General features: G+C 45.2%; 58 protein-coding genes, 1 pseudogene and 1 riboswitch (2 of these 60 only partly in view). Of the genes and pseudogenes, 13 read left to right on the top strand and 46 right to left on the bottom strand.

Features of this window, described 5'->3' with window-relative positions; all coding sequences use genetic code 11:
- The 9 genes from rsbU to acpS all read right to left on the bottom strand — a co-directional run.
- Nucleotides 1–914: the 5' portion of a phosphoserine phosphatase RsbU gene (rsbU, locus tag MKX71_RS02625; protein WP_003234295.1), read on the bottom strand. Its footprint begins 94 nt before the window's first position; 914 of the gene's 1,008 nt are visible here — the first part of the coding sequence; its start codon is at nt 912–914; its stop codon lies off the left edge, out of view.
- An 11-nt stretch (nt 915–925) separates the two neighbouring features.
- Nucleotides 926–1,327 (bottom strand): serine/threonine-protein kinase RsbT, encoded by a 402-nt coding sequence (gene rsbT, locus MKX71_RS02620; RefSeq protein ID WP_003246640.1) that lies wholly within the window; start codon nt 1,325–1,327, stop codon nt 926–928.
- Between the two features lie 3 nt (nt 1,328–1,330).
- Entirely contained in the window at nt 1,331–1,696 is a 366-nt protein-coding gene (gene rsbS, locus MKX71_RS02615) for an RsbT antagonist protein RsbS (RefSeq protein ID WP_003225190.1), read from the bottom strand.
- Between the two features lie 4 nt (nt 1,697–1,700).
- Entirely contained in the window at nt 1,701–2,525 is an 825-nt protein-coding gene (rsbRA, locus tag MKX71_RS02610; RefSeq protein ID WP_009966610.1) for an RsbT co-antagonist protein RsbRA, read from the bottom strand.
- A gap of 114 nt (nt 2,526–2,639) precedes the next feature.
- A complete protein-coding gene (gene ndoA, locus MKX71_RS02605; RefSeq protein WP_003156187.1) occupies nt 2,640–2,990 on the bottom strand; it encodes a type II toxin-antitoxin system endoribonuclease NdoA in 351 nt (116 codons plus the stop codon).
- A gap of 4 nt (nt 2,991–2,994) precedes the next feature.
- The gene (gene endB, locus MKX71_RS02600; protein ID WP_003225183.1) at nt 2,995–3,276 is read right to left on the bottom strand and encodes a type II toxin-antitoxin system antitoxin EndoAI; all 282 of its coding nucleotides are present in this window, start codon (nt 3,274–3,276) and stop codon (nt 2,995–2,997) included.
- Between the two features lie 115 nt (nt 3,277–3,391).
- Complete coding sequence (gene alr, locus MKX71_RS02595) at nt 3,392–4,561, bottom strand: alanine racemase (RefSeq protein ID WP_032722929.1); 1,170 nt, start codon at nt 4,559–4,561, stop codon at nt 3,392–3,394.
- 114 nt (nt 4,562–4,675) lie between these two features.
- Nucleotides 4,676–5,692 (bottom strand): outer membrane lipoprotein carrier protein LolA, encoded by a 1,017-nt coding sequence (locus MKX71_RS02590; protein ID WP_003234282.1) that lies wholly within the window; start codon nt 5,690–5,692, stop codon nt 4,676–4,678.
- Between the two features lie 165 nt (nt 5,693–5,857).
- Nucleotides 5,858–6,223, bottom strand: a complete 366-nt coding sequence (gene acpS / locus MKX71_RS02585) for a holo-ACP synthase (protein ID WP_015252768.1) — start codon at nt 6,221–6,223, stop codon at nt 5,858–5,860.
- A 94-nt stretch (nt 6,224–6,317) separates the two neighbouring features.
- Here acpS and MKX71_RS02580 point away from each other — a divergent pair, with 94 nt between their 5' ends.
- Complete coding sequence (locus MKX71_RS02580; RefSeq protein WP_032722928.1) at nt 6,318–6,917, top strand: rhomboid family intramembrane serine protease; 600 nt, start codon at nt 6,318–6,320, stop codon at nt 6,915–6,917.
- Between the two features lie 196 nt (nt 6,918–7,113).
- Here the strand turns inward: MKX71_RS02580 and MKX71_RS02575 are convergent, their stop codons facing one another.
- From MKX71_RS02575 to MKX71_RS02555, 5 genes are all read right to left on the bottom strand, one after another.
- Nucleotides 7,114–8,595 (bottom strand): PH domain-containing protein, encoded by a 1,482-nt coding sequence (locus tag MKX71_RS02575; RefSeq protein WP_151262009.1) that lies wholly within the window; start codon nt 8,593–8,595, stop codon nt 7,114–7,116.
- On the bottom strand, nt 8,585–9,064 hold the full coding sequence (locus tag MKX71_RS02570) for a PH domain-containing protein (RefSeq protein ID WP_087614318.1): 480 nt from the start codon (nt 9,062–9,064) through the stop codon (nt 8,585–8,587). Before MKX71_RS02570 ends, MKX71_RS02575 begins: the two co-directional genes overlap by 11 nt.
- A 172-nt stretch (nt 9,065–9,236) precedes the next feature.
- Nucleotides 9,237–10,721, bottom strand: coding sequence for an ATP-dependent RNA helicase CshA (gene cshA / locus MKX71_RS02565; protein ID WP_003246685.1), 1,485 nt, complete (start codon nt 10,719–10,721; stop codon nt 9,237–9,239).
- Between the two features lie 399 nt (nt 10,722–11,120).
- Nucleotides 11,121–12,494, bottom strand: coding sequence for a UDP-N-acetylmuramoyl-tripeptide--D-alanyl-D-alanine ligase (gene murF, locus MKX71_RS02560; RefSeq protein ID WP_087614849.1), 1,374 nt, complete (start codon nt 12,492–12,494; stop codon nt 11,121–11,123).
- Between the two features lie 71 nt (nt 12,495–12,565).
- A complete protein-coding gene (locus tag MKX71_RS02555; RefSeq protein ID WP_014475870.1) occupies nt 12,566–13,651 on the bottom strand; it encodes a D-alanine--D-alanine ligase in 1,086 nt (361 codons plus the stop codon).
- 153 nt (nt 13,652–13,804) lie between these two features.
- Here MKX71_RS02555 and MKX71_RS02550 point away from each other — a divergent pair, with 153 nt between their 5' ends.
- The gene (locus MKX71_RS02550; protein ID WP_003234326.1) at nt 13,805–14,125 is read left to right on the top strand and encodes a thioredoxin family protein; all 321 of its coding nucleotides are present in this window, start codon (nt 13,805–13,807) and stop codon (nt 14,123–14,125) included.
- 14 nt (nt 14,126–14,139) lie between these two features.
- On the opposite strand, the gene MKX71_RS02545 is transcribed toward MKX71_RS02550, so the two are convergent.
- Nucleotides 14,140–15,012: a cation diffusion facilitator family transporter gene (locus MKX71_RS02545; protein ID WP_151262007.1), complete on the bottom strand. Its 873-nt coding sequence runs from the start codon at nt 15,010–15,012 to the stop codon at nt 14,140–14,142.
- Between the two features lie 246 nt (nt 15,013–15,258).
- Here MKX71_RS02545 and MKX71_RS02540 point away from each other — a divergent pair, with 246 nt between their 5' ends.
- Nucleotides 15,259–15,423 (top strand): Fur-regulated basic protein FbpA, encoded by a 165-nt coding sequence (locus MKX71_RS02540; protein WP_014478893.1) that lies wholly within the window; start codon nt 15,259–15,261, stop codon nt 15,421–15,423.
- Nucleotides 15,377–15,556, top strand: a complete 180-nt coding sequence (gene fbpB, locus MKX71_RS02535) for a Fur-regulated basic protein FbpB (RefSeq protein WP_080262603.1) — start codon at nt 15,377–15,379, stop codon at nt 15,554–15,556. The genes MKX71_RS02540 and fbpB overlap by 47 nt, the downstream gene beginning before the upstream one ends.
- Nucleotides 15,557–15,579: 23 nt before the next feature.
- On the opposite strand, the gene MKX71_RS02530 is transcribed toward fbpB, so the two are convergent.
- From MKX71_RS02530 to dctS, 8 genes are all read right to left on the bottom strand, one after another.
- Nucleotides 15,580–16,725, bottom strand: a complete 1,146-nt coding sequence (locus tag MKX71_RS02530) for an acyl-CoA dehydrogenase family protein (protein WP_015715274.1) — start codon at nt 16,723–16,725, stop codon at nt 15,580–15,582.
- A 129-nt stretch (nt 16,726–16,854) separates the two neighbouring features.
- A complete protein-coding gene (locus tag MKX71_RS02525) occupies nt 16,855–17,190 on the bottom strand; it encodes a hypothetical protein (RefSeq protein ID WP_003225151.1) in 336 nt (111 codons plus the stop codon).
- A gap of 94 nt (nt 17,191–17,284) precedes the next feature.
- Nucleotides 17,285–18,052: an ABC transporter permease gene (locus MKX71_RS02520; protein WP_015715273.1), complete on the bottom strand. Its 768-nt coding sequence runs from the start codon at nt 18,050–18,052 to the stop codon at nt 17,285–17,287.
- Nucleotides 18,045–18,971, bottom strand: coding sequence for an ABC transporter ATP-binding protein (locus tag MKX71_RS02515; RefSeq protein ID WP_003246573.1), 927 nt, complete (start codon nt 18,969–18,971; stop codon nt 18,045–18,047). Before MKX71_RS02515 ends, MKX71_RS02520 begins: the two co-directional genes overlap by 8 nt.
- A gap of 276 nt (nt 18,972–19,247) precedes the next feature.
- A complete protein-coding gene (locus MKX71_RS02510) occupies nt 19,248–20,300 on the bottom strand; it encodes an AI-2E family transporter (protein WP_015252777.1) in 1,053 nt (350 codons plus the stop codon).
- Between the two features lie 147 nt (nt 20,301–20,447).
- Complete coding sequence (gene dctP, locus MKX71_RS02505) at nt 20,448–21,713, bottom strand: C4-dicarboxylate transporter DctP (RefSeq protein ID WP_014475862.1); 1,266 nt, start codon at nt 21,711–21,713, stop codon at nt 20,448–20,450.
- Between the two features lie 120 nt (nt 21,714–21,833).
- Nucleotides 21,834–22,514 (bottom strand): two-component system response regulator DctR, encoded by a 681-nt coding sequence (gene dctR / locus MKX71_RS02500; protein ID WP_003234347.1) that lies wholly within the window; start codon nt 22,512–22,514, stop codon nt 21,834–21,836.
- On the bottom strand, nt 22,504–24,111 hold the full coding sequence (gene dctS, locus MKX71_RS02495; RefSeq protein ID WP_033883548.1) for a two-component system sensor histidine kinase DctS: 1,608 nt from the start codon (nt 24,109–24,111) through the stop codon (nt 22,504–22,506). Before dctS ends, dctR begins: the two co-directional genes overlap by 11 nt.
- Before the next feature lie 69 nt (nt 24,112–24,180).
- Here dctS and dctB point away from each other — a divergent pair, with 69 nt between their 5' ends.
- Both dctB and MKX71_RS02485 read left to right on the top strand, forming a co-directional pair.
- Complete coding sequence (gene dctB / locus MKX71_RS02490; RefSeq protein WP_003234350.1) at nt 24,181–25,233, top strand: C4-dicarboxylate TRAP transporter substrate-binding protein DctB; 1,053 nt, start codon at nt 24,181–24,183, stop codon at nt 25,231–25,233.
- Between the two features lie 84 nt (nt 25,234–25,317).
- On the top strand, nt 25,318–26,139 hold the full coding sequence (locus tag MKX71_RS02485) for a manganese catalase family protein (protein WP_015715268.1): 822 nt from the start codon (nt 25,318–25,320) through the stop codon (nt 26,137–26,139).
- Nucleotides 26,140–26,175: 36 nt separating this feature from the next.
- On the opposite strand, the gene MKX71_RS02480 is transcribed toward MKX71_RS02485, so the two are convergent.
- From MKX71_RS02480 to MKX71_RS02465, 4 genes are all read right to left on the bottom strand, one after another.
- The gene (locus MKX71_RS02480) at nt 26,176–26,535 is read right to left on the bottom strand and encodes a YdbC family protein (protein ID WP_032722920.1); all 360 of its coding nucleotides are present in this window, start codon (nt 26,533–26,535) and stop codon (nt 26,176–26,178) included.
- Complete coding sequence (locus MKX71_RS02475) at nt 26,529–26,870, bottom strand: cupin domain-containing protein (protein ID WP_003246564.1); 342 nt, start codon at nt 26,868–26,870, stop codon at nt 26,529–26,531. Before MKX71_RS02475 ends, MKX71_RS02480 begins: the two co-directional genes overlap by 7 nt.
- A 131-nt stretch (nt 26,871–27,001) precedes the next feature.
- Nucleotides 27,002–27,373, bottom strand: coding sequence for a glucose starvation-inducible protein GsiB (gene gsiB, locus MKX71_RS02470; protein ID WP_003246542.1), 372 nt, complete (start codon nt 27,371–27,373; stop codon nt 27,002–27,004).
- Between the two features lie 128 nt (nt 27,374–27,501).
- Nucleotides 27,502–28,320 carry an EcsC family protein gene (locus MKX71_RS02465; protein WP_043858099.1) on the bottom strand — a complete coding sequence of 273 codons (819 nt, stop codon included), beginning with the start codon at nt 28,318–28,320 and terminating at the stop codon, nt 27,502–27,504.
- Between the two features lie 117 nt (nt 28,321–28,437).
- On the opposite strand from MKX71_RS02465, the gene MKX71_RS02460 reads away from it, so the two are divergent.
- The 5 genes and pseudogenes from MKX71_RS02460 to MKX71_RS02440 all read left to right on the top strand — a co-directional run bounded on the left by MKX71_RS02460 (nt 28,438) and on the right by MKX71_RS02440 (nt 31,330).
- Nucleotides 28,438–28,890, top strand: coding sequence for a DUF2188 domain-containing protein (locus tag MKX71_RS02460; protein ID WP_339231704.1), 453 nt, complete (start codon nt 28,438–28,440; stop codon nt 28,888–28,890).
- 77 nt (nt 28,891–28,967) lie between these two features.
- Complete coding sequence (locus MKX71_RS02455) at nt 28,968–29,225, top strand: GlsB/YeaQ/YmgE family stress response membrane protein (protein WP_003246519.1); 258 nt, start codon at nt 28,968–28,970, stop codon at nt 29,223–29,225.
- Nucleotides 29,226–29,459: 234 nt separating this feature from the next.
- Nucleotides 29,460–30,737 (top strand): Nramp family divalent metal transporter, encoded by a 1,278-nt coding sequence (locus tag MKX71_RS02450; protein ID WP_003234364.1) that lies wholly within the window; start codon nt 29,460–29,462, stop codon nt 30,735–30,737.
- A 102-nt stretch (nt 30,738–30,839) separates the two neighbouring features.
- Nucleotides 30,840–31,106: a hypothetical protein gene (locus tag MKX71_RS02445; RefSeq protein WP_017697017.1), complete on the top strand. Its 267-nt coding sequence runs from the start codon at nt 30,840–30,842 to the stop codon at nt 31,104–31,106.
- Between the two features lie 28 nt (nt 31,107–31,134).
- A pseudogene (locus MKX71_RS02440) lies at nt 31,135–31,330 on the top strand (hypothetical protein).
- On the opposite strand, the gene MKX71_RS02435 reads toward MKX71_RS02440, so the two are convergent.
- The 10 genes from MKX71_RS02435 to lrpC all read right to left on the bottom strand — a co-directional run bounded on the left by MKX71_RS02435 (nt 31,322) and on the right by lrpC (nt 45,816).
- Entirely contained in the window at nt 31,322–33,046 is a 1,725-nt protein-coding gene (locus MKX71_RS02435) for a pyruvate oxidase (RefSeq protein ID WP_167407869.1), read from the bottom strand. The pseudogene MKX71_RS02440 and the gene MKX71_RS02435 overlap by 9 nt on opposite strands.
- Before the next feature lie 24 nt (nt 33,047–33,070).
- Entirely contained in the window at nt 33,071–33,562 is a 492-nt protein-coding gene (mutT, locus tag MKX71_RS02430) for an 8-oxo-dGTP diphosphatase MutT (RefSeq protein WP_167407868.1), read from the bottom strand.
- A gap of 58 nt (nt 33,563–33,620) precedes the next feature.
- Nucleotides 33,621–35,444, bottom strand: a complete 1,824-nt coding sequence (gene kimA, locus MKX71_RS02425) for a potassium transporter KimA (protein ID WP_003246693.1) — start codon at nt 35,442–35,444, stop codon at nt 33,621–33,623.
- Nucleotides 35,445–35,640: 196 nt separating this feature from the next.
- A riboswitch (cyclic di-AMP (ydaO/yuaA leader) is annotated at nt 35,641–35,784 on the bottom strand.
- Between the two features lie 135 nt (nt 35,785–35,919).
- Nucleotides 35,920–38,031 carry a cellulose biosynthesis cyclic di-GMP-binding regulatory protein BcsB gene (locus MKX71_RS02420; RefSeq protein ID WP_339231703.1) on the bottom strand — a complete coding sequence of 704 codons (2,112 nt, stop codon included), beginning with the start codon at nt 38,029–38,031 and terminating at the stop codon, nt 35,920–35,922.
- A gap of 5 nt (nt 38,032–38,036) precedes the next feature.
- Nucleotides 38,037–39,299 carry a glycosyltransferase family 2 protein gene (locus MKX71_RS02415; protein ID WP_014475851.1) on the bottom strand — a complete coding sequence of 421 codons (1,263 nt, stop codon included), beginning with the start codon at nt 39,297–39,299 and terminating at the stop codon, nt 38,037–38,039.
- Entirely contained in the window at nt 39,292–41,001 is a 1,710-nt protein-coding gene (locus MKX71_RS02410; protein ID WP_212060430.1) for a DUF2334 domain-containing protein, read from the bottom strand. Before MKX71_RS02410 ends, MKX71_RS02415 begins: the two co-directional genes overlap by 8 nt.
- A 10-nt stretch (nt 41,002–41,011) precedes the next feature.
- Entirely contained in the window at nt 41,012–41,863 is an 852-nt protein-coding gene (epsK, locus tag MKX71_RS02405) for a cyclic-di-GMP receptor EpsK (protein ID WP_033883717.1), read from the bottom strand.
- The gene (locus MKX71_RS02400) at nt 41,844–42,932 is read right to left on the bottom strand and encodes a lipoprotein YdaJ (RefSeq protein WP_339231702.1); all 1,089 of its coding nucleotides are present in this window, start codon (nt 42,930–42,932) and stop codon (nt 41,844–41,846) included. The genes epsK and MKX71_RS02400 overlap by 20 nt, the downstream gene beginning before the upstream one ends.
- Before the next feature lie 201 nt (nt 42,933–43,133).
- Complete coding sequence (locus tag MKX71_RS02395; RefSeq protein ID WP_339231700.1) at nt 43,134–45,317, bottom strand: DNA topoisomerase III; 2,184 nt, start codon at nt 45,315–45,317, stop codon at nt 43,134–43,136.
- Nucleotides 45,318–45,381: 64 nt separating this feature from the next.
- Complete coding sequence (lrpC, locus tag MKX71_RS02390) at nt 45,382–45,816, bottom strand: transcriptional regulator LrpC (protein ID WP_003246585.1); 435 nt, start codon at nt 45,814–45,816, stop codon at nt 45,382–45,384.
- Between the two features lie 184 nt (nt 45,817–46,000).
- On the opposite strand from lrpC, the gene MKX71_RS02385 reads away from it, so the two are divergent.
- Nucleotides 46,001–46,291, top strand: coding sequence for a DUF3817 domain-containing protein (locus MKX71_RS02385; RefSeq protein ID WP_014478869.1), 291 nt, complete (start codon nt 46,001–46,003; stop codon nt 46,289–46,291).
- A 44-nt stretch (nt 46,292–46,335) separates the two neighbouring features.
- On the opposite strand, the gene amj is transcribed toward MKX71_RS02385, so the two are convergent.
- From amj to MKX71_RS02360, 5 genes are all read right to left on the bottom strand, one after another.
- On the bottom strand, nt 46,336–47,145 hold the full coding sequence (gene amj / locus MKX71_RS02380) for a lipid II flippase Amj (RefSeq protein WP_061891247.1): 810 nt from the start codon (nt 47,143–47,145) through the stop codon (nt 46,336–46,338).
- Between the two features lie 505 nt (nt 47,146–47,650).
- The gene (locus MKX71_RS02375; protein WP_003234396.1) at nt 47,651–48,073 is read right to left on the bottom strand and encodes a pyridoxamine 5'-phosphate oxidase family protein; all 423 of its coding nucleotides are present in this window, start codon (nt 48,071–48,073) and stop codon (nt 47,651–47,653) included.
- Between the two features lie 77 nt (nt 48,074–48,150).
- Entirely contained in the window at nt 48,151–48,702 is a 552-nt protein-coding gene (locus tag MKX71_RS02370) for a GNAT family protein (RefSeq protein WP_061891248.1), read from the bottom strand.
- A gap of 85 nt (nt 48,703–48,787) precedes the next feature.
- Entirely contained in the window at nt 48,788–49,291 is a 504-nt protein-coding gene (gene lyxE, locus MKX71_RS02365; protein WP_003234400.1) for a D-lyxose ketol-isomerase, read from the bottom strand.
- A gap of 15 nt (nt 49,292–49,306) precedes the next feature.
- Nucleotides 49,307–50,167 (bottom strand): SDR family oxidoreductase, encoded by an 861-nt coding sequence (locus MKX71_RS02360; protein WP_003246648.1) that lies wholly within the window; start codon nt 50,165–50,167, stop codon nt 49,307–49,309.
- A gap of 154 nt (nt 50,168–50,321) precedes the next feature.
- On the opposite strand from MKX71_RS02360, the gene MKX71_RS02355 reads away from it, so the two are divergent.
- A complete protein-coding gene (locus MKX71_RS02355) occupies nt 50,322–50,918 on the top strand; it encodes a class I SAM-dependent methyltransferase (RefSeq protein WP_029317310.1) in 597 nt (198 codons plus the stop codon).
- Between the two features lie 17 nt (nt 50,919–50,935).
- Here MKX71_RS02355 and MKX71_RS02350 read toward each other — a convergent pair whose 3' ends face one another.
- The 4 genes from MKX71_RS02350 to pbpC form a co-directional block, all read right to left on the bottom strand.
- Nucleotides 50,936–52,447 (bottom strand): class I adenylate-forming enzyme family protein, encoded by a 1,512-nt coding sequence (locus tag MKX71_RS02350; protein WP_167407863.1) that lies wholly within the window; start codon nt 52,445–52,447, stop codon nt 50,936–50,938.
- Between the two features lie 211 nt (nt 52,448–52,658).
- Nucleotides 52,659–54,743 (bottom strand): mannitol operon transcriptional activator MtlR, encoded by a 2,085-nt coding sequence (gene mtlR / locus MKX71_RS02345; protein ID WP_326248109.1) that lies wholly within the window; start codon nt 54,741–54,743, stop codon nt 52,659–52,661.
- Between the two features lie 185 nt (nt 54,744–54,928).
- Entirely contained in the window at nt 54,929–55,831 is a 903-nt protein-coding gene (locus MKX71_RS02340) for an aldo/keto reductase family oxidoreductase (RefSeq protein WP_101172135.1), read from the bottom strand.
- A gap of 100 nt (nt 55,832–55,931) precedes the next feature.
- Nucleotides 55,932–57,671, bottom strand: the 3' portion of a protein-coding gene (pbpC, locus tag MKX71_RS02335; protein ID WP_339231697.1) for a penicillin-binding protein 3. The gene runs 267 nt beyond the window's last position; the window shows 1,740 of its 2,007 coding nt (coding positions 268–2,007); its start codon lies off the right edge, out of view — the gene reads right to left on this strand; it ends in the stop codon at nt 55,932–55,934.

The following is a 57,671-nucleotide window of genomic DNA, read 5'->3' as shown; positions in this document are numbered from 1 at the left end:
TCCTGCGCGGAGGAACACATATGTTCCTCAATGAGCTTCTGCAGATCAGGACGCTCCAAGAAACCGTTTTCCGTTCTGCATTCTGTGACGCCGTCAGAAAATAAAACAATCATATCGCCCTTTTCCAGATGCTGATCGAATTGTTTATAGTCATAGTCCTGCGAGATGCCGAGAACGAGTCCTTTGGCCTCTAAATCGTAAAACGTGTTGTCTTTTTGAGAATAATAGAATCCCGGTTCATGTCCCGCTGAAGCATATGTAAATTGATGCTTGTCCATATTGTAATTCGCATAAAACATCGTAATAAACATACTGGCATCAACGTTTTGTTCAACAACACGATTCAAATTTTTCAGCACTTGAGAAGGGTGTATGCCCGTTTCCGGCAAAGAGTCCATCGCGTATTTAATCATGGACATGCATAAAGCCGCTGGAATGCCTTTTCCGATCACGTCGGCGATTGCGATATTGATGGATTCCTTGTCTTTGACAAAGTGGTAGTAATCACCGCTCATCTGTTTAGCGGGAACACTGATGGCGCCGATATCCAGCGCTTCTTCCTGAGGAACTTTAGTTCCGAGCAGCGTCTGCTGGACATTTGCCGCGATTTCAATTTCTGATTTGATTTCCTGCTGTATCCCTCTAAGGGTTTGATGCTCCTGATAAGCCATTCCATAGCCAATCATGACTTCTATTAAAAAATCCAGCGAATGAAACACATCTTCCGGGAGACTTGGATACAGCTCCTTCAGCACTTTTCTGTGAATGCTGATGATTTCTTCCGGAGGAATTTGGTGCTCGATTGTTTTTCGGCTGAATTTTTGGGCTTGATATAAAGATGTTTCTGTTAATTCGGCTATATATCGACTAAGCAGCTGATGATACCGCTGCTCAATAACCTCCCTAAAATCCACGTTCTTACCTCCTACCGAAGCCATTTGATGGCTTGTATCTCTGTTCCTTCCCCCGCTACGGAATTTAAGCTGAATTCATCCATCAGCCTTTTGACCCCGGGAAGTCCCGCACCAAGTCCTCCAGACGTTGAAAACCCGTCTTCCATGACTTTTCGGATATCAGGAATTCCCGGCCCTTGGTCTTCCGCTATAATTTTCAGGCCTTTTTTTCCTCTGTCTGCGACCTGTTCAATTCCAATCTGCCCTTTGCCGGCATATAAATAAATATTCCTGGCTAATTCTGAAATAGCCGTTGTAATTCTAGCCTGGTCTACCGTGCCGAAACCCAGTTCTTTCGCAACGTTTCGTCCCAACTGTCTGGCGGCCACAATATCCCATTCTGTCATGATTCTTACACAGGATTGGTCGTTCATTCGCTATTCCCCCAATTCCCGCTTCAATGTCTCAAGCCCCTGCTCTAAGTCGAGCGCAGTTTCGATTTCCTCAAGTGCGATTCCAAGTTCAATCAGCGTCACTGCCACAGCGGGCTGAATGCCGGTCAAGACAACTTTTGCCCCCATTAACTTAGACATTGTAATGACGTCGCCCAGCACTTTCGCGATAAATGAATCAATCATATCCACAGATGTCAGGTCAATGACGACTCCGTTAGCACCTGTTTCGTATATTTTATTTAATAAGTCTTCTTGAAAAGTTAATGCTGTCTGGTCATCAAGTTCCCATTGAATGGACACTAATAAGCAATTATACAGTTTCAAGATCGGGATTTTCGGATGTCTCAAAATGTTATTCCCCCAATGAAACGATTTTTCGATCCGTCATTTCCAATGCTGTTTGAATTCCTTTTTGCAGGGTATTCTTAGTTATAACTTGGGATAAATCAATCCCCAAATTGACAATGGTTTGAGCAATTTCCGGGCGGATTCCGGCCAGCAGGCATTTTGCTCCGACAAGCCTTACTGCTTCTGATGCCTGAATAATATGATGGGCAACCATCGTATCGACGACAGGGACACCTGTAATGTCAATCAGCACGACTTGGGAACGGTGTTTGACGACGCCATTAAGAAGGTTTTCCATAATTCGTTTCGCGCGTTCGGTATCAATTGTTCCGACAAGAGGCATCACAGTGATATTTTCAAACACCGGGATAAGCGGCGCAGACAGCTCTTGCAGCGCGATTTTTTGCAGGGATACTGTTTTTTCCCATGAGATTGAGTATTGATTAAAAATTTCTGTGTTAATCGGGCTGAAAAAGCGATCAATCTGCCAGATTAATTCCGTGCTCTCTTGATCTGGCAATCTCTTATCATTCATTTTCGTGTAGAGACGCTTCCAGAATTCAGCAAGTGCAGTAGCCAAAAACTTCATAGACAGTCCGATTTGGACCGCTCGAAGCGCCAGTTCGCTGATTTGGCTTTCAGCAGCGTTTTCGTCCTTAACAGACAGCAGCAGAATGTCGATATATTCTTTAGATATATTTTCATACACTTGGTCAGTCAGCTGATAGGATTCTTGCTCGCTTAATTCTTTTAGTGTGTCAGTCCACAGTTGGAGCAGTTCATTTTGATTTTCGGCAATGAACTGGTATACAGTCTGATTCGACATCAAATTCGCTTACCTCCCAATAAAAAACAACATATTTTTTCGTTATTTCACTATTATATCGTTTATGTTTTTTGAAAACAAAAAAAGTTGCTCTATTTGAGCAACCTGCAAATATGTCTAAAAATCAATGAGTGCCAAACTGATTTGTAAGGCTTCATCAACCTTATCCATCATTTCATCATCCAGATGAGTAATCTTATCCGTTAACCTTTGCTTGTCAATCGTCCGAATTTGCTCCAGCAAAATAACGGAATCTCTTTCAAAACCGTAGCGTTTTGCATCGATTTCGACGTGGGTTGGTAATTTCGCTTTCTGTATTTGTGCTGTTATGGCTGCAACAATAGCAGTTGGGCTGAAGCGATTTCCGATGTCATTTTGGATCACTAAAACCGGGCGCACCCCGCCTTGCTCTGAGCCAACAACAGGAGATAAATCAGCAAAATAAACATCGCCGCGTTTCACAATCAAATGATTATCCTCCGCTGACTAAGCGCTCAACTGTCGTTTCAGCCTCGCACTCCGCAAAGTGAGCCTCAGAAGAAATATTCAGGTTGATTTTCGCCATTTCCATATAGCCGCGTCTCATCAAATCACGGTTGTGACGAGTTGTTCGTTCGCTGACATACGCTCTCACTGCTTGTGATATCAGTTCGTTTCTGCTTCGTTTCTCCCGCATCGCTACACCATCCAATTCAGCTACTAGGTTTTCGGGCAAGCTGATTTTCATTTCGGTTCTTGCGCTGGATTCAGACAAAAAACATACACCTCCACCAAACTTACGGATACGACTCTTTTATCCATCCAGTGATAATGATACCATTATTCACTCTTCAAGCAAAGCTGTTTTATGAATTCTCCATTTAGGTAAGTTAATTGCTTGTATTTACCTGCAATAAAGGATTTCTTACTTCCATTATACTCCCATTTTCCAAAAACATACGGGGAACACGGGAACTTATTGTACAGGCCACCTCATAGTTAATGGTTTCAAGCCTTCCTGCAATCTCATCCATGGAAATACATTCATCCCCCTGCCGGCCTATTAATGTGACTTTTGTGCCCGGCGGATATTCCTGATCCAGCTCCACCATAAATTGGTCCATGCAAATTCGGCCGGCAATTTTCAGGCGTTTTCCCTTCACAAGGATGTCGGTCCCTTTCAATTTTCGGAGCCAGCCGTCCGCATAGCCTACAGGCACCGTCCCGATCCATGTATCTTTTTCTGCTGTGTACTCGGCTCCGTAGCTGACGCTCTCGCCTTTTCTGATCAGTTTGACATGTGACAGCGTCGAATGCAGGGTAAATGCCGGACGCAGCTGAAACGGTATCTCGTCCGAAATGTCAGCAGACGGGCGAAGGCCATACATGCCGATGCCGAATCTGACTGCATTAAAAAAGCCTTTTTTCAGCCGGAGACCGGCGGCGCTGTTCGCGCAGTGGACCATCAGATTCTTTAACGGCAGCGGAGCAATCAGCTCTTTAAAGCGCTCAAACTGCATTAAGAAATAGCCTCTTTCTTTTTCATCCGCTGTCGCAAAATGGGTAAATACCCCTTTGCACTTTAAACGAGGGTTGCGGTCAAGAATGGCCATCACGTTCTGAACTTCTTCCTCTGTTTTTACACCAAGCCTGTTCATCCCCGTATCGACCTTCAGATGAAAATGAAGAGAACCTTTTTTCGTGTGGCGGGCTGCCTCCTGAAGCCATTCAACAGAATAACCTGTTAAGGTCACGTCATACTCAGCAGCGATTGCCACATACTCTGGGGGAACCGCGCCAAGCACCAATATAGGCGCCTTCAATCCCTTTTTGCGCAGTGAAATCGCTTCATCCAAAATGGCCACGGCCAGGCATGAAGCACCTGCGTCAAGAGCAGCCTTTGCTGTTTCTGCATCACCATGCCCGTAGGCGTTTGCTTTCACAACTGCCATCAGGTGGACATGTTCACCGATATGTTTTTTCATATTGCTGACATTTTCCTTTATTGCGGACAAGTCAATTTCCGCCCACGTATCTCTGTAAAAAGGTTTTGTGCTCATTACGACACTTCCTAGCTTTTATTCAATATCATTTACATATCATACTAAAATTAAAGGCTAAAGGGAAACGATGTCTAACGAAAAAAAGGCCAAATCATGTTTGGCCTTTGGCGGTTATTTCGATGATTGTCCCTGCATGCTTTTCGCTACTGTCACCATTTCCTCTTTAGAAAGATCTTTAGAAGAGAGAAGGTAATCTACGCCGTCATATGTCCATGATAATGATGCATCCGACAGGGCGCCGATGGTGTAGCCGAGATTTACCGGTTCGCCGTTCAGCGTAACGGAGGAGGAAGCCTTCGCAATCTGGGCTTTTTCCTGAATTAACGTAAATGATTTTTCTCCTCCGTACGTCATGATGATGCGCTTCCCGTCTTCAGTAGATATATCTTTTTCTTCAAGCAGCTTGACGCCAAGCGGCAGTTCCAGCGGCGTTTTGACCGCGAATGTATCGGAAGGCTTTGCGCTTGTGGCAACATCCATTTGAGAAAGGGTCATATTTTTCTTTTCGTCAAATGATTCTTTATCAAATTGTTTATTAAATTCAAAGCTGCTGAATTCTACTTTGACCATCACTTTCCGGTCAGTATCCATCACTTTGACAGATGACGGGCTCATATCTTTTTTGTTAAATGTGATTTCTTGCGTGGGCAGCATTTTGTTATGCTGATAATTTGTTTTTGTTTCGAATACGTATTTCTTTTCTTTCGCTGTGAAAACTGCATCCGAATCGTTTTGAACATCCTTTACGAGCGATTCAAACAGATAAACCTGGCTGCTGTTGTTCGGCCAATCGCTTTGAAATCTGAAGCTCTTATTTAAAGACGGCGTGAGAACGAATACTCCGTTTTCATTTCGTAAAATGACTTGGTTTTGGTCCTTTTTCGGATTTTCTAAATAAACCCTGTACAGAGACGGCTTTTTGTGCCAGATTTCCACATTGTATACTTGAGGCTCACTCCCTGTCTCGATGGTCATTTTCGCTTTTGCTTTGTACGAGGTGTATTCTTTCGCCTTTTCATCTAACCCGGCCACAATATCTTGCTGTGTTTTTTGCCCGCAGGCAGAAAGAATAAGAACAGCAAGCAGTCCCGTTAAAAGCAAAACAAAGCTTTTTCTCACCTTTTTCAACCCCTTTTTCTCAATTGATGTAAAAGGAAGAAATCGCTTGTTTGACTTTAACGGTACGCTCGGTACACGTTTAGGCAGAACAGATGCGTACCATAAAAGCCTCAAACAACTTGTCTCCCTTAATGCACTATCAAATATATGAGTGGGGTTTCCCTAATATGCAGACTAGCTTGACAACCTTTCAATCACAACCTGCGCGGCAGCGTATTCTTTTGTATGAGTGATCGATACGTGAACGGCGGCTTGGCTCAGTTTCGTGCAAATGATATAGGGCTTGCCATTTTGGTCTTTCCTAATTTCAATGTCCTGAAAGCTGAGCTGCCTCCCAATGCCGGTGCCAAATGCTTTAGAGAAAGCTTCTTTTGCCGCGAATCTGCCCGCGAGAAATTCGATTTTTCTTTTCTCTGAAAGCTCATAGTATTGGTCAAGCTCGCTTCGCGTCAAAATCCGCTCGGCAAACCTTTTCTGGCGCCCAGCCATAGAGGCGATGCGTTTAAGCTCGGTAATGTCCAGCCCAATGCCGTAAATCATGTATGATAACCTCCTTTGCCTACGTACTATTTAAATGGTTTGTCTCATAAACGTGTTACTATAGATATACCAAAATGAAGAAAAGGGGCTCGGAATGTTTATACGGACTGAAAATTTTCAAACGTTTATCAGGCTTTACCCCGTTGTCACCTTTATATTGGCTTTGCAAGCTGTTCTCTGGCTGTTTTTTTCACTTCCTGCCCATTCAGTCGTGTTATGGAGGGATACCGTCACAGGCTATAATCTAGGTGTCGCAAACGGTGAATGGTGGCGGCTGATCACACCGATTTTGCTGCACGCCGGTTTCACACATCTGCTGTTTAATTCCATGTCCATCTTTTTATTTGCCCCGGCTTTGGAACGCATGCTGGGAAAAGCGCGTTTTCTTCTTGTATACGCCGGCTCCGGCATCATCGGCAATATCGGCACTTATGTTACAGAGCCGCTTGATTACGTGCATGTCGGTGCTTCAGGCGCCATTTTCGGGCTATTCGGCGTGTACCTGTTTATGGTTCTTTTTCGCAATGAACTAATAGGGCAGGAGCATTCCAAAATGATCATCACACTGCTCGCATTTGCCGTTCTCATGTCGTTTATCAACTCCAATATTAACATGATGGCCCATCTGTTTGGACTATGCGGCGGGCTTCTTCTTTCGTTTTTATTCGTGCAAAAAAAAGAGCGGCGGTATTAACCGTCGCTTCAGATTGTTGACAAAATCCTAAAATGGTTTTCATTTTAGGATTTTGTCATCTTTTCAGCGTGATTGAAAACCCTTGAAGTCTAGGAAGGACGAGCATAGGAGCGGAGCGAATGTTCTAATTCGTGAGCACCGAAGCGCAGTCCTGACAACGAATGCGAGGGTTTGTCGACACGCTGGAGCGGCGGTATTAACCGTCCGCTTTTTCATATGAGTACCACTTTAAAATGAAGGCTGCATCCTCTTCACCTACATCCCTCACCGTTAATTCTTCCATATGGCTCGATGATTTCACCGAAGTAGAAATGGTATACAAGCGGCCTTTCTTTTGGAAATAGGATTGGCTGAACTTGCAGACCTGCATTCGTTTTTTCAGTACAATGGCGGTTGTTCTGCCTATAAATCTAGACGTCAGCTGAAGACGGTCCCCGTTGATCGTCCATGCAGCCTCTTTATACGCGAGATAGCCGAAGAACAATTCTATCGGCAGCAGGATCACTGACAGATAGCCCCATGGCTGAAAGAAGATACATAACGGGATGATCAAAAAGAGTGAAAAAATGACAGAACGGAACAAATAACGTTTCAACGCGCGCCGCGGCAGGCGGCGGCAGTTTTCTTCCAGCGTATATTCCGGTGTAAATGTTCGGAGCATGTGCGGAAGCTTTTTTTTATGAATCATTGGAAAGAGAATGGTCAAAGCGCCTTCTTCTTTTTCCCGGTCGCCGCCTCCTGCGCTGACGATGGACACCGTTACAAAGCCGAAAAGCTGGCGAATGATATTTTCTTTGATTTTAATGGCTTGTATTTTTCGCAATGGAATCGTGACTTGATGTTTTTCAATAATTCCCCTTGAAATTACCAGTTCCTGCTCTTTTTTTATGATTTGAAAGTTCGCGTATCTAAACATCATGCCCGTGATGCTGAAAATCCAGGCGATAAATAAACCGATAAAAATCAGTACCGCGTAAATACCGATGCTGGCGTGCTGAAGGAAGGAAAACTTATCGAATAACCAATCCATTGGCAGCACTTCATCAAGCTGGGAAATAAGTGCAAATACAGCGGAGATAATGACTCCGATTCCGCCGGAGGTAGAAGCGGCCATGAGCAATTCTTTCGCGTTCATGCGATAGTGCTCTTGCACCTCAACGGCCGGAACCAACTCCTCTTCAGCTTCAAGCCGTTCTTCATCAAGTTCATTTTCTCGTCTTTGCGCTTTTTTCTTAAAGACAGCTTCTTTGATGCGTTCCGCTTCTTCAACAGAAATAGCAGAAAGAACGGCTTCTGCCTCCTTGCCTCCGCCTGCTGTTTCAATTTGCAGCTTCACAAGCTTAAAGATTTGCTGGACAAGGCCTGCGCTCGTATTCATCGTTTGAATCCGATCAATCGATATGTATCGCTTTTTCGTAACAAATAAGCCTTCTTCGATTCTAAATTCATCATCTTCAATTCGATAGGTAAACCTTCTCCATTTGATAATGCTTGCCGCTACAAGCCAGATGAATAGCACACCGAGCGCAATGGCTCCGTAAAAACGGACAGTATGGTTTGAATTGACAATATACACAAAAAAGAATGGCAGAATGATATTTTTTATCGTTTGAATAATGGTATGGCATAAATTCAAAATGACTGCTGCGGGGTGCAGGCGTTTCGGTTCAGACATCATCATCAGTCACCCTCGCCAGACGGGAAATGGAGTCTCTCAGCCGATCCGCTTCCTCCATCTCTAAAGCGGGGATCGAATGAACGGTCGCGGCCGTGGAAATTTTCACCGTTGCCAGGTTGTATTTTTTTAATAATGGCCCTTGTGACGTATCGACGTGCTGAACTCTGACCATCGGAACAATCACACGTGTTACCACAAAAATACCTGACTGAATATCTATTTCATGTTCATGGACTTCATATCGCCACACCTTATGACGGACCTTCGGAATGATAAAGACCGTCACAATCGATCCCAGCAGCCAAACCGCGCCGAGCACGCCGCTGATCCAGTACGGCCAATCAAAATAATAGCTTAACACTGCAACTGCAATGACAATAAGTAAGCAAACAGCGGATATGATGATCTCTTGAAGTCGCCAAACCTTTAATCCGTCTGGACTGATTTGGTTTTTTGGCTGCTCTCTCAAAAATACCTACCTCCCTTTTTTTCGTCGTTATTTATACGTCTCTTTTACAGAAAGGTTTCATTCTTAAGCATACAGAGAAAAATGGCTTCCGTCAGCTGAAAATTTGCTGAATAACAAATCGCGAACATAAAAAAGCCCAAAACATCATGTTTTGGGCTCTGAATCGATCAAATTAGTAAGATTTTTTCTGGCGTCTGTCACCTGAAGAACGGCGATCGTTTGAACGCTTTTTATCGTAGGAAGAACGGTTGTTGCTTTTCCCTTTTCCGCCGCGGTAGCCGCCGCCTTGACCGTCTCTGCGTTTAGAAGAGCGCTGGTTCTTGTAGCGTTTGCTGACCATCGGCGCTTCGTCTGTTAAGCGAACCGGTGTGTCGTCTGGCTCTTTTGTAGCCATTTTGATAGCCGCCGCAACCACTGTTACTGCATCATGATCTTCAAGCAGCTCAGCTGCCGCTGTCATGTAGAAGTTCAGGTTGTTTTCACTGATTGTTGTGCGAAGACGTTCAACAGTAACCTGCTGCTGGCCTTCTAACGCTTCATCAAGTGTAGGCTCCTTCATGCGGTCCATTTTGCGTTTTGTTGTTTGTTCAATTGCGCGAAGCATGCTTTTCTCACGCGGTGTAATGAACGTCATCGCCATACCTGTTTTTCCTGCACGGCCCGTTCTTCCGATACGGTGAACGTAGCTTTCAGGATCTTGAGGCACGTCGAAGTTGTATACGTGTGTAACACCTGAGATATCAAGTCCGCGAGCGGCAACATCAGTTGCGACTAGAACTTCGATTGCGCCTTCTTTAAATTTACGAAGCGCAACCATACGTTTCGCCTGCGTTAAGTCACCGTGAATACCTTCAGCTGCATATCCGCGAAGGTTCAGAGCTTCAGCCAGTTCATCGACACGGCGTTTTGTACGTCCGAATACGATCGCAAGCTCAGGAGACTGAATGTCAAGAAGACGAGTCAGTGTATCGAATTTTTTGCGTTCTTGCACTTCCAAATAGAACTGCTGAATGTTAGAAACCGTCATTTCTTTCGCTTTTACTTTTACGTGTTCCGGCTCAGTCATGAAGCGCTCTGCAATGCGTTTGATCGGCGCAGGCATTGTGGCAGAGAACAGAAGTGTCTGATGCTCGCTTGGCACGTTTGAAAGGATAGATTCAATATCGTCAATGAATCCCATGTTCAGCATTTCATCCGCTTCATCCATTACAACGGTATTTACGTTGTTTAAACGAATGGTGCGGCGGTTGATGTGGTCAAGAAGACGGCCAGGTGTTCCGACAATAATATTCGGATTCTTCTTTAACGCCCGGATTTGCCGTCCAATATCCTGTCCGCCGTAAATAGGAAGAACCTTCGCACGTTTATCTTGTCCGATTTTATACAATTCTTCAGATACTTGAATGGCTAATTCACGGGTTGGCGCGATTACGATTGCTTGAATATTAGGAGACTCGGGGTTAATTTTTTCAACAAGGGGTATACCAAACGCAGCTGTTTTACCTGTACCTGTTTGCGCTTGTCCAATGACGTCTTTATTTGAAAGTCCGAGCGGTATCGTTTGTGCCTGAATCGGTGTTGCTTCTTCAAATCCCATACGATTAATTGCTTTCATGAGATCAGAACTTAAATTAAAATCTTGAAACGTTATAGTCAAATTATTCAAACTCCTTCTAATTGCTGTTTCAGTAATGTCGTGATTTACCACTTATAAAACTGCCCTTTAGACAAGAAGGACAGGATCCATCCGTATACAAAGCCCGAATTACTTTAAGTTTTATCTTACCATTACACTATTTGTTTTTCAATAAGATGAGAAGCAGATCGGCATCTCGAATATGCCGGCTGCTGCTCCATCCGCTCCCAAGAATCCAGCGGAGAACTTCGGGTCACGATGAAAAGTCCGGACGAATATGTTCGTATCGCGAAATAACCTATATATATTGTATCATAGCCGCAGCCGGCCAGATATACATAATTTTCGGCCGGCATACATTAGTGTTTGCATATCATGTTATTTTATGATGCAATATACGTTTTTTCGCAAAATATTTTCTTATGAAAGCGGGCTCTCTATTAAATCTTTAACGATTTCTTCAAGCTTCATACCTCTGGACGCTTTGAATAAAATCAAATCGCCTTTTGATGCGTTTTCCTTCACAGCTTGGAGGAGATCTTTTTTCTCAGTGTAATGGCTGACGCGGTCTTTCTCAAAGTGTTTCAGGGCGCCTTCTGCGATAAAAGCTCCCAGTTTTCCGTACGTAAAGACGCGGTCAATTTTATCAGGGCTGATCACAGCGCCGCACTCTTTATGGAACGTTTCTTCAAGATCGCCGAGCTCAAGCATATCACCGAGCACGAGCATTTTTTTGCCGTAGCCTTCGAGGCTTTCTGTCAATTGAATTGCAGCTTTCATGGAAGTCGGGCTCGCATTATAAGCGTCATTGATTATCGAAAGGCCGCTGTCTGTTTTGATGAGTTCAAGTCTCATCCCGGTTACCTTTAGGCCGCTCAGTCCTTTTGCCGCATCCTCAGGCGCGATGCCAAAATAAGCCCCTGCAGCAATCGCTGCCATGGCGTTCATCACATTGTGCTTGCCGAGTATCGGAATAAAAAACGTGTTTTCTATCCCTTTGATTGTAAAATGGGTTCCTTCCTCACTCTGGCTGACATCCTGAAGCTGATAATCATTATGCGTTCCCGTACCGTACGTTTTCGTCTGGCAGCTGTATGCATTTTGAAGAAGCGGTTCGTCCCCGATATAAATCAGCACTCCGGCTTCTTTAAGCCCGTTAATGATTTCAAGCTTCGCCTCCGCGATGCCCTCTCTAGAGCCGAGGTCTTGCATATGCGATTCGCCGATATTCGTAATCACTGCCGCATCCGGGTTTGCCAGGCGGCTCAAGAGGTCAATTTCTCCTTTGGCGCTCATTCCCATCTCCAATACGGCGATCTCCGTATTTTCAGGCATCGCTAAAACTGTCAGCGGCAAACCGATATGATTATTGAAGTTTCCTCCAGTTTTGTGGACACGGTACTGGGTCCCCAGTACGGCGTGAATCATATCTTTTGTTGTCGTTTTGCCATTGCTTCCAGTTACTCCGATGACACGCGTGCCAAGCTCCTGCAAATAGGCTTTTGCAAGCTGCTGAAGTGCGGTAAGGGTATCGTCCACTAAAATGACGGCGTGATTCTCGGGCGGATTTGGTTCTGACCGATCCCAAAGAACAGCCGCTACACCAGCTTCAAAAGCCTGCTCCACAAAAGTATGGCCGTCAAAACGTTCCCCTTTCAGCGGAATGAAGAGCTGATGTTGTTCCAGTTTTCTTGTATCGGTTGCCACTCCATGAATGACTGTTTGTTCATATTGCGGATTTGTTAGTGTGCCTTTAACCATTTCGGCAATGTTTTTTACTGTTCGCTTAATCAAGTAAGGTCCCTCTCTTTCTTTTGTATATACGGGAAAAAACACTGCCCTTTTACCGGCAGTGTCCTTCTTCATTAGAATGTATGCTTAATCAATTGTTTTTCAGCGTGGCGTTCTTTTGCAAGCTCCACAAGCTGTTCAATCAGGTCAGCATATTCCACTCCGGCTTCTTTCCAGAGCAGCGGGAACATGCTGAAAGGTGTAAAGCCAGGCATTGTGTTGACTTCATTGATCAGAACTTCGCCGTCAGCTGTCAGGAAAAAGTCCGCTCTGACGAGTCCTGAACCATCGATCGCTTTAAACGCTTTGATCGCCATATCACTGATTGTTGCGTATTCCTCATCAGTCACAATCGCCGGAATCATCAGATCAGTATCTCCATCCTCATATTTCGCTTTGTAATCGTAGAAATCCGTCTTCGGTGCGATTTCCCCCACAACAGAGCATTTAGGATCGTCATTTCCAAGAACGCCGATTTCGATCTCGCGGCCGTTAATGCCTTCTTCGACGACGACTTTGCGGTCATATTGGAAAGCAAGCTCAAACGCTTTTTGCAGTTCTTCACGGTTTCGGCATTTGCTGATTCCGACACTTGAGCCGAGGTTCGCCGGTTTTACGAAGCAAGGGTAGCCTAATTCCTGTTCAACCTGCTCGCAGCTTTCTTTCGGAGAACGAGTCCAGTCTTTTTTAAGGAAAGCTGCGTATTTAGCCTGAGCAAGGCCAGCCTGCGCAAATAAATGTTTCATGACAACTTTATCCATGCCAGCTGAGGAAGCAAGCACTCCGTTGCCGACATAAGGAATGTTCAACAGCTCAAGCATTCCCTGGATCGTACCGTCTTCTCCATTCGGTCCGTGGAGGAGCGGGAATACGACGTCGATGGCTTCATTTTGCTGTGACGCTTCCTGCGGAAACATCTCCTGGTTCAAGGCAGCTGGAGAAAAAGCACTGCCTCCTTGCTCAAATTGAAGCATTTTCACATTTGAAACAGGCTCAGTTAAACGGGCGCCTCTTACCCATTCGCCTTTTTCTGTTATATAAATCGGATGTATATCAAACTTCTCAGTATTTAGCGCTTTGATTACAGCCAGAGCCGTCTGCAGGGAAACATTATGTTCTGCCGACTTTCCTCCGTACACTAATCCTAGACTTGTTTTCAATGGATACTCCCCCCACTACAATTCATCTTTACTATCTTATCATTTTCACCGGAAAATGATCTAATTATTTTTGGGCATGCTGATGTTGAATGCATTTGTATGTAATTCCTTTTTATTTTATATTAAAATGGCATTGAAAAGGAGATGTGACATATGAAAAAAATCACAACAAACGAACAATTTAATGAACTGATTCAATCCGATAAAGAAATCATTGTAAAGTTTTATGCTGATTGGTGCCCAGACTGCACACGCATGAATATGTTCATCGGCGATATTTTGGAAGAATACAATCAAAACGATTGGTATGAGCTGAATAAGGACGAGCTTCCTGACCTGGCTGAAAAATACCAAGTAATGGGCATTCCCAGCCTGCTTATTTTCAAGAACGGTGAAAAAACAGCTCACCTTCACAGCGCCAATGCCAAAACGCCTGAAGAAGTGACTGAATTTTTATCTGAACATATAAGCTAATTCGTTAAACAGCCTTATTTTATGTCGTCAGGCTCTACATGAACATGAACATGAGTGACATCGTGTTCATGTTTTATTTTGTCTTCTACTTCATCCGCCACTCCATGGCCTTCTTCTACTGTAAGCTTCGGATCAACCGTAATGACCATCTCGATATGAACTGTACTGCCTAAATACCTCGCTTTCACATCCTTTAGGCGATGCACATTTTCGATCCTGCCGACGGTCTGTTTGTAAGGCTCAAGATCTTTTAAATGGAAGCCGTCTGTTAAGGAATGTGAAGCGTCTTTAAAGATATCCCACGCTGTTTTGCAAATGATGATGCCGATGATAAAAGCCGTTACCGGATCAATCCACGGCAGCTTCAGCTGGGACGAAAAAACACCGATAAACGCGCCGGCGCTTACAAAAGCGTCTGACCTGCTGTCCTTTGCCGCTGCCATCAGGGCAGAGCTTTTAATGGACGCTGCCAGCCTTTTGTTATATAAATAGATGCCATACATAAACACAGCACTGCCTAACGCCGTCCATGCCGCGATAAGATTTGGCTTTTCCGTTGTGCCGCCCGCAATCGCTTTTCCTCCGCCGATTAACACTTCAATGCCGACTGCCATCATAATAAAAGACGCAACAAGAGACGAAATTGTTTCAGCCCGATAATGGCCGTATGGATGATCGCTGTCAGCCGGTCTTTGAGAAATCCGCAATCCTATCAGCACTGCTACTGACGCAACAATATCTGTTCCATTATTTAACCCGTCTGCTCTCAGCGCTTCAGAATGATATAGAATCCCGATGACTAGCTTTACAACAGCAAGAATGACATATGCAAAAATATTGAGGAGCGCCCCTTTTTCTCCCTTTTTCAGATTTTCTGTCCGCTCCATTGAATACCAGCCTCCATTCTATTACATAGTATGGTTCAAAACATGAAAAATAGCAGGGTGCGTTCAATGATGCGGAATATTTCGACAGCAAATTATTGCCCGGGAAACTTTTTGTCGATTTGTTGAATGTTTGTAAATTGGCCAAGAATAGGACTCTTTTCATCTTTACAGGCTATTGCGGACATTGTATACTGAAGTTAATTGATAATGATTATCAATATCGTTTGATTGGAGGTTGGTGACACAATGACACCTCAGTCTGCAGAAATCAGAAAAAAACAGCTCATTCATCTGTTAATACAGAATGGTATATACAAAAAGTCAAAGCGTCATCTGTATGAATTGTCGCTGACGGAGTTAGAAAGTGAATACAACCATGTCAGGAGGGCACCGGAGCATGCCGAAGCGTAAAGTGAAAACTTACCAACAGCTGATCCAGGAAAACAAAGAGGCGATTATGGGCAATCCAAAGCTGATGAACGTTATTTATGACAGGATCGACCGCAAGCATCAAAAAAATCTGCAAGAGCAAAACAATACATAAAAAGAGCCGGTAAGGCTCTTTTTTTATGACTCAAACGCTTCAGCCGCCAGCTTGTGTATCACGGCGTCATCCATCGGCGGGTTGTGAAGACCAGCGCGCACATCACGATAATAGCGCTGAAGCGGGTTGGTTCGTTCCAGGCTTTTGGCCCCGACAATTCTCATCGCTTTATCAACAACAGACAGCGCAGCGTTTGTGACGATATGTTTCGCCGCACCGAGCTCGCTGGTCAAGTGTGGACGCCGCTCCGGATCGTCATACAATTGAGCGATATGGAAAAGAAAGTGTCTGGCATTGAGCAGTTCAAGCTCCATTTCGCCTGTTCTTTGCTGTACGGCCGGGACATTCTTGATCGGTCCATTCAAGCTGTTTGGAGAATACTCAGATGCAAATTGCACTGCATAGTCACGAGCAGCTTGAGCCACACCAAGATAAATCGCAGGAATGTGAAGCAGCCAGCCATTCGGCTTAGCTCCACGAGGCCCTTGAAGCAGTTCCACCAGCTTATTCTCATCAAGCATAACTTCGTTCAGTACAAGGTCATGGCTCCCAGTCGCCCGCATCGCCATCATATCCCACGTTTCTTCAATCGACAAGCCGGGATCATCTTTATGAATGAGAAACACGCCTGTTGTTTGTTTGTCCTCAATCCATGCGGTTACTAAAAAATAATCCAGAGCTTGTGACATCGTCGTAAAGGTTTTTCTCCCGTTCACTGCCCATTTGCCATCCTTTTTGACGGCGTGTGTACCGGGACGCCCTCCTCTTGTCGGGCTTCCGGTTTTCGCTTCAGTCGCCGCCCTGTTAATGACAGCTCCGTTTTGGACTTCCTTGGCAACAAATGCAAATACGTCTTCATCCCAGCTGTTGCCTTCTCCAAGCTCCCCGATCACGCTCAAATGCCAGCCGATGCTAAGAGCCGTCGGAGCATCTCCCCGTGCAAGCCGTTCTTGAAACAGGAGCATATCGTAAACAGAAATGCCCCCTCCGCCATGAGATGCCGGCAATGTTAATGCTGTATACCCAGCATCACGCAGTTTTTGTATTTTCTCTGCAGGAAAACGTCCCTGTTCGTCATCTTCAGCAGCTGTTTGCTGAAATTCATCCGCAATCCGTCCGATTTTCTCCATCCATTGCCGCTGTTGATCGTTTTGTATAAATAATGACATCCGGCAGCCCCCCAAGTTTTAATTCCGATAAATTTAATATGTATTATAGATTTCCTGCCATTTTTCCGCAACTGTTAATCTTTTTGTCCAGTATAAAAAAACACGCCGTTCCCCAAGGGAACAGCGCGATTACACAGGATTTGCATCCCGGTCTTGTTTCATGCCGAGATAAATCAGCATATATGTCAGGTAACCCATCGTCATCACCAGGCCGCCAAAGAAAAAGCTTGAGAAAATCGGCTCTTCAAAAGCGGTCACTGCGGCCAACACAATCCAGCTGGCATACAGATAGATGATAAAATAGCGGATGCCCGTCTTCATTTTATATATCATGTACAGTCCCACGAGAGAAAACAACCCAAGCGCGAGCCTGAAATAAACAAGATGTTCAAACTGAAACATGAATGACACAAATGAGAATCCAAGCAGCAATACGATCGGTAAAGCGGTAATAAAGTTCCTCAATCGAGACACCTCCGTCAGTACCTTTAGTATAAACCAAAATATCAAATGATATTGATTTACGTGAGCTTTTTCACAAAAATGTCATTCCTTGCCTTTAGACCCGAACATCCCGTTTACAGAAGCACCACCAGCCAACAACGATGAAGAATATGGCATGTATGATGAGAATTCCAATTGAAAACAATGGCGTCATGCCTGAAAACAACGCTGTCTCTCCGCTTCTGTATTGCGTAAAGTCAGTGTTCGCAAAAAGCAAAAAGCTGCCCCACTTGTTTTCAAACAACTTCATGAGCTGAACAAGTGTACTCGCTCCGTATAAAACGACAAAAGAAACAACAACTGCTACCGCGCTGTTGCGGAACAGCGAAGAACAAAGCAGCCCGAATAATCCCATCATTACAGCTTCAAGCCAGTTTGACCCGATCAGCGCCAAGGTGTTGACCAGCAATGTCTTTGATTCCGCAGTCACCGATGTGCCAAAAAACACGAGACCGAATAATAATGCCAGAATGTAGTATGCCAGATACAAATAGAAGCTTACCATCACGACTGTGATTAATTTTGACCAAAAGACCTTTTGGCGTTTAACCGGACGAATGAGCAAAAATTTGATCGTCTTTTTATCAAATTCCATCGAAACAATTGTTGCTGCAATTACGATCGTTAAAGCCTGCAGCAAAATGTTCAGGCTCGGTGTATACGATAAATAGCCGATGAAGTTTTCATCTGTTCCGGCACTGATGACAATCCGTTTAATGATCAATGCCATGAAGAATTGAAAGACAGCCATCAGGATAAGAGAAACCAAAGTGACCTTCCGATTAAAAAGTTTCATATGTTCATTCCAAATTAATTTAGACAAGCTCTTCTCCCTCCTCTTGATGAGCTGTTGTCGCTTTTATAAATTCGTCTTCCAGTGACTGCGTGTAAGGCGTAATGGAAAACACATTCAGATCTTGTCCGACAAGTGATCGGTTCAGCTCCGGTATGTTTTCTTTTGCCACCTCAACTACAATTGTCCCGTCTTGGCTCTCAGCTTGATATTGATTGCCTGTCAGCCAATTGAGCGCTTTTTCTTGCGGCTGCACTTCTATAATCGCTTTTTCTGTGGTTTGATCAGTTCCTTGTAAGCTGACTTCCGCTTTGATCTCACCTTTTTGAATGATGATGACACGGTCGCACAAGTCTTCAACCTCGCGCAATAAATGAGTGGCGAACAGGACAGCTGTTCCTTCCATTTCTGCGAGCTCTTTAATATGATCGCGAAAATCCTTCATCCCCGCAGGATCGAGGCCGTTTGTTGGTTCATCTAGAATGAGAAGCTTCGGCCGGTGAAGAATTGCCTGGGCGATTCCCAGACGCTGGCGCATCCCAAGGGAATAGGTTTTCACCTTATCATGAATCGCTGACGTCAGCCCGACACGTTCCACCACTTCATCAAGCCGTTCATCCGCTATTTTTTTGTGCATATTCGCAAAGTGCTTGAGGTTTTCCCAGCCTGTCAGGTACGGATAGAACTCAGGGTTCTCAACAATCGCTCCAACCGCTTCCATCGCTTTTTCAAACTCTGTATCATGCTGGAATCCGCTGATTGTCACGCTTCCGCTGTTTTGTTTCAGCAGCCCGACGATGATACGGATGAGTGTTGTTTTTCCGGAACCATTTGGACCGAGAAGGCCGATGATTTCACCCTCCATGACGTCCATGCTGATCTGTTTTAAAATCTGTTTAGACCCAATCTTTTTATCGAGGCCTTCAATATGTAAAATCGGCTCAGCCATAAAGCCTTCCTCCTTTTTCGACAAAAAATAAACAGTGCCTAACATTAGGCACTGTTTGTATTATAGCATTTGTTGCTTCCAAATGTTTGGTTAAACCGATGATGAGCGTTTACTCCGACTGTTTGTTCTTTTCAGTTTCTGTAATGATGACAGGCATTGTCACCTGTTGTGTTCACCACTGTGCGAAGCAATGCCAAGCTCCGATTCCGAGTCTTAATTCCATGCCTTGAACAGGCAGGCCGGCAGATCGAGGCACACTCATTATTCGATTTTAAACTACATTTTATCGCTATTCTCTCGGGGTCCTTTAGACCTATCTTCCTTGTTGGTGACATCCAGAATATCAAGGAGAAACACAAAGATCGGAATCCCGATAATTAAACCCCAAATGCCGAAGAAGTGTTCAGAGAAAATGAGTACTGTGAAGGTGAAAAAAATTGGCAGCTCTGTTTTCGCCGACATCAGCTTCGGATTTAAGAAATAGGTTTCGATCGCATGAATGGCGAATATGACAAGGACAATGTAGAGCACATACATTCCACCGCCAGTGCTGTAGGCGATAATGCTGAGCGGAATCAGGGAAATGACGACGCCTGCTACAGGGATCAATCCAAGGAAGAACACCATAATCGAAAGCCCAAACAGCTGCGGAAAATGCATAATCCAAAGCGCGATAAACGTCAGAATACAGTTGACGAGCGCAATGATAAATTGAGCCTCGAGCACCTTGCCGAACGTTCTTGCAAATTTGCTTCCGAAAAAAGCAATCTCCTCATAAAAGACCCTCAGTTTGCTCGTTTTAAATTTCGCCATGAATTCAGAAAGCCGTTTTTTCTCAAATAAGAAAAACATGCTGAGAATGAGCGCCATCACGACCTGCAAGCCGAATGTGCTGATATCGGCCAGATACGTATACACTACATTGAAGCCCTCTTTGACATATGAACTGATGTTAATATCTCCGAAGACACTGGTGATCTCATCAAAGAAAGGGATGCTGTCAGGATGATACGCAATATGTTTAATCTGCTTTACCAGCTGCTGGATCTGTGCCGCGACGACCGGATAAAACACAAAGCCCCCGACTGTAAGCAGCACAGCCAGCAACATGTAAAGAAACGTAATGACAACCCGCTGGCTCACGCGGAAGAACTGGCTTACAAACTGCCGCACGACAAGCTCCAAACGATCCATAAGAAATGTGAAAATGAAGGTAAGCAATATTAAGTTGATCATGCTCTTAAATAGATATAACACACCAGTTAACACGACAAAGATGGAGAAACGCCTTACTCCCGGGTGCTGAAAAAATTTAACTAAAGCGGCCATTTATACACTCCTGTTAGGACAAACGTCCTTCATTCAATATAGTATCCATTTGTAAATTATATAACAAAAAAATGCTGAGGTCTCTGTCCTTACCTTAATAATTCTTAAACAATTAAAAAAACGGCCCATGGATGGGCCGTTCTTTTTTCAGACTGCTGTTTTCATTTTTTTCATGCCTTCAACAGCCTCTACGCTTTTTGCTTCATCAAATTCATTTTCGCTTTTTGCAACAATGATCGTGGCGATTCCGTTTCCGATCAGGTTCACAATGGCTCTTCCTTCACTCATGAAACGGTCAACCCCTAGCAGGAGTGCAAGACCCTCCAGCGGAATGACCTGCAGCGCTGACAGCGTTGAGGCAAGGACGATAAATCCGCTTCCCGTCACACCTGCCGCTCCCTTCGATGTCAGCATCAGAACGAGGATAATCGTAATTTGCTGGCCGATGCTGAGGTCTACTCCAAACACCTGTGCCAAAAAGACAGTCGCCATAGATAAATAAATGGATGTGCCGTCGAGGTTAAACGAATAGCCCGTCGGAATAACAAGTCCAACAACTGATTTGGAACAGCCGTAGCGCTCCATTTTATCCATCATACGCGGAAGCACCGATTCGGAAGAGCTTGTGCCAAGCACGATCAGAAGCTCATCCTTAATGAAGCGAAGGTAATTCCACAGGCTGAATCCGTAAAGCTTGCAGATGATATTTAAAGCAACAAATACGAACAGGAACATCGTAATATAAACAGACATCATTAAGCTTGCCAGCGGTTTGATGGAATCGAGCCCGAAGTGTCCGATTGTATACGCCATCGCCCCGAATGCCCCGATTGGCGCGGCACGCATAATGTAGCCGATAATTTTGAAAAAAACGTGAGAAACCTTGTCGAAGAAATCAATGACGCTTTTTCCTTTTTCGCCTAATGCCGCAAGACCCACTCCGAAAAGAATAGAAAAGAATAAGACCTGCAAAATGTCCCCTTTTGCGAAGGCATCAACCATGTTGGATGGAACAATGTGTGTAACAAATTCAATCCAGTCGATTCCCTGACCGCCATTTTGCGTGTATTGTGATACATCACCCTTTTCAAGCTTGCTGTAATCAAGACCCGCACCCGGCTTCATAATATTGACGACAAATAAACCGATAATGAGTGCGAGGGTGGTGACAACCTCGAAATAGATAAACGCTTTTCCCCCTACTTTTCCAACCTTCTTCATATCGCCCATTTTTGCAATCCCGAGAACGATTGTGAAGAAAATAATTGGTGCAATCACCATTTTAACAGCGTTGATAAATGTATCGCCAAGCGGTTTCATTTCTTTGCCGACATCCGGCCAGACCAGCCCGACAATGACCCCGATGATGACCGCGGTTATGACCTGAACTGTTAAATTTTTAAACAGTTTCATATCCTTCATCCCCCTGTCCTATTCGCCTTTTGTGTCTTTCTTACTATAATGATAGCGTTTTCATAATGTCTGGGGAAGTTTATGATCATAACGGACATTTTGGTCTTTTTGGTCTCAGGTTTATCCTTTTAACACGTAGCGGTTGACCGGCCGGCCGACTCCGCCGTATTGAACGTCCAATTTGATGATCCCGGTTTTTTCTAAGTAATCAAGATATCGTCTGGCTGTCACTCTGGCGATGCCAAGCGCCTTGGCGACCTCTTCAGCAGAAAGGGATGCGGTTTGCTGTTTCAAAAAAGCAGTGACTTCATTCATCGTGAAATGATTCAACCCTTTCGGCAGATCCTGTACAGCCTGCTGCGGAATATTCAGGATCGCATCGAGCTGTTCCTGGGACAGCGTATCATTCGCTTCGATTTTTTGTTTATATTGCTTGTACTTTTCGAGTGCCTGTCTCATTCGCTCAAGCTTAAACGGCTTTAAGATATAGTCAACCGCCCCGTTTTGCAGCATGAGTGAGATCGTTTCCTTGTCTTTTGCAGCGGAGACGACAATGACATCCACTTCAAGCTTTTGCTTTCTGATCTCCTGCAAGGTCTTGATGCCGTCTTTTTTCGGCATGTACACATCGAGAATGACGAGATCCGGCTGTTCTTCTTTGATCAGCTTCATGCCTTCCTCTCCGTTTCCTGCCGTTGCACAGACAGTAACGCCTTTAACAGTTGTAATGAAATCCTTATTGACCTCTTGAACCATCGGATCGTCTTCAATGAGCAGAACCTTCCATTCTTTACGAGCCATGCTGTGCTTCCTCCCCCTTCATTGGAAAAACGATAGAAAAAGATGTCCCCTGCCCCGCATGTGAATCAACTTCTATCGTGCCCGATCCTTTGTCTATGATTTGTTTCACTAGATACAGGCCATAGCCTGTGCCGCCAGTTTTATTGACCGTAAAACCTTTGTCGTAAAGGCGAGGCATATGTGCCGGATCAATTCCGCAGCCGTTATCTTCTATTAAAATAGCAAGGATATCATCTGTTTGTTCGATACTAATGTCAATTCGTTTGTCTTCAGATTGAACGGTTTCAAATGAGCCGAAGGCATTTTCAATCAGATTCCCCAAAAGCACGACAATATCATGCTGATCAACATGCTCGGGAAATTGCTGAAGACTGCTGTTTTCATCTATATGAACAGCAATGCCGAGCTCTCTTCCCCTTCTGATTTTACTTAATAGAAGGCCTGCCGCAGCGTCATTTTGAATCGAGCGGTGCAGAAATTCAGTCACATTTTCCTGCTCAGTTGACGCCTGGAATGCAAGCTGCAAGGCTTTTTCAGATTTCCCCAGCTGGATGAGACCGGCGATCGTGTGCAGCTTATTCATATGCTCATGGTTTTGGACACGGAGCGCCTCCACAAAGTTTCTGACACCAGTCAATTCCTCTGCCATCTTGGCCGCTTCCGTTCTGTCCTGAAAAATCGCGACGGCGCCGATCACTTTTTTCTTCATGACGATCGGAATTCTGCTGCTCATGATGACTTTTCCGCTGACACGAATTTCTTCATTATAAACCGCTTTGTTCCGCTCCACGATTTCGGGCAGGCGCGAATCCTTGAGAACCTCCCAAATCACCTTGCCGATCAGATCCCCCTGCACTTCAAAGATCTGTTTCGCTTTTTCATTGAAAATCGTAATGATGAGACGATTGTCAATGGCGATTACCCCTTCATTCATCGAGTGAAACGTCGCTGTCCGTTCTTCATACATTCGGACAATCTCATGGGGTTCAAGCTGAAACATTTGTTTTTTGATATGGCGGGCCAGCAAAAAGGAACCAGCAAGGCCGAAGCCGAGTGTCAGCACAACGATGAATGCGATATCACGCTTTAAATGAAGCAGGATGTCAGCGATCCCTGGCAGCGTTTTTCCGACAAGCACCACGCCTATTTGGTTCAGGTCTTGATCCTTAACCGGATAAAAAGCGCGAACCGCCGTGCCGAGCTCGCCCTTTGCTTCAGAGAAATAAATGTGCTCCGCAAACGCTGCCTCCTCGTCTGCACCTTCTGATTTCTTGCCGATGCTTGTGCTGACAGGATGCGTATATCGGATGTGATTCATATCCATGACGACAATATAGTCTGCTTCATTAATCATCCTGATTTCTTCAACCGCATGGCGAACAGCTTCTGTTTGTTTTTTTCGCGCCAAGGCTTCTTTCACTTCTGTCATCTCTGACACAGTCCGGGCCGTATTCATCAGCCGCTTTTTCAACTCCCGCTCCTCTGTATGCTGAATGTTGCCGATGAGCACAATGCCGCCGATCAAAAAGGAGAAAATGACGAGTATATAGGATAAGATCGTGATTTTCCAACGGATTGAGAGCTTCTTTTTGTTCATCAGCTTCTCCTTTCAGGTCTTTACGAATGTCATTGCCCCCATTATCCTTAACATAGGGGAGGGCTTTTCATGAAGAGTTTGCTTGCATGTCTCGCACTGATGATCGCTGGAATTGCAACCGCTTTATTTATCGGATTCCATGATCATACCGGCAATAAAAAGATTGTTTATGATGACGACCAGGAAGGCCTGCAGGATCAAATCGTGTTTAAATTCAGCCACGTGGTTGCTGAAAATACGCCAAAAGGGCTGGCCGCCAATAAATTCGCTGATCTGGTGAACGAAAAATCAGGCGGGAAAATAAAAATAGAAGTATTTCCGAATGGAAGCCTGTACTCGGACATTGAAGAAATTGAAGCATTGCAAAACGGCGATGTTCAATTTATCGCCCCCTCCACATCGAAGCTCGGCATGCTCTCGCCTGAATGGGGAGTGCTGGATCTGCCGTATGCTTTTACAGATTACAACGCCGTCAAAAAAGGGCTGAACGGAAGCATCGGCACACAGCTGTTTGATTCTCTAAAGAAAAACCAATTAAAAGGACTGGCCTATTGGACGAACGGCTTTAAGCAAATCACAACAAATCAAGGGCCGGTCAAAACACCGGATGATTTAAAAGGGCAGGATCTGCGCATTATGCAAAGCGATGTGATTGAGGATCAGTTCAAGCTGCTTGGCGCAACACCTCATCAGGAATCCTTCAATTCTACCTTTCAGCTGTTAGAAAACAATGTAGTCGATGGCGAAGAAAATACAATTTCAAACATCTATTCTAAAAAATTTTATAATGTTCAGGACTATTTGACAATAAGCAGCCACGGTTACCTCGGCTACGCTGTCATGACCGATGAACACTTCTGGAAGGCGCAAACACCAGAAACAAGGCGCATTTTGACTGAAGCGATGAAGGAGACGACGGAGTGGAATGAAACGTATGCCGAACAAATGAACAAGGAGCAGCTGGAAGAAATCAAAAAGAATTCTGCTATACATATTTATGAGCTGTCAGATAAAGAGAAACAAGAATGGATGAAGCGTCTTGACCCTGTTTACCGGCAGTATGAGCCCATCTTTGGCCGGGAGCTGATCCGGGAACTGTTGGAGCTGCGAAAAGATTCATAGTTCCCATCTCGATACGCTGTTTTTCGTTTATCTTTCTATCGATCGGAAATATAAAAAGAGATAATCGAAAAAGGAGATGGGTACATGTTTAAGCACACAAAAATGCTGCAGCATCCTGCTAAACCAGATCGTCCAGATCCATTATTCGCTAAAAAAATGCAAGAAATTTTAGGCGGGCAATTCGGAGAAATTTCAGTTGCCATGCAGTACTTATTTCAAGGCTGGAACACAAGAGGAAATGAAAAATACAAGGACTTGCTGATGGATACGGCAACTGAGGAGCTCGGGCATGTTGAAATGATCGCAACGATGATTGCCAGACTTCTTGAGGATGCCCCTCTTGATCAGCAGGAAAAAGCTGCTGAAGATCCGGTCATCGGCTCCATCCTGGGCGGCATGAACCCTCACCATGCGATTGTATCAGGACTTGGCGCCATGCCGGAAAGCAGTACAGGCGTACCTTGGAGCGGCGGTTATATCGTAGCAAGCGGAAACCTGCTGGCAGACTTCCGCGCCAACCTGAATGCGGAATCTCAGGGCCGTCTGCAGGTCGCACGCCTGTTTGAAATGACGGATGACAAAGGCGTCAAAGATATGCTCAGCTTCCTGCTGGCGCGTGACACAATGCACCAGAACCAATGGCTTGCCGCCATTAAAGAATTAGAAGCACAGGAAGGTCCGGTTGTGCCGGGTACATTCCCGAAAGCGCTCGAAAAACAAGAGTTCTCACATCAGCTTATCAATTTCTCTGAAGGCGAAGAAAGCGCCGAGCAAAACTGGCTGAATGAAAAAGCGCCGGACGGAGAAGCCTTTGAATATGTGAAAGAAGCAAAAACGTTTGGAGAAAAACCGGAGTTAAAACCAGCACCGCCTTTTGTTCATAATACACTTCCGGGACGCGAGTAAAGAGACAAGCCCAAAACATGATGTTTTGGGCTTTGATTATGCCTTAAGAACCGTCCAGTCTGGTTCGTACCGGATATCAGGGTTATGTAACAGATCGTGAACGAACGGTTTATCCTCTTCGTACACCGTCACCTCTATCGAAAGAATTACAGCCTTCTGATCGTTTTCCTCGTATATGCTGTCATGTTCGTTCTCCATAAAATGATCATAGGCTTCTCTGTTTTCCCATACACTGATGATTTCTGCGGTGAGCGGCTCGTCTATCGTTTTTCGCCAGCCGCCGGCCTGTTTGATAAAGCCGCTTATATGCGATAATGCTTCCCACTGTGACTGCGCTTTTGCAAATGCTTCAGCGTTTGCAGCGTCTACTTCACATATCACCTTTTTGATTAGCATGGCTGCTCCTCTATGATGACGGTTTCGGCTTGTTTATGCTCCACACAGAGATTAACCGTTCTGACATAAGAGCGTGTGCGGTGAACCGTGCCTTTCGGGATCAGCAGGCTGTCATTTGCTTTGAGCACCGCGGTTTCTTTGTCCTTAAAATCGATCAGCAGCTCCCCTTCAAGAACAATAAACAATTCGTCTGAGTCAGGGTGATGGTGCCAGTCATATTCTCCCGTAAACACCGCAAGGCGCACGCAGTGGTCGTTGACCTCTGAGATTGAAAAATTGGCGTGCTTTTCTTTGACTTCATTTGCGATGGCGAGCAAGTTTTGCATCTTGGACATTAGCGAAAACCCCTTTTTCACTTATTGTATCGCAATAGCGGCATAAATTGAGAAGATTCCAAAAAAAAGCGATCCAGCTGATGTGCCGGATCGCTTTTTTATTTACAGGTTGTCTGCCTTTATGCTTTTGATTAGTCGTTGTTGCGGGCGTTTCCGCCTTTTGAGCCAATTTCTTGGTAGAATTCTTTATCATGATTTTTGCTTGTTGCCTCTCCGCCTTTTCGGCCGATTTCTTGATAGAATTCTTTGTCATGATTTTCGCTAGTGGCTTCTCCGCCTTTTTCACCGATTTCTTGATAGAACTCTTTGTCATGGTTCTTGCTAGTGGCTTCTCCGCCTTTTTCGCCGATTTCCTGATAGAATTCTTTGTCATGGTTTTTGCTAGTGGCTTCTCCGCCTTTTTGACCAATCTCTTGATAGAATTCTTTGTCATGGTTCTTGCTTGTTGTTTCTCCGCCTTTTCTACCTGCTTCTTCTCTGCTCATTTTGTTATTGTCTGCCATTTTGAATTCCTCCTTTAATTGGTGTTGGTTGTTGTATTCCCGCTCACAATTCTTTTAAACAAACAAAACACATTGGGTATGTTTCCACTAAAAAAAGCAGGCGGATCGCGGTGTCCGTCTGCTTTCTGCTATTCCATCTCTCGTTCTGTTTCTTTCAGTCGTTCAAGAATGCGCCTCTTTTTGTACAGCATCATGCCTGTCTCGGTAATGTCGTTTAATGTTGAGCGATTGGCAGCGGCGCCAAAAACCATTCCGGCAACCGGCACCATCTGGAAAAGTTTTTTCCAGCCAAACGTGTCTCGATAGCCCAAAACGACTTCTCGCCAGCCTTGGATTTGAGAAGCGACATTCTTATATGTACGGTCTTGATCGTAGTGTTTTAATTCCTGCAAAATCGATCTTTTGCCGACAACATCAGCCGACGTAAGCTGCAGGCATTTCACAATGAAGACTCGTTCTTTTTTCTCCTTTGGGTCATAGCCGTATGCGACTGCGATATCCTGTAATGTTTTTAGTGATAAGCCAAGCACTGCCGGAATGTCTGCCGCCAGCGTAAACACGCCGCCCACACCGGTTGTCGCGCCTTGAACGGTTGCTGCGTTTGTTCTGTTTTTGCCCATTCCTTCCGCAATTTCATCCATGACAGAAAGAGGCGCTTTCCGGATGTCCTCCAGCGATTCAAAGATCTCCTCCGGCAGTTTCTTTTGAAATATCCTGATAATCTGTTTTTCAGATGTCAGGTACTGTCCGCCTGTTTGAACAAAGCTGCCGACCTCATCCAAGAGCTTGCCGATCTTTTTCTGGATGAATTCCGGTGTCAGCTTGTCCAGCAGCTGAAACGGGAGACGGCTGAGCTTTTCCCAAAACCAGACTTTTTGCTGATCTTTTTCCCATTTCTCTATCTCTTTTAATTGCTGATGTAAGTCTTCTTTTCGTTCTGTTAGCACCCAATCCGCACTTCCCTTCCGTTTTTTCTACTATATAGTATACCTTCATTTTTTCGGATGCGTTTTTATTTTTCACCTGCGGGTACCATTTTTATAAAAGGAAAAGGAGTGATGGACATGCCTTGGTCGATGAAGGATTATCCTGCTTCATTAAAAAATCTTGAGAAGCCGGTGAGAAAAAAGGCGATAGACATTGCGAATGCGATGATTGATGAAGGCTATGAGGAAGGGCGCGCGATTCCAATTGCGACAAGCAAAGCGAAGGAATGGGCGGAAAACGCCTCTACAGATGAAATTGATGATTTCCTGACGCATGATGATAAGACAGAACGCGATGCTGATCCAAGCAGCGGCAGCGGCCCCGAGCTCATGAATAAAGCAGAGCATGTTATTAAGCATAAAAAAGGCTGGGCAGTCAAAGCCGAGGGCGCCAAACGTGTGTCTGAAATCAAGGATACAAAGAAAGAAGCGATTGAACGGGCAAAGGAAATCGCGGCGCATAAAGGCACTGAGGTCATTGTTCATTTAGCTGACGGCAGTGTGCAGAGAAAGATTAAAACAGGATCATAAAGGAATATGCTTTTAAGTGTTTCGAAATGATCAGGAGCGGTTATTGATTGGTAAATCATTTATGAGAGGTGATCATGATGCTTAGCTTTTTGGTTTCATTAGTTGTTGCTATTGTTATCGGATTAATTGGGAGCGCCATTGTAGGAAACCGGCTGCCGGGAGGAATTTTCGGCTCTATGATTGCCGGGCTGATCGGCGCTTGGATCGGGCACGGACTTCTTGGCACATGGGGACCGAGCCTCGCCGGCTTTGCTATTTTCCCGGCCATCATCGGGGCAGCCATCTTCGTGTTCTTGCTGGGCCTTATATTCCGCGGGCTGCGGAAGGAAGCCTAGACTCGACTCATTAGATACAGGAGGCATCGTTTCGAAATGAAACGATGTCTTTTTATATGGGACCTTATCCCGAATCCCTACATATCATGTTACATAACAGGGAAAAATTCAGAAGTGTATTTTGAACATTTTCGGTTGACAAGAAACCGGGATGGTCATATGATGTAGATAAAATAATTTGCCTTAAGGAAACTCTTTGTTGTACGGCAAAAACAAACAGAATTCAGGTGAGACATGATGAACAAGGACATCACAGCACAATCTCCCCGTTCCAAAGCCGTCCAAGATGCGCTTGACGGGAAAATCAGAGGATTCAGAGGGCTGCTCCCTTTTCTCGGCCCTGCATTTATAGCAGCCATTGCCTATATTGATCCCGGCAACTTCGCAACGAATATTTCGGCGGGTTCTAAATACGGATATATGCTCTTATGGGTGATCTTATTTTCCAATATCATGGCGCTTTTAATTCAATCCCTATCCGCCAAACTCGGTATTGCGACAGGCAAAAATCTGCCTGAGGTTGCCCGTGAAGAATTCCCGAAGCCTGTCTCGATCGGATTATGGATTCAGGGCGAGTTGGTCATTATCGCAACTGATCTGGCGGAATTTATCGGAGCGGCTCTGGGACTGTATTTGCTGTTCGGCATTCCGATGCTTGAAGCGTCTATTATTGCGGCGATCGGTTCTTTCGCGATATTGGAGCTTCAGCGCCGCGGTTATCGCTCACTTGAAGCCGGTATTGCCGGTATGCTGTTTGTGGTCGTGATCGCCTTTGCGCTGCAGACCTTTTTCGCAAAGCCTGATGCCGTGTCAGTGATGAAGGGCCTTTTTGTCCCGGCGTTTCATGGCACCGACAGTGTGCTTCTTGCAGCGGGTATTCTTGGCGCAACTGTTATGCCGCACGCCATTTATTTACACTCTGCCCTTACACAGCGGCGGGTGGTTGGCAAAACTGATGCAGAACGGAAAAAAATCTTTAGGTTTGAATTTATTGATATTTTAATAGCGATGCTGATTGCAGGGGCTATTAATGCAAGTATGCTGATTGTGGCTGCCGCATTATTCTTCAAAAACGGCCTGTTTGTTGAGGATCTCGACGTCGCATTTCAGCAATTCGGACATCTTGTCAGCCCTATGTCTGCGGCTTTATTCGGGATCGGGCTGCTCGTTGCCGGTCTATCCAGTTCGTCTGTCGGCACACTTTCAGGCGACGTGATTATGCAAGGATTTATCAACTACCGCATTCCGCTGTATGTACGGCGTTTTATCACGATCATTCCGCCGATCTTGATCATCGCGTCAGGTGTTAATCCGACGACCGCTCTCGTACTGAGCCAGGTCGTGCTGTCCTTCGGGATCGCCTTTGCACTCATTCCGCTTATTATGTTTACAAGCAATAAACGGATCATGGGATCTCTGATCAACGCCAAATGGATCACAGTGGTGTCTTGGCTGATTGCTGTATTGATCGTTGCTTTGAATGTGTTTTTAATTGTAGATACGTTTCGATAAAAAAACCGGCTTCTAAAGCCGGTTTTTATTTTTTCGCAAAGCTCATTGATACCCTTTTTGACAGAAATTTGTTATGATAGAAGAAAAATCGGAGTTTTGATGATGTCAGTATTTATTCTGTTTTATTTGTGGATTGTTCCTATTGTTATCGGCATTTTATGTTCTGTTACTGCCCATAGATCCAAGGGAAAAATGAGAGTCGCGCCCGGCATTGCCATGATCGTGCTCAGTATCATTTCCTTAATCACGGCGTTTACGGCCGGACACACAAATTTCCACGTGTTTATCGGCGGCATGTTTTTATTCGGCACCTTCTTGGTCGGTTCTGCTTTTCCTTTCTTCTTCGGGCTGAAGAAAAAAGAGAAATAAGCTTATAATGAGAAGAGTTCTGTAAGATTTGATAAGAATAAACATACAAGGACAAATGCATCTTGCTTTGAAACAAGATGCATTTGTCCTTTTGTCTGTTTCGAGTATGGCGAAATCAGTTCCTAATACATATACCGATCATTTTATGAATTCAAACATGCTGAAAATACATTTGTTTCCAACAAAAAACAAGGGCTCTTAGGGCCCCTGTTTTTTTAAAATAACCGTTTCAAACTTTTCTTCAGTGACGGCATTTCAAATTTTTGGTTTTCGAAGAAGTTTTTCAGCATGTATTTGCTAAAACCTTTCGCCTGCCCGTATGTGATTTTGCCAGGAAGCGGCGGTTCGTTTCCAATCATGACATCCACAACGACCGGTTGGTCAGAGTGCAGCGCCTCATGGAATGCCGGCGCAAGCTCTTCCGCTTTAGTCACTTTGATGCCCTTTGCTCCGCAGCTTTCTGCAAATGCGGCATAGTCGACATTTTGAAGTTTTGTGACATAGTCGATATTGCCTTTGACCTGCTGCTCGTACTCAATCATGCCAAGATTTTCGTTGTTTAAAATGACGACTGTGATCGGGAGCTTATATTTGACAGCGGTCGGAAGATCCTGCATGACCATGGAAAATCCCCCGTCACCACAGACGGCGATCGCCTGGCGTTCCGGTTCGGACAAGCTCGCTGCAATCGCTCCCGGCAGGCCGCAGCCCATTGTCGCAAGCCAGCTGGAAACGATGAAATCCTGATTCGCGTTCATTTTGAAATGACGCGCCATCCAGACTGTCACAGTGCCGACATCTACAGAGAGCACCGCATCATCGGCTGCCGCTTCCTGAAGACGGGCCACGACCTGCTGAGGTTTAAGCGGTGTTGTTGCCTCTGTCTCATCTTTTTCAATTTCGTTCCACCAATGCTGCATATGTTCTGTGCAGGCATTCAGGAATCTTCTGTCTTCCTTGCGTTCAATATACTCTGTCAATTCGCGCAAACCGAGAGCCGAATCACAGACAAGGCCCGCTGTCACCGGATACCGTTTTCCGATTTTTGCCGGGTCTGAATCGAGCTGTATCGCCGGCGTGTCATCAGGCAAATAATCACGGTACGGGAATGACGTTCCGAGCATGATTAATAAATCACATTCTTCCATTGCCTCGTAAGCCGGCTTTGTTCCGATCTGACCGAGGTTGCCGAGAAAATGCGGGTGCTTATCGGGAACAACACCCTTTGCCGGGAGTGTAACAACGATCGGAGCGGCGGCTTTGTCCGCAAATTCTAAGAGCTCCCGTTTCGCCTTTTTCATTCCCTGCCCTGCCAGGATAATCGGCTTCTTAGCGTTATTAATATATTGGGCGCAGGTGACGAGCTGTTCTTTTTTCGGTTCAAGGTTCCCTTCAATATACACCGGTGAAGTATACACGGGCTCCCGTTTGATTTTCTCCGCAAACAAATCATCTGACACGCTCAATACCGCAACGCCTTTTTTGCTGTAGGCGGTCCTGATCGCCTGATTTAAGAGATCCGGAAGTGATTCTGCGCTATGTACCTCTCTGTTGAACACAGCCACGTCCTCAAACATTTGCTCCAGCTTAATCTCCTGGAAATAGTCCCGTCCGACTTCGCCAGAAGAAACCTGTCCTGCAATCGCCAGCACAGGGGCGCCGTCCGCTTTTGCATCATATAAACCATTTAATAAGTGCACCGCTCCCGGCCCTGCGATTGACAGACAGACTCCGACCTTGCCGGTGAGTTTTGCTTCAGCTGCGGCTGCCAGTGCCGCTACCTCTTCGTGGCGGGTTTGAATGAACTTCAGTTGATTTCTTTCGTGTCTTAATTCTTCAATAAACTCATTTATACTGTCTCCGGGGATGCCGTATACATGATCAACTCCCCATTGCTCAAGCAGCTCTGTCATTACTTGTCCTGCAGTTTTATGTGCCATAACGTATCCTCCTTTTTCCTTTTTTCAATACCACAGGAGAAAGGCTTTAAAACCCGGAGACCTGAATCGCTTGCCCAGTCTTCTTTTCAACAGGTCGATCGCCGCGAGCAACCCGCTATCCTTGACGGTGACATTTACATCTTGAGCGCCGTTCTTGAAATCATTGATCTGCCTTTTTCGATTCGGCACCATAAAAAGCGGCAAACGCCCCGGGGAAACCCACTTTAATCCCGCTGTCTCTGTGCCGTCAGCCATTGCTTGTCCGCCTGTAATGCTTCCGAAAAACAGATGCTGTTCATCTTGAAACTTTGGCCTTAGGTAAACACCTATTTTCGCAGAAAGCGCTGCATTGTATCCCGTTTCTTCCAATATCTCCCGCACTGCCGCTTCCTCAGCCGATTCCCCGGGATCAACCCTGCCGCCGGGCAAATCCCATAGAGGGACATCTTTTCGTTTCACCAGCAGAATTTGCTGACTTTCGTTCAATACGATCACAAAAGCACCTTGTGTATACACCCCCATACCTCCTTTTCCCGCTAAAAAGGACCAAGGTGATTCCCTTGGTCCTAGAGCTTTACTTTTTAAAATGATACGGCAGTGTGGCAACCATTATGTCCTTTTTCCAGAACAGCCGGACTCTGAGGAGGAAGGCCGATTGGTTGTGAAGGATGGTGTGCCAGCGTTTTTTCGTTATAAATTGCGGAAACAGCACCATAACGGAAAACTGCTCCTTCTTCGCTTTTGCCTCAACTGTTTCCAAAAACTTATCAAACGGATGGACAAGGCTTCTGTAAGAGGAGTGAAGCGTCACGAGACGCACTCCGTTATTAAGCTCTTCCCAACGTTTTTCGAATTTCTTTTCCTGTTCTCTGTCAAATGACACGTGAACGGCGATCACCTGATCGGACAGTGATTTCGCATAGTGAATCGATTTTTGCACGACGGTGGTGACACCGGCCACAGGCACAATCACAACGGTGCCTTTGATTTCTTCCGGCTCTTTGTCTACGATGCGAAGCTGTTCACCAACCGCAGTATAGTGATTTTTAATCGCAAAAAACAGCAAAACGACGATAGGCATAAAGATTAACACAGGCCATACGACATTAAACTTCGTCACAAACAGAATGGATAGAACCATAAATGATATCAGAGCGCCGCAGGAGTTGATCAGCATTTTTCCGATCCAGCCTTTTGGTTTTTGCTTGATCCATTTCATGCACATGCCGGTTTGTGAAAGCGTAAATGGAATAAATACGCCCACAGCATATAACGGGATTAAGTGCTCCGTCTGTCCCCCGAATAAGATAATGAGAACAATGGAGGCAAAGCCTAAAAAGATAATCCCATTTGAGAAGCCTAAGCGGTCGCCCCTGACTGTAAACATTCGCGGCATATACTGGTCTCTCGCCAGGTTGAAGGCAAGCTGCGGGAAGGCTGAGAATCCCGTATTTGCCGCAAGAACCAAAATAAGCGATGTGACACCTTGGATGACATAGTAGAACACATTCCGCCCAAAGGTTTCGGACGCAATTTGTGAAACCACTGTTTCATCAGGTTTCGGCGCCGTACCATACCCGTACGCGAGAACCGTGATGCCGGAAAACAAGATCGCCAGCAAAATCCCCATCATCGCAAGCGTTCTTGCCGCGTTTCGCGCAGGCGGGTTTTTGAATGCAGGAATCGCATTAGAAATGGCCTCAACCCCGGTCAACGCTGAGCATCCGGAGGAAAAAGCCTTAAGCAGCAAAAATAGCGTAATGCCGGCTACAGGTGTGCCGAGCGATGTATGATGGGCTGGCTGGTCTATTTGTCCTGTCATAAGTTTAAACAACCCGACTGCAATGAGAACCAAAAGCGCCACCACAAACAGATAAACCGGGTAGGCAAGTATGGATGCTGATTCCGAAAGCCCGCGCAGGTTCAAAATCATAATCACTAACACGAGAAAAATAGCGATCGGCACATGATAATCATGCAATGCAGGAAAGGCTGACGTGATGGCATCCGTGCCTGCGGAAATACTTACCGCTACTGTTAAAATATAATCAACAAGCAATGAACCGCCCGCAATCAATCCCGGTTTTTCACCGAGATTTTCTTTAGAAACGATATACGCCCCGCCGCCCTGCGGATAAGCGTAAATAATTTGCCTGTATGAAAGAATCAGTGCGAGCAGCAAGATGAGAACGCCAACCGCAATCGGAATGGAGTACCAAAATGCGGCTGCACTGATTGTTGCCAAAATGATTAGAATTTGTTCTGTCCCATATGCGACAGATGACAGCGCATCTGAGGAAAGCATAGCCAAGGCTTTTAATTTCGTCAGTTTTTGCTCTCCAGCTGCTTGGGATTTTAGTGGTTTCCCAATCAAAAAACGTTTGATTGAATGATACATCGATGTCTTCCCCTTTTAATTTCTCATTTTTCAATTAAAACAATAAAACATCCATCAGTGTCTTGCTCTCACATGTTGATGATAGTCCTTTCTGCTATGATGTCTCTGTATGCGATTTGCATTCAAAAATGAACAACAAAAAACACAGAGGCAAACGGATGCCCCTGTGCCATAACATCGAACACAGGTTTCATTCATCTCCTCTCACGAACGCTTACGAGGTTAGCTGACGGATTCGGGCATATGAGAGTTAGCCCTACCTAAAAAGGATTCACCCCAACGGCAAAAAGCCGTTCTATTGGGTCCCCCGCTCTGATTTCAGATTAAGCGATTTGTTTTCTAAAAGAGATCATACTCCCGTTCCCGCACGTTGTAAAGAGGCTTATTGGCTGAGAGAAAAAAATAAAATGACAGGTTCCACAAATGGAATTTACTTACCAAAAATAAAAAAACAGAGGCTAAAATCGCCTCTGTTTTATTCTGTATCTGTCTTTCTTTTTTTGCGTCTTACGGCAATCCAAATGAACACTGCCGCAACCACCATAATGAGTGCCAGCACACCAATATACATCCATTTCTGGCTATGATCCTGTGTTGGTTGTTCTGCATCGGAACTGTTTGTTTCCGATTTGAGCTGCTGGTGGTTTGTAAACACCTGCTGGCTGTTTGTTTCATTAAGGACGGTTGCCGACTCATCGTTGCTGTTCAGATAACTGATGATCTCTTTTGTGACAGCCGTGCCATCTCCTTTTGACGGTGCAAAGACAGCCATTGTATAGCGTGAATCCCAAACCGATGCTTGGGTAAATACCACTTGTTTTGTCGTCTCATTCAGCATCTCGAAACTAGATACATCAAACGAGCCGTTCTTTTCCTGCGGCACAAGCAGATCTGATGATTTCTCCTTCAGAAGAGAAAATTGATTGATCCCTCCTATGAAAATGAGGTTTCGTCCTTTCGCATCATTTGCTGTAACGTCAGATGATTTCTTTACCGTATATGAATGCTGTGCTTCGCTGCCAAAGGATTCTGTTACGAGAGAAAGCTCCTCTAGCTTCGATTGGCTTACGGTGTCAGGAAGCACGATTAACGTTGTTTGATCCTGGTTTCCGGCGTAAGGAAGCGGCCACTCTTGAAAATCCGCTGAAGGAGACATGCCTTTGATAGCGTATGATAATGTACTGTTTTTATCGATAAAAACCCACTTTTCTTCATCAGTCGTATTACAAGGGTTGTTTTCCTTTAAACCGATCGTGACAAACTGAATATCAATGTAGCGGTTTTTTTGCAGCAGCTTAGGGTCCACTTTCACTGTGACATGATAGAATCCGTTTTTATCTTCTTTTCCTAATTCATCAAGCCGGACCGAGTGCGGCTGGCCGTTGATCATCACTTTCAGTTCTGCAGCCTGAGAGGCTGACTCGTTTTCAGCCGTTGAGGCTTGAATCGTTTCAGACTTTTTCAGTTTAAGCGACAGCTTCGCCGATTGGTTTTCATCTAAAACAGCCGAAGCCGGATAAAAATAATGTGCTGAAGATGTTTTGTCAGCTCCAATTGTGATATCGCCCGCTCCAAAATTCTCAAGGGTCAGCTTATCGCTTTCTTTTTTTTCAGTCTGCTGAAGCTTGCTGATTGAAAGTGTATCGCCGCTGAGCTGGCCTGTATATGTCTGATCTGTTATCACGCTGATTTTTTTAGTGAGCGCGTCCTCGGACGCAGCTTGCGCAAACAAAACCGGCTGCTGCTTGCCCTCTGCTTTCAGCACCCGCTCCGCAAGCAGAAGGTTTTCTCCTTTTGCCTGTAGCCCAGCTTGTTTCAACAGTTTTTTCACTTTGCCGTTCCAATGCTTGTCCACGCCGATAACAATCGTCGGCTTATCGATTTTTTTCAGTTCAGATTCCGTGACATACGCAATACTGACACTGCTGTCCACCGTTTTCAAATAGCCTTCTGTTTTAACAGCAGCTTCTATTTCTGCTGAACTTGGGTTATCCGGAATGACGATAGCTGTTTCTTCAGCTGTATTTCCAGATTGGGCGAAAGGATACGGATAATGGTCCAGCGACGTTCCCTTCGCTTCACTGCTGTCAGCAAGTGTCAGCCGGCTGTCCGGATAAATTTTGATCCAGTTGCCTGATGTATCCTGTCTGACGCACACGCCCTCTTTCATTACGCCGTAGAATTTCAGCGATACGTTGTGATAGCCTTGCGCAGACTGGCTTTTATTCAGATTCAGCTTCACTGTTTTCCGTTTGGAATCACCATCAAGCTTTAACGTCTTGACCGGTTCATCATCAATGACAGCCGTTAACGATGATGGAGAAATTAAAAGATTTGATGCCTCGTATTCGATTACCAATTGCTGATTGCCTGAAGAAGCGCCTGCCGGGATCTGATACGTCAGCTCTGCGCTGTCTTTTGATCCATACAGTGTAATCAGCTCGCTGGTCAGCACCTGCTGTTTGGCTTGTTCTTGGCTGCTTTTCCCGAGGAGCGAACCGCTGACCTGTACGTCTTTGGCAAGAGCCGTTTGTCCAGTCATCGCCAGCAGCATGAAGCTTGTGAGAAAAATCATTATTTGTTTCAAAAAGGTCACCCGCTTTTATGTTGATTGTATCGTTCTGTCTTGTACCATTTGACCTCTTGCTTGAATAAACGGTGCTTGATTTCTACGAATAAAGAGTAGATAACAAGCACAATCCATGCCTGCGAGTATGTGAAGTACATGAGAAATACGATAAAAAAGTTTTGCTTGTTCATTTCTGTTTTTTCAATGCTCAACGTAATCATGACCTCTGTCATAAATAAGAAAAATGCCAAAATCCAGAGAATCATTGCCAAAAATCCAACCGATAAATGCAAATCATAAAACAAATTCACAACAAAAATCGTATTCGACATGATCACGCCAAAGAAAAACAGGAAGTACGTAAAGAAAAAATAAAACAAATCAAAGATAATCCGTTTTCGTTTCAGCTTAAAAAACTGCGCCAAAAATTTGAGCACGACATATTGATTGCCGCGCGCCCATCGGGTGCGCTGGCGCCACCATACCTTCCATGTTTCCGGTTCCTGCTCCCACGTGATGGCGGCAGGGAAAAAGCGGATGTGATAGCCGAGATTATATACCCGGATGGTCAGCTCAGTATCCTCAGCGAGCGCTTTGTCATCCCAGCCTCCGAGCTTTTCGATAATGCTTCTGCGGATCGCGAAGTTGGTGCCTGGGATCGTGGCGATTTTGAACCATTTCCATCTGCCTCCCTGGGCCATCCACTGAAAACAGATCGTTTCGATATTAATAAACCTCGTCAGCAGCGTCTTTGCCGCATTGATGACGCGGAATTTCCCTACCACGGCGCCTGCCTTTTCGTCATTCATCAGGCCGAGCACGAGGTAATACACGGCCATTTTCTCAGGCGTGTTGTCGGCGTCATACACACAGATCACATCGCCGTTCGATTCGGCAAAACCCGAGTTAAGTGCAGAGGATTTTCCTTTTCCTGCATTTGGCGGCTTCGTAATCACCATTTTGATGAAATCGTATTTCTCGGAAAATTCATTGACGATATCACCCGTCCGGTCTGATGAATTATCATTAACGACGATAATCTCCAGCCGGTCCTTCGGATAATAAAGGTTGACCATCGCCTTCAGCGTCTGCCGAATCACAACCTCTTCGTTATGCGCCGGGATGAGGACGCTGACCTTCGGCAATTCCTTCATATTTTCTCTCCACTTCGGGATATTCCGTTCGAAGGTCATATAGTGGCGAAACCCGCCCTGCATGAGGAACATGTGATAGAGAAGCATAACCCATATTAAACTTAGCGAGATAAAGAACAGCGTATTACCCAAGGCTTCTTCTCTCCTTAAAAATTCGTTTTTTCAATGTGGCTCTCAAGTAAAACGTATAACTGACAAACATGATGACAAATAAGAGCACAACAGCGGAGAGAATCCATAACGCCTTTTCCAGAGGGGTTTGGCGATGATGATCGAAAAACTCGTCAATGGCGCTTACGCCGTTTTTCACCTGAATCGTTCCGTCACCGCTTGTATGAATTTCCACTTTGTCTGTTTTGACGGTTTGTTTTGTTTTCTTTAAATCAAGCCATTCACTGTCTGGAATGCGTTCCATCTGATCAACCAGCTCCGGCAGATATTTCATCCCAAGGTACGGGTGATAAAATCCTCCAGCTACTCCGCCTTCAAAATCAATCATCTGGGAGATATGCTCCTCCATCTCACCGAGCGGGTTTTGCTTCGATGTGTCGACAAAGCCGATCGTTTCCGGATAAAGCGTCATTCCGTGCAACATCGAAGGAGCAGTCACAAACGGAGGTGCACCGGATGTTTTCCATGTTGTGCTGCTGAGCTGGACCTGGCCGAAAATGCTTGTAAAATACTGCGAGGCGATTTGATAGCCATAATCGGACATCGTGTAATGCGGCGCTTCAAACGCCAGCGGGTAAAGACCCGATGATGTCAAATCCTCAATGGCACGCTTCAGTTTTTGTTTTGTATACGTTTCTTCCTTTTCCCGAAATGGTTCGAGATAGCTGTGATAGGCTTGTTCGTTCGGGAAGTCCTGTTCTTTCTCCAAAATGGACGGGGGATCTTCGGCATTTCCGGATGTAATCGGCTGATCCGCCTTTGCATCCCAAAATTCAAAGCCCTCTCCTGTTTCACTGTAGCGATAAGCGTGAGTATAACCGTGAACAATGATACTGCCGCCCATGCTTTGCAGCTTCTTCAGCACCTTGACCATCTTCGGTTGATCAGACAAATACACTTTGTCGCCTGTTTCCGGATTCAAATAAACCGGAATGACCGCCAGGATAAAAGGAATATGCCGCTTATGCAGGTATGTACCGGCTTGGAGCAGCAATTTTTCATCAGACATCGGGCTGATATCCTCGAGACGCAAATACAATAACGTCGTCCCCGCCTTCTCTCCGAAAGCTTCTCTGAGCTGTTTCGCCACGATCAAATTGTCATTTAACAAATTTGTTAATCCAATGTACACATTCCCTTTTTTTGTTTTCCATATAAAAGAATGCGTTGTGCCGTCATCGGCTTTGAAGGTGTAAAGCGCCGTTCCTTTCAGGCCTGATACACTCAGCACGTTAAGCCCGCTTTCCAGAGACACATCGGCCTTTTCCGACCTGCTGTGAACCTGAAACACATTTTCTTTGCGGGCTAATGAAAGCCCGGAAAATTGGCTGATTTGACCTGCGTTATAGCCAATGGCGACAACCGGTTTTTTTACGCCGCTGATAAGAGACAGCAGTTTTTGGCTGAGCTTTCTTTTCGTTTGGCCGTAATAAATCACATGGTCTTTCCCTTTGAAATCCGACGCTTCAACGTCTGAATCTTTTTTGACTGTCACATGGGATGTAAAGTGGCCCGCAAGCAAATCGAGCATTTTGACTTGTGACGACTCTTTGCCATCCAAGGTTGAATAGATGATGAGAATGCCGGCATCCTGATCTTTCGCTTGCGCAGAAACGGGAAAAGACGCAATAGCTGAAACTAGAAGCATCATGACGCATAGCAATGTGATTCCTTTATAGTTCATTCATCATCATCTCGTTTTCCAGTTCTTCTAAAAATTGATCAGCTGTTTTGATATCGTTGCGGTAGGGCAAATAGCAAACGTGGAACGTAAGCGACACATACTTTCCATTTTCCAGCTGATATGTATCCAATTGTTTCTTCAGCTTGGTCAGAACGGCCGGCATATGTTCAGCAGGCGTGTGCGTCAGCACGATCCCGATACGCTCATCAGAGGGACGGAATTTCTTATCCGTTTCCCGAACACTTGTCCTGATTTGCTGACTGACATATTGGAAGAGGCGGTCCGTTTCTTTTTCACCGTACAAAGACTTAAACTCTTTGAAATAATGCATATGCAGCAGCAAAAACACAAAAGAATTGCCGTAGCGCTCCGCCCGCTTGATTTCTTCTGAAAGTTCCAGCTTCATCCTTTGCTTGTTATCAAAACCAGTCACTCTGTCAACAGCAACATAGCTTTTAATTTCGGATTGAAGCCGTGTAATCGAGCGCCGAAGCTCTGCTGTAATATCGTGGATTCTTCCAGAAATAAAAGAAAACAGCAAAAGCGCGATTCCCCACACGACAAGCATTCGCAGCCCTTCCTCAGCCGGAAATAACGCAGCCTGTCCAGTCTGGAAAAACATCATTAAGGTGCCGAGAACAAAGAGTACGATTAAGGTCACTGCCAGCGCGTAAATCGGGCCGAACCAGATGCCTGCGGCGATGACGCCAAATGTGATGCAAAGGATCAGAGCACCTTCTGATTGCTGGGCTGACACATAATAAATAAACAAAGACAGGGCCGCGATGAGCCCTGAAAAATAAGCAAATAATTTTTGTGATTCACTGAATGATATTTTCATTAAAAAGCTTCCTTTCGGCTAACAGCGGCAGCAGATTGTCAAATGAATGCGTCTGAGTGCCGCTCATATAGCCTCCATAATACGATTTCACCGGATCATGAATTTCAAAGTCATTCATTCTGTCATATATGGCTTTGATGACAGAACTGTTTTCATGCTGTTTTGTCAAAAACAATACGGCTAATGCATATACGGATGGAGACTCATATTGGACGGCAGGCTCCTTCGTATCTGCCGAATACCGCCCGTACAGCTTTCCGTTTTTCTGAAATTCCTGCTTGATCCAATCCGCTAAAACAGATGCTTTTTCATCCCCTTCCGGCAAATGCCAAGCAGCGTAAAGCTGATCAATCAGGTTGATTTCACTATCATATGTGTATTCCTTCGTCTCCGAGCTGTATGTCTTCGGCAGAAAGCCATTTTTTAAAGGAGCTGAATAGAGAACATTGGCATTCCGCTGTTCTGTTTCTTCGTCTATGATTCCATTCTTCTTTAAGACAGCTAAGGCATCAGGCATGACGTATGAAAGCGTCACATCCTTTGAAGCGGCCTGTGAGTCGTAAAAGTCTGTAAAAAACCCGTTGTTCATATTGTATGTCTTCAAAGACGTGCCGATATCCCTAGCCGTTTGCGCGTAGTCGCTGCGGCCCCATTTTGCGGCGGCTTGGTCAAGAGACAGCAAAATTCTCATATCATCTATCAGCGCATTCGTCCCGCTCGCTTGGCCATTTTGAATCTTCCACGTCACCAAGTGATTGCTCATCAGAAATGAATCAGTCAGATGCTGATATTGATCCTGGAAATGCGGTGCGTCATTTTTGCTGAGCAGAAACTCCATCCACAGGCCGAGAGATTCCGACAAGTAAGAAGGCTGGTCTGAAAAATCGGTTTTGATCAGCCCTTGGTCATTCATTAAATTGTGATAGATGAAATATTCCGCCGGCTGGAGCGGGCTGGCATTCACTTCTATCGCCGACTGATTTTGGGTCTTGTTTCCAGCTTCAGCACACCCTGCGGAAAGTCCGATAGATAAGAAGAATAAGATGACAGCAATTAGTACATGCCTCACAGGCAAATCCCCCTTTGTCGCCTGAAGCAAATCAGACGCTCACAAATAGTTATAGACGAAAATATGACTGCCATGTTACAAAGTACATTTACTATAAAAGAAAAAAATGCAGATTGCTAGCTTTTTTTCCCCTTTTTGAACATTAAGAAAACAGGACCTAAGTCCAATAAAAAACCTGTGCGATAGGCACAGGTTTTTTTATTATTTATCCAAACCGAGTTTTTTCAGCTGTTCTGCCAGCGCGTTGTTAATCGGCTCATCTTTATTTTGTTTTTTCATATAAGAGGATACGTCCCGTTTGGTAGCACGCGCTTTGTCTTTGTTTTTTCGTTTTTCAAATACAGAGAGCTTTTCACGGTGACCGCACACACACGCAAAGGTTTGGCCCTCGCCTTGGCCGCGAAGCTCCATTCTTTTATGGCAGTTCGGGCAGCGTGCGTTTGTTTTTCGGGCAATCGTTTTTCTGCTTCCGCATTCACGATCTTGGCACACGAGCATCGTCCCGCGTTTGCCGTTTACTTTCAGCATCATTTTGCCGCATTCCGGACATGCCGTTCCCGTAATGTTGTCATGTCGGAAGGTTTGGCTGCTGTTTTTGATTTCTTTTACCGTTTGGTGAGCGTAAGCCTTCATATCTTTAATAAAAACAGCCGATTTCAATTTGCCGGCCGCGATCGCAGACAGCTTTTGCTCCCATTCTGCTGTTAAGGCCGGTGATTTCAGATCCTCCGGAACAAGCTGCAGGAGCTGTTTTCCTTTAGAAGTGATAAAAATATCTTGGTTTTTTTTCTCGATTAAAAAGCTGTTGAACAGTTTTTCAATAATGTCGGCACGCGTTGCCACCGTGCCGAGGCCGCCTGTTTCTCCAAGCGTTTTGACGAGACCTTTTTCTTCTCCCTGCATAAATGCGCTTGGGTTTTCCATCGCTGACAGCAAGGTCCCTTCATTAAAGCGGGCAGGCGGCTTCGTTTGGCCGCTTGTTTCCGTTAACGTGCGGACGGCAAGTGTGTCGCCTTTTTGAAGCGCAGGAAGTGTCTGGTCTCTGTCATCCTCCTGCTCATCATCCTCTTCCGCCATATCATAAACGGCTTTCCACCCTTGCGACTGTACGGTTTTGCCTTTTGCCGTAAAGGTTTCTCCGCCGATTTCTGCGATGACCTTTGTTTCCTCATATTCGAATGCAGGCATTAATACAGCAAGGAAACGTTTCGCAATCAGGTCATACAGCTTTCGTTCTTTATCACTCAGACTGCTGAGAACGAGCGGCTCTTCGGTCGGGATAATCGCGTGGTGGTCTGACACCTTCGCGTCATTGACATATCCTTTATGAGATTTAATGCCGCGTTTTTTAATTTGGCTGACATATTGGGCATACGGTTTTACTTCCATGCCTTCCAGACGGTCTTTTAACGTCGGGACGATGTCACTGGATAAAAATCTAGAGTCCGTCCGCGGATATGTGACGAGCTTATGCTGCTCATATAGCTTCTGCAGGACAGAAAGCGTTTCTTTGGCAGAAAAACCGAAGCGCTTGTGGGCGTCACGCTGGAGCTCCGTTAAATCATAAAGCGCAGGCGCAAAGCTTTTTTTCGCTGTTTTTTTCAGCTCAGCTACGACCGCTTGCTTTCCTTCGAGGTTTTTTAGCAAACGGCTTGTTACATCTTGATTGAACGTTCTCGTCTGCTTTGATTTCTTATCCTGCCACGTCAGCGTCATGCCGTCGACTGCAGCACGGATGCCGTAATACGGAACGGGCGTAAACGCCTGAATGTCTGCCTCGCGCTTTGCAATCATGGCAAGCGTCGGAGTCTGCACACGCCCGCATGAGAGCTGGGCATTGAATTTTGTGGTAAGTGCACGGGTGGCATTGATCCCCACAATCCAATCCGCTTCCGCTCTGGCGACGGCAGAATGGTACAGGTTTTCATATTCTTTGCCGCTGCGCAGCTTTTGAAAACCTTCCTTGATCGCTTTATCCGTCACAGATGAAATCCACAGCCGCTTGATTGGTTTTCGGACATTCGCTTTCTCAATGATCCAGCGCGCAACAAGCTCACCTTCCCGGCCTGCGTCAGTCGCGATGACAATCTGATTGACGTCTTTACGGGTAAGCTGGGATTTGACTGCATTGAACTGCTTTCCGGTTTTTTTTATCACCACAAGCTTCAAGGGTTCTGGGATAATCGGCAGATCCTCTAGGCGCCATGATTGAAATTCTTTTCCGTAGCCTTCCGGATCAGCAAGCGTCACCAAATGGCCTAAAGCCCAGGTCACAATATATTGATCGCCTTCGAGATAACCGTTTCCTTTTTTATGGCACTTCAGCACCCGGGCTAAATCCCGGCCGACTGAAGGTTTTTCAGCTAATACAACTGTTTTTGACATGCTTGATCACTTCTCTTTCTTTCGCGCTCATCCTGTTATTATAACAGACTTCACGCGGCACTCTCTAACCGCGCCCGTTTTTCGTGTCAATTTCTGAGAAAATGACGTGAGTGACGGTTTGCGCGTAGGGCGATGTTTTGTTAATGAAATCTTCTACCGCTTCGAGGCTTTCGGCATTGATTTTCAGCATATAGCAGGCTGCACCCGCAATCCGGTAGCAAAATTCAATATTCGGCAATGTTTGAATATAGCTTTTGAACCGCTCGTAATCCGCGTTTTTAACGGTTGCTTCCACAATGCAGGAAACGGGAAGCCCCAGTTTTTTCTGGTCGACCTCCAGCGTGTATTGCTTGATGATGCCAAACGATTCAAGCTGCCTTACCCGTTCTGTCACAGATGGAGGCGACAGCTTAATTTTTCTGCCTAATTCCCTCATCGACAAACGGCTGTCCTTCTTCAGCTCCTCAATGATATTCAGATCAATCTGGTCAAGTTTCATTTCAACATCCTTCTTTTTTGATTTTGTACACATTATCTCGGGTATTTTTGTAAATGACAAGTACAGTTCCCTAGAAAAGGCATGTAAAAATGAATGTTTTCCGAACATTTTTTAAAAGCTGTCATATGCCCCCCCAGATTGTTTATAGTATAAAATGAAAACGTGTCCACAAGGAGGGCGATTTATGCTGCAAACGCCGATCGGAAGACTTCGCACGATGGGTTTTATTGAAGGAATGTCACTCTTAATCCTGTTGTTCATCGCTATGCCGCTTAAATATTGGGCAGGCCTTCCGCTTGCGGTGACAATTGTCGGTTCGGTTCACGGCGGGTTGTTCATTTTGTATTTGCTTGTCTTGGCTTATGCAACCTTCTCTGTCAAATGGCCGCTGAAATGGTCAGCTGCCGGCTTCGTCGCCGCTTTCGTCCCATTCGGAAATTTTTTGTACGACCGCGGATTAAGGAAATATAAATAAGGGAACGCAAAAAAGGCTGGATTTTTATGATCCAGCCTTTTTTATTAAAACCACTTTGTCAGCCACGCGATATAGTAGGCCCCCGGAATAAACATGAGCTGGGCGAGGAGTGTGCCCGCCACCCTTGATGTGACCATTGTGATAGAGGTCCATTTTAAATAGAGATAGCTTCGTTTTCCTTTTGCCACATCATCAGCTAGAACGGATACTTTAGGATCAACAAAAATGGCCAGCAGCATCGTCGCAATTCCGTTGATCAAACCCGAAGCCATGACGGCTGTCGTGCTGCGCTCCGGCGCCAGAAGGCCTGCGTATAAAGCCGAAAGCACGCCAATCGTATAAATCGATGTGATCAGCATGTTGATGACAAACAAACGCTTCGGAATCAAGCGCATATGAAATCCTTTTACATATGAAATGGACGGCAGACGCAAATAGGAAAGGGCATTTTTGAATCCTTGTTTCGAGAATCCCTTTCGGAATACTTGAAAAACGGAGCCGCCGCCGCCCGCCAAGTGAATAATCGCCCGTGAAAAAAGAGCGACAAAAGACGGGAGCAGGATAATGCCCAAAATGGTGCCGACTGTCGATCCGAAAATTAAAAAGCGGAACTGCTCCCCTACAATCGCCAGTGCGTTTTTTCCAGCATCATCAATTAAATGCCCAGTAAAGGGCTGCTGCACCATGTTCGACATTCTGGATACGATGACCATGACATTAAACAGAGAAAGCGCGGACGCAATAAATCCAACGCGGGCCCCGGAAAGCCTTGTGGCATAGGCTAAAGTTTCTATCGAGTGAATCAGCAATAAAAAACAAAAAATAAAAAGTACTTGTGTTGTAATGACATGCACGTTATTCTTCCTCCAATTTCATCCTAGAGATAAGACTGGAATGAAGACAAGGAGGTTTCAGTACGATGTGTTTTTTGCAATAAAAAAACCGTCCGGCGTACGCCGGGCGGTTTGTCTTATTCTTTTCTATACGCAAATAAAGATTATATCATCCGCCAAGTCAGGCGGGTTAGATTCATAAAGCATTGTTCCGAAGAATCATTCTGGAAAGTAAACACCATGGAAATTTCTTGAACACAAGACAACGAAAGCCCTACCTCTCAATCGTCACTGCGGCTCCGAAGCCGCGCCGGTGTGAATTGTAAAACAAAAAAGTCTTTTTTCCATCTCATCGTTAGGGGCGATTTGTTATGAAGGAAAAGAATAAGGGCAGCTGGTTATGCTGCTTGGGAAGCGGTAAGCTTCTCTCTCAAAACAGAAAAAAGAAGTTTACTTTCTTTTTTATTTGCTTATTTTTCTTACTAGCTATTCATAATAACATATCGCCCCTGAAAACACAAATTTTTTATAGTTCGAGTGAGACCGGTGTTTTCTCCCCGGCATTCATTAATCTGATATCCTCCGGTTCAATTTCAAGAATCACCAGATTCGGATCATCCTTGCCGTCAAACCAGCGCTCTAATTTGGAACTCCATATTTTGTCCTTGAGTTCTGCCGAATTGTTGATTTTGGCTTTTCCGGCAACTTCGACATATGCGTCGCCAAAACCTTCACAATCATAGCCTAATAAAATGTGGACATTGGGGTTGTTCTCAATTTCTTCTGCTTTATGAGTTTCCTTGCTTGTCGGTGTGTAAATCGTCAGCCCGTCATGGAAAAAAGTCATGTAGCGGGAATGCGGTTTGCCCTTTTGAACTGTTGCGAGCGAACCTACTTTATGGTGATCTAGAACATCAAGCACTTTTTGTTTAATGTCTTGCTGATTCATCTCGAATCACTCCTTTTTAACGTCTCCGCTGTTACTTTTCCACATCCGGGGAAGATTTAAACAAGAAAGTGTGCTCTTTATTTTTCGCCTTCCCATTCACGCTTTAACAGACTGTAGTAGACGAGGTCGTGATGCATGCCGTTTACGTATAAGCCATCCCGTGCCCTTCCTTCCTCTAGAAACCCGATCCGCTCCGGAACCGCTCTGCTTTTTTCGTTTCCGACAGCCGCACAGATCGCCACACGATTCAGCTCAAGCTCTTCAAAAGCATACGTAATGAGTTTTCGGCAGGCAGCTGTAATAATGCCTTTCCCTTCAAATTCTTTGGCAATCCAATATCCGATTTCCGCCTTACGATTCACTTGATCAAGGTTATGCAGGCTGATCATGCCGCATAGGCTGCCGTCATAAAGGAGACCCGCCTCAATGCCGTTCAGGTCGGCATACTGGCGCCGCCAATCTGGAATGATTGTTTCTCGGTACGTGTCAGCGCTGCTTGGATTTTCCGCAAAAAACAGCCACTTGCCAAGCCGCTGCTGATTTTGGATAATGAGTTCGGCCAGCCGCTCCGCATCCTTCGGCTCCAATAATCGGATGGTGATGTGCTCATTTACCTTGCAAGTGAACATTGCCTCGCCCTCTTTCCTTTTTTAACCATTATAGCGATGATTCTGTTTTTTTCAATACAAAAAGGATGGGCTGTTAAGCCCATCCTTATATTCTTGGATCGGTAAAGATATCATGTTTATCCGTACTCGTCGATGACATTTCCGTCACGACGGCACCTTCTTCCCCGGCCTGGAACCAATGCTTTGTGTTTGGTGGAATCGTGTATTGCCCGCCCGGTTCTAGCTCAATTTCGTGCCAGACCGTATAGTGTTCTCTGTCTTCCTGAGGAGGGAGAACTTTTGGAAGCGGCGTTTTTTCTCCTTCTACGTAAAGATACACTTTTCCGTAGCGGCAGCGGAAGGTCTCCTGCTTGCCTTCCTGGCCGTCGACCGGCGGATGGCGGTGTTCCGGGCAAGTCTGTCCCGGAAACAGCACCAATTCCTTTGAACAATAACGGTCTGTATTGACGTAGACGAAGAGCTGGAGCCCGACTTTTCTTTCTTTTCCTAAGCCGTAATCCATCAGCTGGATTTGGTCTACTTCCTCGTCCGTTAATACAATCCCTGCTTTTTGATAGTAGCTGTTCACTTCTTCTTTCGTGATGCCCATATGTCTCACTCCCTCTTATGTCGTCACAAAGTTTCCGCCGTTGACATGCAGGGTCTGTCCTGTCATGTAAGAGGACTCATCTGATGCCAGGAGCACATAACAGCCGACGTGCTCAACAGGCTGTCCAGGACGGCCCATCGGCGTATCTTGCCCAAATTGAGCAACTGTTTCTTCAGGGAACGTAGCTGGGATTAGTGGCGTCCAGATTGGACCCGGCGCGACTGCATTTACACGGATGCCGTCTTTAACAAGCGCCTGCGCCATTGTTCTTGTAAAGGCGTTGATCGCCCCTTTTGTCGCTGTATAATCAATCAGTGTCGGGTTCCCTACGTACGGGTTGATGGATGTCGTATTGATGATGGCGCTGCCCGGTTTCAGGTAATCAATTGCTTTTTTAGTCAAATAAAATTGAGAATAAAAATTTGTTTTGAATGTGCGGTGAAGCTGTTCGCTCGTAATATCTTTGATGCTTTCCTTCGGATGCTGTTCACCTGCATTGTTGACAAGGATGTCAAGGCCGCCTAGTTCCTTGACCGTTTTTTCAACCGCTTCATTGCAGAATTCCTCTTCACCTACGTCACCAGCAATCAGCAGGCATTTTACGCCTTCTTGTTCAACACGTTTCTTCGTCTCCTCAGCGTCTTCATGCTCATCCTTATACACAATGGCGATGTCTGCGCCTTCCTTTGCGTAAGCGACGGAAACCGCGCGTCCGATCCCGCTGTCGCCGCCTGTAATAAGAGCTACTTTTCCTTTTAATTTGTCTGCTCCTTTATAATCCTCGTACTCATACACCGGACTTGGATTCATTTCGCTTTCAATTCCCGGCTGGCGACTTTGAGTTTGTGCCGGCAGTTCTTTTGGATAATTTGCCATGATGATTCTCCTCCTTTGTTTTCATGTCTATTTGTTGTGTACCTCACACACTCTTTGGATAAACATGGCTTGGCACCTTCGCATTGCTTTATCAGAAAAATGTTTCACATGGAACGCTTGGAGGAAATAACTCAAAAAGGGGGTTGGTTGCTGAATGATTAACATGCTTTCTAGAAGATTCAGCAGGCCAAAGGGCGTCATCGGCATGATTGCCGGGTACATCATGGCTGCTGAAAATCAAACACTGAATCAGTGGACAATCAATCAGCTGGGTATCACGCGCGGGGACAGCATTTTAGAAGTCGGGTTTGGCCCGGGATACTGCATGCAGCAGATGCTGAAACGCGAGAAGGATGTTCATCTTCATGGGATTGATGTGTCAGAGGCCATGCTGAAGCTGGCCGCCCGCAGAGTGAAACCAAAGGGCGTACGCCTGATACAAGGAAGCATCGAGACATTTCCTCTCCCCGCCTCGTTTTATGATAAAGTGATTTCCGTTAACAACTACACCATTTGGAATGACCAAACAAAAGGCATGAAACAGATTTATCGGGCATTAAAGCCAGGCGGCAAAGCAGCCATTACGATGCAGCCGCGGGAAGCTGATGCCAGTCCTGAGAAAACCAAATCATTTGGAAGACAGATGATTGCTGACTTTAAAGCAGCCGGCTTCGAAGACATTGATATAAAATTTAAGAACATTAAGCCTGAGCTTTCCGTCTGTGCAACTGCAAAGAAGCCCGCCACATAAAGTGGTGGGCTTCTTTTTTATGAATGTACAGCCTGATTGCGCAGGACGTCTTTTTTCACCTTGCCAAGGTTGTTTTTCGGCAGTTCGTTAACAAATTCAACTTCAGGTATTTTGTAAGCGGACAGGCGTTCTTTACAAAATGCAATGACATCCTCTGCCGTGATGCGCTGGCCGCCATTTTTCACGATAAAAGCTTTCGGTTTTTCACCGTAAAGCGGGTCTGGAATACCGACCACAGCCGTTTCAAGGATTCCCGGGATCTGCTGGATAACTTCTTCAACCTGATCAGGATAGACGTTATCGCCTCCGTAAATAATGACATCCTTGTAGCGTCCCGTGATGAAAATAAAGCCATCTTCATCTACATATCCTGAATCTCCGGTTCTAAACCATCCATTTTGCAGCACTTTCGCTGTTGCTTCAGGATTGTCTTCATAGCCTTTAAATAAGAATGGAGTATGAACAACGATTTCGCCGATTTCTCCTTGAGGAAGTTCTTCTCCGGTCAGAGGATCTTCCACTTTGACTTTAACACCTGCCACAGGTTTTCCTGCAGATGCCGCTTTATCCATTCCCATATCAGGCGTCCATGTGCTGATGCCCCAAGCCTCAGTACTTCCATAGCCATGCGCGAGCGGAATGCCAATATCAAGATAGCGGCGGATTAGGCTGCTCGGCACTTTTGTTCCGCCTGTCATTAAAATAACAAGTGAAGATAAGTCAGTTTGGTGCTTTTCCCACGCCTCAAGCAAATACGTGTAAAACACAGGAAGAGCCATCACGGTCTGAATTTTCTCTTCTTCAATGACCTTCAGCATGTGAACAGGATCTTGATCCTCTGTAAACACAAAGGTTGTTTCTGCAAATGTTCCAAGCATGATGCAAATGAGCGCACTCGTATGATAAATCGGATGGCATGCAAGAAAACGAAGGCCCTTCATACGTGCTATTGAGCTGTTGGATTTTTTAACGTATCTGTATATGCCGCCATGTGTAATCATGCATCTTTTCGGGTTTCCCGTTGTTCCAGATGTAAACATCAGAAGTGCTGTATCATCAGGTGAAACCATTTCCGTCTCTGGCAAATGATCAGGACCTGCAAACAGCGCTTCAAATTCAGCAGATGTTTCGTAAGCTGTTCCTGTTTCCATTGTTACACACAGTGAGGACAATTCAGGAAGAACTTCATCTAGTGTCTCTTTAAACTCCGCTCCGTAAAACATTGCTTTCGGTTCACTTGCTTTTAAAATGCCTGTCATTTCATATGGTTTCAGCTGCCAGCTGACAGGTACGACAACAGCACCTATTTCAAGTGCGGCGAACATAACTGTTGAGGCGGGATGGCCGTTTTTGCAAAGCAATGCAACACGGTCGCCCTTTTGAATTCCTTTTTGAAGCATGGCATTCGCCAGCTGATTAATCCGTTTACGGTAACCTTTATATGTCAGTGTATGGTCTCCGCTTTTTACAGCCTCTATTTCTTCGCTATTCGGCATGTCATGCAGAATCAGATGCTGTAATGTTTCCATATCGTCATCTCCTATATTCTCTTGAATCTTCAATAATTTGTTAGATTTTCTTCCTTACCTCACCCATTTTAACCCAAAAAAGATAACTTGTAAAACTATTTCATTTTGGAATTATTCCAATACTGAATGATAAAATAGTCCCACATTTTCTTATTTTGTTCCCCATCCACAGAAAAACACACGCCAAATTTTTGACGTGTGCCATGCAGGTTTACAGTATGTTTTTTTCTTTCATCCATGTGAAAAATATGCGGTTTAACCGCTGATACAATTCTTGTTCTCCTTCTTCCTGAAACCCCGCCATGCTTTCTCCGCTCTCGATAATTGCCGAGCTGATCGCGCTTAAAATCTCCGAGCCTTCAGCAGATAATGAGCCAGGCGCCATCATGACGAGGATGCGTGTCATCCTGAGGGTATTTCCGTCCATGCCATCCACTTCATAGGAGGTGCTGAGATCAAACATTTTGAAAAAAGGCAGGACGATTTCATCATTTTTGAGATGATAAAGCGCCATGTTTGTTTCGGGGATTCCCAATCCCCCTTGTTTCTCCCGCTCAGCCAGGCAAACCGCGGCTTTTTCCGGATCACGGATCAGGCCATCCTTCTTCAGCTGTTGAAAAAGCTCTAGCAGAAGCATGCTATGGTCCGGGTTTGTTTGGAGTTGAGCTAGCGTAAAATGGCGCAGAACATCTTGGATAACTTCCATATACCGCCCTATGCTTTCCGCCGCCTCCAGCATGTCAGGTACATCAGCTTGCTGCGCCTCTTCCTTCGGGCTTCTTTTTTTGTTAAGAATAAGGGGGATCTTCCGCTTGATATACTGCTTGACCTGGTTTGCGTCTTCCTCATTTAATAGCGGGCTGACCATGATGTAATCAATGTTTTCATAAGGAATCGGTACAGTGGACACAATCATATCATAGGCTTGAACATCCTTCCCCTTTAGCTCAATCAGGGATGACATATCAAACGATTCAATTTCCGGCAGCTCTTTTTTCAGTCTGGAGGCAAGCATTTTCGAGGAGCCGATCCCGCTTGAGCAGACGACAAGCGCTTTCACTTTTGCTTCTTCTTTTTTGATTTCAAGAGCCGAGCCAAAGTGAAGAACGATAAAAGCGATTTCATCATCAGAAAAGGACATGCCCGGAAAATACTTTTCGACGCCTTCTTCGATCGCCATATAAAGCAGAAAATAATCGCGCTTGATCTGTTCCTTCATCGGATTGTATATCTCAATATTTTCTTTTATGCGGCTGACGGCCGGCTCCAAATGGGCAATCAAGCCTTCATATAAAGAGTAGTTTTTCGTCAGATCCATTCTGATTTTGTCTGAAATAAAAGCAATGAGCCGCTTTGTTTGCAGGGCTGTTTCCAGCTCAATTTCCTGCGCTTTGTATTCTGTTTTGTATTTTCGATTGGCGCTTCGAAGGTGGATTGTAATATAGCCGACCTCCGCCTCTGGAATCGTCACGCCGAAGGCACGTTCAAGCTCGCCCGCGATTTCAAGAGCCGAACTGTATTCTTTCGCATTCTTCAGTTCCTCAAGCTCATTTTGCTCCATGGTGATAGTTTCCCCAAGCTTAATTCGTTCGATCGCATACGTCAGATGGACGACGAGCGCTATATAGGAGCTATCGGACAATGAAAAAGCGATTTTTTCTTTGAGCTGAAATAAGATGCGCTCCATTTTTAACAGCTCACCTTTGCTGACAACCCCGAACATTTTCTCTGAAGAATCGGCTTTTCCTTTAATGTTTAATTCAACCGCTTCCAAAAACATTTGGATGTCGAGACGGTTCACAATCAAGTTGCCGACAATTTTCCGTTTCGCATTCTCCGGCCCTATGAGCTGGATGCCAAAACCTCTTTTGCGGATCAGTGTCAGTCCAAAGGGAGAAATCCACTTCTCGAGCTCATCTAAGTCATAGCTGACCGTGGCATTCGTCACCTGGAGATCATGAGCAAGCGTGTACAGTTTGACGGGCTCCTGAGACTCTAATAACGAACAAAGAATGAGCAGTTTCCGTTCGTCGGCGCTGTATTCATGCTGTTCATATGATAAATCAGTAAGCAGCTTTTGTTTACCCTCGGGACTTCCCACTGCTTTCAACCCTTTACCGGGCTGTTTATCTAACGTAAGCCCCACGGTTTCCATCAGCGGTTTAATTGATTTGAGTTCCCTGTGAATGGTTCTCGTGCTGACTTGCATCAGCTCAGCAAGCTCAGTTACGGTTATATATCTGTTTTGTAATAATAAGTGCTTTAACAGCTTTTGTTCTCTGGCAGTCATATACATAAAAAAGACCTCCTAGCCAATCTTGATGTGCGGATGAAGTCGCAAGGAGATGCAGTAGAGGATATAGAGAGGTTTCCTTTTAATATAAAACGCTTTCAAGAAAGAATCAATCACTTATAAATGGTAATTTGGCACTAAGCGGTGTGACAATATTGAAAAAGCATCAGCTGGTAAGCTGATGCTTTTTATGGAATATCGTAACCCTGTACGGCTGTAAAAATGCGGAACCATTGATCCTGGTCAAGCTTGTATGACAACGCATTTATCGCGGCGGAAATCCGCTCGCGCTTTCCGCTTCCGACAATCGGCATGATGCCGGCCGGATGCGTATACAGCCATGCGTACATCACCTCGTCCAATGAAGCGGCGCCAATCTCTGCTTGAACGGATTCAAGCGCCGTGCGGACACGCCGGTCTTTTTCCGTGTCACCAGTGAAAACTTTGCCGCCTGCCAGAGGCGACCAAGCCATCGGCGGAATCCGTTTTTCCTGGCACAGGTTCAAAGTGCCGTCGAGCATATTTTCTAATTCGTATGCGGAAAGCTCAATCTGGTTGGTTACGAGCTTCTCAGGCAAATATGATTCCAGCATCCGATACTGGTGATCTTTAAAATTTGAAACGCCAAAGTACCTGACCTTGCCAGAGCATTTCAATGCCTGAAACGCCTCTGCTACCCCCTCCGGATCCATGAGCGGGTCCGGTCTGTGAATCAAAAGCATATCGATATAATCCGTCCTAAGGTTCATAAGCGATTGCTCAACGGATGCCAAAATATGCGATTTGCTTGTGTTATAATGATGCGATCTGTGAGCGGGCCGTTCAGGCGATTCAAGAACGATACCGCATTTTGTGACCAACTCTATGTTTTCTCTTAATCCAGGTGAAAGGGCAAGGGCGTTTCCAAACAACTTTTCGCACGTATAGCCTCCATAAATATCCGCATGATCAAAGGTCGTGATGCCGTGATCGATACACCATTCAATGAGGCTCAGAAGTTCAGCATCTGAATAGTTCCATTCATTCAGCCGCCAAAGCCCGTGTATGACTCTTGAAAATTGAAGATCCTCCGCCAATTGAATACGCTGCATGCAAAATCCCTCTTTTCTTTGTATAAACCGGGTTTTGCCCCTTACTAGTTCATTCGGCCTCAGATCCCCTTTTTCCTTTCGCTCCTTTTAAAAAGACATTTTAATTCGATTGAAATTGCTTTTTCGCTTTCTCAACGACATAGTGGCTGCCGCCGCGGTCCTGCACATTTTGGATCATCATGGCGACAAGCAGGTCTTTGTTTTTGTAATCGTAGCCGACAAACCAGCCATTTTCCGTGCCGTCTTTATCATCTTTTGATGTTTTCAGCTCGGCTGTTCCTGTTTTCCCGGCCACTGTGATTCCTTTCACGACAGGCTGATACGCTGATCCGCGCTCATCTTCCACAACGCCTTTCAGACCTTTTGTAATGTCTGCTGCTCCTTCCTTGGTGACCACTTGCTTGTGCCAAACATCAGCTGTTTGTGAATCTTTTTTGATCAGCGTCGGTTTGACAAGGTCTCCATTGTCAACAAATGGCGTGTAAGCAGTTGCCAAGTGAAGCGGAGACATTTGCATTTGCCCTTGTCCGTAGCCTGTATCCGCAAGCAAAATGTCTGAATCAAGCTTGTCATTTGCAATAGACGATTTCTGGATCGGGAATTCGTACGGAACGTCCTCTGAAAAACCGAATGTCTTCAAGCCTTTTGTGAAGGTGTCCGCTCCCATATCAAGCGCATTCTGGGCAAAATAAATATTGTCTGACGTAATAAGGGCGTTTTCCAAATCGACTTGTTGAAGTCTCTCAGACACACGTGTCACTGAATAGCCGCCCCAGCTCGAATCTTTTTGCCACTCCTTGCCTTTGATTGTTTTCTTCTCATCGGCTTTAAGGGTGCCGTTTTTGATTCCAATAGCAGCCGCAATCGGTTTAATGGTAGAACCTGGCGCGTATGTCTTATTGAATTTCGCTGAAAACGGGTTGTTTTTATCTTTGTTTAGCTTTTTCCATTCCTTATCGCTCCAGCCGAAAATAAATCCGTTTGGATCGTAGGAAGGCGCGCTGACAAGGGCGAGTGTTTCGCCTGTCTGCGGCTGCAGCGCGACTGCCGCCCCGCTGTCATCCTTCAGTTCATCATACAGCTTCGTTTGCGTTTTGATATCAATTGTGAGGTGAAGATCCTCGCCGTCCTTTGCTTTCTTTTCAGCGATGACTTCCCCGGTTTGCGGCACGTAGATTTTCCAGCCAGTTGTGCCTCTTAGCTTGCCTTCATACACATTTTCAAGTCCGGCGATACCGATGTTAGACGTATCGCTGTACGTTCCTTCTTTCTTTTTCTTCAGTTCTTCCGCTGTAATGGCGCGGACATAGCCTGTCAAATGGGCTGTCTTTTCGCCATACGGATAGTAGCGGGAGCTGACATTCGTTCTTGTTACGCCTTGTAATGACGTCGCTTCAGAAACTAATTTCTCCTGGTCAGGCTTGACCTTTTTGAGCGGCACAAACGAATCGTCTTTTACCCAGCCTTGATCCAGCTTTTTCTTGATGTCGTCTTCAGTCAAATCAAGTTTTTTGGCGAGTTCTTTTATAACTTTCTCTTTTTTATCGCCAAGCTCTCCGGGAACAATTCCAATTTCCGGAACATCTGTATTGACAGCTAAACCTTTTCCATTTTTATCGTAAATTTGGCCTCGTTTCGGTTCAATGCTCATAATTTGCACGGTTTTGTCGTCAGCCAGCTGCTTGAAAATAAACGATGGGTCCCAATCTATATTCCATGACTCCTCGTCATCTGTTTTTTCTAATTTCAGCACAGCAGTATTCTTGAAGCTGACTTTGCCGGCATTTGTGTTCATGCTGACTTTATACGGGATATGTTTCATTGTCTTGTTGTCTTGATC

Source organism: Bacillus sp. FSL M8-0071 (assembly GCF_037975455.1).
GTDB classification, from domain to species: domain Bacteria; phylum Bacillota; class Bacilli; order Bacillales; family Bacillaceae; genus Bacillus; species Bacillus subtilis.
The sequence above is the reverse complement of the archived record's forward strand: the minus strand, read 5'-3'. Positions and strand labels throughout refer to the sequence as shown.

Excerpts from the sequence above, each read along its gene's own strand:
- MKX71_RS02460 (WP_339231704.1), top strand. The coding sequence starts at position 28,438 with ATGCCTTGGTCGATGAAGGATTATCCTGCTTCATTAAAAAATCTTGAG.
- MKX71_RS02340 (WP_101172135.1), bottom strand. The coding sequence starts at position 55,831 with ATGCAGCGTATTCAATTGGCGGAGGATCTTCAATTTTCAAGAGTCATA.
- MKX71_RS02445 (WP_017697017.1), top strand. The coding sequence starts at position 30,840 with ATGTCAGTATTTATTCTGTTTTATTTGTGGATTGTTCCTATTGTTATC.
- kimA (WP_003246693.1), bottom strand. The coding sequence starts at position 35,444 with ATGTATCATTCAATCAAACGTTTTTTGATTGGGAAACCACTAAAATCC.
- lrpC (WP_003246585.1), bottom strand. The coding sequence starts at position 45,816 with ATGAAACTTGACCAGATTGATCTGAATATCATTGAGGAGCTGAAGAAG.
- MKX71_RS02395 (WP_339231700.1), bottom strand. The coding sequence starts at position 45,317 with ATGTCAAAAACAGTTGTATTAGCTGAAAAACCTTCAGTCGGCCGGGAT.
- MKX71_RS02485 (WP_015715268.1), top strand. The coding sequence starts at position 25,318 with ATGTTTAAGCACACAAAAATGCTGCAGCATCCTGCTAAACCAGATCGT.
- dctR (WP_003234347.1), bottom strand. The coding sequence starts at position 22,514 with ATGGCTCGTAAAGAATGGAAGGTTCTGCTCATTGAAGACGATCCGATG.
- alr (WP_032722929.1), bottom strand. The coding sequence starts at position 4,561 with ATGAGCACAAAACCTTTTTACAGAGATACGTGGGCGGAAATTGACTTG.
- gsiB (WP_003246542.1), bottom strand. The coding sequence starts at position 27,373 with ATGGCAGACAATAACAAAATGAGCAGAGAAGAAGCAGGTAGAAAAGGC.
- MKX71_RS02550 (WP_003234326.1), top strand. The coding sequence starts at position 13,805 with ATGAAAAAAATCACAACAAACGAACAATTTAATGAACTGATTCAATCC.
- MKX71_RS02385 (WP_014478869.1), top strand. The coding sequence starts at position 46,001 with ATGCTGCAAACGCCGATCGGAAGACTTCGCACGATGGGTTTTATTGAA.
- epsK (WP_033883717.1), bottom strand. The coding sequence starts at position 41,863 with ATGAAAATATCATTCAGTGAATCACAAAAATTATTTGCTTATTTTTCA.
- MKX71_RS02580 (WP_032722928.1), top strand. The coding sequence starts at position 6,318 with ATGTTTATACGGACTGAAAATTTTCAAACGTTTATCAGGCTTTACCCC.
- MKX71_RS02575 (WP_151262009.1), bottom strand. The coding sequence starts at position 8,595 with ATGATGTCTGAACCGAAACGCCTGCACCCCGCAGCAGTCATTTTGAAT.
- MKX71_RS02515 (WP_003246573.1), bottom strand. The coding sequence starts at position 18,971 with ATGGCTGAGCCGATTTTACATATTGAAGGCCTCGATAAAAAGATTGGG.
- MKX71_RS02450 (WP_003234364.1), top strand. The coding sequence starts at position 29,460 with ATGATGAACAAGGACATCACAGCACAATCTCCCCGTTCCAAAGCCGTC.
- rsbT (WP_003246640.1), bottom strand. The coding sequence starts at position 1,327 with ATGAACGACCAATCCTGTGTAAGAATCATGACAGAATGGGATATTGTG.
- acpS (WP_015252768.1), bottom strand. The coding sequence starts at position 6,223 with ATGATTTACGGCATTGGGCTGGACATTACCGAGCTTAAACGCATCGCC.
- MKX71_RS02540 (WP_014478893.1), top strand. The coding sequence starts at position 15,259 with ATGACACCTCAGTCTGCAGAAATCAGAAAAAAACAGCTCATTCATCTG.
- MKX71_RS02475 (WP_003246564.1), bottom strand. The coding sequence starts at position 26,870 with ATGTCCAAGATGCAAAACTTGCTCGCCATCGCAAATGAAGTCAAAGAA.
- dctS (WP_033883548.1), bottom strand. The coding sequence starts at position 24,111 with ATGAACAAAAAGAAGCTCTCAATCCGTTGGAAAATCACGATCTTATCC.
- MKX71_RS02375 (WP_003234396.1), bottom strand. The coding sequence starts at position 48,073 with ATGAATCAGCAAGACATTAAACAAAAAGTGCTTGATGTTCTAGATCAC.
- MKX71_RS02370 (WP_061891248.1), bottom strand. The coding sequence starts at position 48,702 with ATGTTCACTTGCAAGGTAAATGAGCACATCACCATCCGATTATTGGAG.
- MKX71_RS02455 (WP_003246519.1), top strand. The coding sequence starts at position 28,968 with ATGCTTAGCTTTTTGGTTTCATTAGTTGTTGCTATTGTTATCGGATTA.
- dctP (WP_014475862.1), bottom strand. The coding sequence starts at position 21,713 with ATGAAACTGTTTAAAAATTTAACAGTTCAGGTCATAACCGCGGTCATC.
- MKX71_RS02530 (WP_015715274.1), bottom strand. The coding sequence starts at position 16,725 with ATGTCATTATTTATACAAAACGATCAACAGCGGCAATGGATGGAGAAA.
- MKX71_RS02510 (WP_015252777.1), bottom strand. The coding sequence starts at position 20,300 with ATGGCCGCTTTAGTTAAATTTTTTCAGCACCCGGGAGTAAGGCGTTTC.
- MKX71_RS02435 (WP_167407869.1), bottom strand. The coding sequence starts at position 33,046 with ATGGCACATAAAACTGCAGGACAAGTAATGACAGAGCTGCTTGAGCAA.
- MKX71_RS02350 (WP_167407863.1), bottom strand. The coding sequence starts at position 52,447 with ATGGAAACATTACAGCATCTGATTCTGCATGACATGCCGAATAGCGAA.
- MKX71_RS02480 (WP_032722920.1), bottom strand. The coding sequence starts at position 26,535 with ATGCTAATCAAAAAGGTGATATGTGAAGTAGACGCTGCAAACGCTGAA.
- lyxE (WP_003234400.1), bottom strand. The coding sequence starts at position 49,291 with ATGGGCATCACGAAAGAAGAAGTGAACAGCTACTATCAAAAAGCAGGG.
- MKX71_RS02355 (WP_029317310.1), top strand. The coding sequence starts at position 50,322 with ATGATTAACATGCTTTCTAGAAGATTCAGCAGGCCAAAGGGCGTCATC.
- MKX71_RS02545 (WP_151262007.1), bottom strand. The coding sequence starts at position 15,012 with ATGGAGCGGACAGAAAATCTGAAAAAGGGAGAAAAAGGGGCGCTCCTC.
- mtlR (WP_326248109.1), bottom strand. The coding sequence starts at position 54,743 with ATGTATATGACTGCCAGAGAACAAAAGCTGTTAAAGCACTTATTATTA.
- MKX71_RS02360 (WP_003246648.1), bottom strand. The coding sequence starts at position 50,167 with ATGGCAAATTATCCAAAAGAACTGCCGGCACAAACTCAAAGTCGCCAG.
- dctB (WP_003234350.1), top strand. The coding sequence starts at position 24,181 with ATGAAGAGTTTGCTTGCATGTCTCGCACTGATGATCGCTGGAATTGCA.